The sequence below is a fragment of the Actinoplanes sp. NPDC024001 genome (genome assembly GCF_040638955.1).
Classification (GTDB): Bacteria; Actinomycetota; Actinomycetes; order Mycobacteriales; family Micromonosporaceae; genus Actinoplanes.
Genome location: NZ_JBEZZB010000007.1, coordinates 57,672 through 108,303, shown reverse-complemented (window position 1 = coordinate 108,303; position 50,632 = coordinate 57,672). Strand labels below are relative to the sequence as shown.

Sequence of the window (50,632 nt, the reverse complement as noted above, 5' to 3'; positions counted from 1 at the left end):
GCGCCACAACGCATCCGGGCAGTACTTCTCTACATCACCCACGCCCGTACAACGAATGATGTTGCGCTACAACAACCCCAAATGAGATGCCGTCTTAGGGCTGGTCAGGCGCGAGCCTTCAGCCGGCGTCGCGGTGGGCCGGGGGCGGGGTGTAGCCCAGGATGGTCGGGGTCTGGCACAGGTCCAGGAGTAGGTCAAGGGATGGCCCGGCCGTGGCGATCCGAATTTGGCAACGCGGTTGGCCGTTCGTCGGGCCGAGGGCGTGCAGGGCGCGCAGGCCGGTGAGGTCGCAGAATGCGAGAGCGGAGAGGTCCAGTTCCAGGCGTTGGTCGGGGCGGCCGTCGAGGATCTCGGACAGCCGGCGGTGAAATGCGACGGCGGTGCTGACGTCGAGTTCGCCGGTGACCGCGACGCAGACGACATCGGAGCGTGGCCCCACCACGGCAACGGTGAGACGCTGTTCGGCCTGGTCGAGGTCAGACTCGCTGTCGTGTCCTGCGCTCATCGTCGCGGCTCCACGGTGAACGGCGTCGTCATGGGTCCGCCGTGGTCGAAGTGGCGGGCGGTGGCCTGCTCCTGCGCGCTCATGTCGGAGGACGTTGGTCGAGCCGTTGACTCAGTAGCAGGCGGGTGCCACTGGAATCGGTGGTGATGTCCAGACTGGTGCAGGCTCGCCGGATCACCTGTAGTCCGGACCAGCCGGCTCGCGCCGGGTCGGGGACGTGGACGCTGGACGCCTCCGGCGTGGGCATGCCGGGGCCGTGGTCGCTGATCTCGCAGCGCAGGTGGCCGTCGCGGTTCCACAACAGCAGTTGACCGTGCCCGCCCCCGTGACGCACGACGTTGATCACTGCTTCGTGCACCGCCAGCACGAATCGGTGCGAGTGATCGTCACGCAACCCCTGGCCGGTGGCGAGGGCGCGGATCTGCTCGCGCACCGGGCCCAGCGTTGTCGGGCCGAACCAGCAGGCCAACAGCACGCTGCCCGGGACCTGCGGCACCGCGATAGATGCAACCGGACTGGTTACCGGGCCCAGGTCCTCCGATCGGCCGCCGCGCCAGCCATCGGTGAAGACGCGAGGTAGATTCAAGCCGTGGCGCTCCAGGGTGAGCAACTCCGCAGCCGCGGCGGTCAACGTCGTGGCCGCCAATTGATCGGCGCTGTTCAGCGGGCCGGGGGTGTGGCGGTACAGGTCGACGGCACCCTCGTGGCGTACCCCGCCGGCGTGCAGGGGCAGCGCGAACACCGCCCGCACCCCGGCGTCCAGAGCGGCCGGAGCGAACCGCGGCCACCGCTGCCGCCATGACCCGGCCGCCAGATCGGATACCAGCACCGGCTGGCGCGCCGCGCTCGCATCCCGGCACGGCCCCTCGTCGAGGGTGAGCTGCGCGGACTCCAGCCGTGAACTGGCCGTGTCGCTGCAGAACCGGACCTGGGGAACCGTCCCGGCGGGGCCGGCCGACAGACCCACACCGGCAACGCCCGGCATCAGCGCCGCGCTCGCTCGGCACAACCCTATGACTTCCGGCCCGTAGGCGCTGACCAGGTCCCACACTCGGTCGCGATGTCCGTTACCGCGTTCATCAATCTCGCCGTCTGCTGGCTTCCGGACGAAACCGTGTGCACCAGTCATGGTGCGACCTCGTGTCTGTCTCGTCACCGCCGTGACGAATTCAGACCCGGCACCACGAACACCGGCATCCCACCGTGACAGGGGGTCCTCCGCCTCCCGACGGATTCACGCCCACGCTACCGGGACGCACGAACCTGTAACCGGCTGCGAACGTGACAATCTGCCCGGGCCGGCCCGAACGAGCGACAAGTGCTGAGGGAACGCCACCCGACCGTACAGATGCAGCGGGGATGCGCTCGGGTCGGTCGACCCGGCGCAGACCAGCCGTCACACCTCCGCACGCCCCGTCCCGACACAGGGGTCGCCGAGGGCCGTCCAGGTGGGTCGGCCGGCTCGTTCGCGCCATGTTCGACGTACGGACCGCCTGCAGGCCGCGGTCGCGGGCGGCAGGCCGGTCCCGCGACCGCAGGGCACGCAAGGCGGCATCGAACCACAGCGACTTGGCCAACTCAGGGGCCACCACGGCCGCAACACACCCGCGAGCAGGTCCCCAGCCGGTCGTATCGCTCAGCCTCGGGCGCGGCCGACCCGCCGTTGGCCGCGAGCCGTGGAGAAATCCCGGGCGCGACCGGTCTTCCCGGTCACTTCGCGGTGACCAGGTTTCGGAAAAGTGCCTCCTTGCCTGTTCACTCACGATCTCTTACGGTTTCTCAGTAACCGAAAGAGACTGTAAGAGGAGTGCGACATGGCCATCACCCTGGTGAACCCGAGCGGGCTGCCGGAGATCCCGATCTACAAGCAGGTGTCGGTGGCGACCGGCTCGAGGCTGATCCATGTGGCCGGTCAGGTGGCCTGGGATGCCGACGGAAACAACGTTGCGGTGGGCGATCTCGCCGCCCAGATCGAGCAGTGCTATCTGAACGTCGCCGCGGCTCTGGCCGGCGTTGGCGCGAGCTTCGACGACGTGGTGAAACTGACCATGCACGTGGTCGACTGGCAGCCGGAGAAGATGCCCCAGGTGATCGACGGCATCGGCCGTGCGGCGGCGAAGTTGGGTGTCACCCTCGCCGCGCCCGCTTCTTTGTTCGGCATCGTGGCTCTTGACGTGCCGGAGCACCTGGTCGAGGTGGAGGTGACAGCCGTCCTCGACTAGCGGAAGCTCTTGCGGGAAGCCTCGATGTGACCCAGATACTGCTGGGTCCAGCCGCACATGCCGTCGACCACGGCGCGTAACGCCTGTCCCGCCTCGGTGAGGTTGTAGTCGACCCGGGGCGGGATGGTGGGATGCACGGTCCGCTCGACCAGGCCGTTGCGTTCCAGCATTCGCAGATTCTGGGTGAGCATCTTGTGGCTGATGCCGCCGACCGCGTCGCGCAGCTCGCTGAAGCGCATCGTCCGCTGACCCAGGAACTCGATGATCAGGAACGCCCACTTGTTGGCGATGTCGGAAAAGATCTCCCGGGCCAGGGAGTCCGCCCGGGCAAGGTCGGCTTCCGGCGGCAAGGCACTGATCTGCTGTCGAGATCCCACCGGCACACTCTCCATCAGTTCCTTGGTAACCGCAAGAGACAATACAGCTCACGTACTCCCCGACTCTTCGCGTGTCGGCCGTACGATCTTCCGAATCTCGTGCGCGCCTGGCCAACATAGCGTCGTCACGCTGGGTGGCTGACAGTCCGCGCCGTCGCCTACCTGGACTGACCGATGTGAGCTCGTTCGATCGTGCAGGAGCGTCTGCGTATTGCTGGTCACAGGACGATTGACCTGAAGCGTGGTTCACATTCGACGATCTTGTCATGGACGCAACCATTGACCGTCAGACCGAGATCGCAGCCATCGAACAAGTCGTCGCCACCGTCACTCATGCCCAGCGCAACGAACTGGTCGGTGAGTTCGTCGCCTTGTTCCGCGAGGACGCCATCTGGACCACCGGAGCCGGCAAGCTCCTCGTGGGCCGCGACGCCATCGCCGCCTTCACCCAGCAGGTGCTGCCCGGCGCGATGAAGGATCTCATTCCTTCCTACGAGGTAGTGCATGTTCTCTTCATCCGGCCCGACGTGGCCGCGGTCAAGGTCCGCCAACGGTACTTCTCGCCGGCTGGCGAGCAGGTGACCGAGTTGGGCGAGGGCACTCCGATGTACGTGATGTCCAAGGAAAACGGCCAGTGGCGACTGACCGCCAACCAAAACACGCCGATAGCGACCAGCGCATGAAATCGCCACGACAGCGCATTGGCTCGCGGGTAGAGAGTTTGTAGGTTTCGGCGCCGGTTGCCCTCGATTCCTACCTCACGCCGCCCAGCGCTGTCGCGTTGCTGAGAGCCGCTCGACCTGTTAAACAGGGCCGGTGAGTCGTCCACGCAGTGGATGACGACGTCGGCGAGCAGGACAGCAAGCGCTCGCTGGTGAAAAGGCATGGGCTTGAGACGGTGAGAGCGGGTCATGGGGCGTAATCGTTCTGCTGCTGCGATGAACAACGCCGGCCGGATCCCACCGGTCTATCAAGCGGTCATGGCGGCGGCGGGGCCGATCGTCCGCTGGTGGGGCCGTCTCGATGTGGTGGGCTTGGACAACCTCCCGTTGCACGGCGCGACGATCGTCCCGGCCAACCACGACAGCGCGTGGGACCCGGTGGTCATCGCGTTCGCCGCCCGCCGGCATCGGCAGATCCAGGCCCTCGCCAAAGCATCGCTCTGGAAGAATCCGCTGCTCCGACGGGTGCTCGACGGGATGGGTCAGATCCCCGTCCGGCGCGGCGAGGCCGATACGCGCGCGCTGGATGCCGCGGTGCAGTGCCTTTCCGCCGGCGGCTGCCTCGGGATCTTCCCTGAAGGCAGCCGCTCACAAGGCCAGCAGTTGCGTGCCCGCAGCGGTGTCGGACGTCTCGCTCAGGCCGTGCCGCAGGCCCGCATCGTCTGCGCGGCCGTTTCCGGGACCGTAGACATCGCCCGTTTCCCACGACGCCCCCGGCTGAAGGTGACGTTCTTCGAACCCACGCCGTCGTCGCCGTCGGAATCCGCCCTGGAGTTGGCCGCACGGCTGACCGCCGAACTCCGCGCCGTCGCGCCGGTCGCAGCGGCAAGATGACACCAGCTGTCGATGGATGCGAACTGCCGTTCCGCGGTAATGGCGCCCCCGTGGATCTCCGTTGGCGAAGCTGAGCGCGTTAGGTGGCGATGTCGAACTCGATGGCAACGTCAGCGGTTAAGCCGAGCCGCGGTAGTTGAAACGGAGTGTGGGTAGTGGGAACCGTGGCGAGGAGATGAACGGGCGGCGGCCACCACCGTCGCCGGCCCGACTGAAATTGACTCGCCGCGTCAGCGGGTTGTCGATGTAATTCCTCCATGCGTATCACCGCAGAAACCGTTGCCGACGGCATCCGCGAACAGCTCTTCGCTGTCGGCGACATCCCTGGAGTGCTCTGGACGCCCGCCGAAGGCTGCGGTCCCCGTCCACTGGTCTTGATTGGGCACGGCGGCGGCCAGCACAAGAAGGGATGGGAGGTCATGTCCCGAGCCTTCCCGTACGTCACCGCTTGCGGCTTTGCGGTCGCCGCGATCGACGCGCCAGGTACCGGTGACAGGCCAGAGCATCCAGAGATCCGGCGGCTCGTTGCGCTGATCGACGAACGAAAGGCTGCGGGCGAGCCCTTCGGACCCGCGCTGCCCGCCCTCTACGAAACCGTAGCGGCAGAACTCATCCCCGACTGGCAGACCACCCTGGACGCGTTGCAGAAACTGGACTCCGTTGGCGACAGCCAGCCCGTCGGGTACTACGGCCTGTCCGCTGCCGGGGAGTCGGGCATCCGCCTTGTCGCGGCCGAACCCCGGATCACTGCTGCGGTCCTCGGCCTCATGGCGTGCGACTGGCTTCTGGACACCGCAGCGCGGATCACGATCCCGGTCGAGTACCTGCTGCAGTGGGACGATGAAGGCAATCCGCGGGACTCAGTCATGAAGCTGTTCGACGCACTCGGCTCCGTCGAGAAGACCTTGCACGCCAACCCCGGTGGCCACTTCCAGATCCCGCCTTTCGAAATCGACAGCTCGATCCGATTCTTCGCTAGGCACCTGGGCAGCGCTGGCGTACCGAGCAGTTCCTGACACTGCTGGAGCCCGTGCTGCCGCGCGGTCAGCCGCTACGCAATGCCCCTGCCCACGCCCGCCGCTAGCCCGGTCACACCTACGGCGCAGCGGTTGGGGCGAGACGCTGCCCCGAAGTGAGCCAGGTTGGCGCCTACTCGTTGATCAACTCGTGCGGCCTACCACAGCATTCAACCGGATCCTTCGCCTTACCGGAGCGACAGTGCAGTCGGCGGCGTTCACGGACCAGGGACTCGTGATAGCGCTGCGTCGGCGCAGGCGACGTCTGGTGTGCCCGTGCGGAGCGTCGACGATGGCCCGCTATGGCTCCATCCGGCAGCTGACCCCCGGATCGGAATCGTCGCGCAGAGCGAACGCCGTACCGTGACCTCTGCCTTTCGGCCGGGTGTGCTCTGTCGCCAAGCGGATCCGTGCGAGGCCGGCCGCTCCTAGGCTGATCACTCATGACGATCAAGCGGCACGCGGCCGTGGTGGCCCCGGGGGCGGGCTTCCTGCTGGGGTTTCTGGACTACCTCTGGATCAAGTATCTGCCGTCCCCGGTGGGCGATCTGGGCAACTCCCTGGCTACGTGGGCGGTCGCCGCGTTCCTGCTGACGTACCTCCACCGCTGGCGCCTGCCTGCCGGGATCGCCTCGGCGATCGTCTGCCTGGTGGTGGCGGTGCCCAGCTACTACCTGGCCGCCGCGCTGATCCAGAACGACGACTGGAGCAATCTCTACAACACGACGGCGCTGATGTGGATGGGCTTCGGCGTGGTCGCCGGTGTGGTCTTCGGTGGCGGTGGTGTGCTGGCCCGCACGTCCGGGATGCTGCGGCTGCCTGCTCTGGCTCTTCCCGCGGCGATGCTGTTCGCCGAGGGTGTGGTCAATCTCCGCCGGATCAGCGACCCGAGTTACGGGGCCGGCGAGCAAGGGGCGTACGCCTCGCTGGTCTTTGTCCTGGGTTTGTTGATCACCATGCTGGTGGGCCGCACCTGGCGTGACCGTCTCCTGGCTCTGGCCTGGTCGGTCCCGCTGACGGCGGGCGGCTGGCTGCTGCTCACCTTCGCCTCGTTCCGCTGATCAACGTCGTGGCATCGCCCCTGACTGACGAGGTCAAGATGATCACGAGAGGGTGATCGCGCTCGTGGTCGCCTATCGCACACTCAGTTGATGCAACTGCGTGAGCGGTCGCTCACGTTCGCATCCGGATCCGCCGCTGGTCGCTTGCGTTCTGAGCGCGGCGGTCCGACGGTTCGCCGTCGGCGAGCATCTCAACCTCGAACTCGCCGAGCGGATCTACGCCGCCAGCGCCGACGGTTCGCAGCTATTGAGACCTCAACTCGCGGGCGTGCTCGTCGGCGGCGGTGAGGTTGCCGAGCCGGCGGTACGCCTCGGCTGCTTGGGTTCCACGAGGCCGGCCTGGACGTAGGAGCCTCGGCATCGCGCGGCAGGGCCGGTAGGTGGCTGGCGGTAGCCGTGGAACGCTGGTGGCTGATGACCACAGCCTGTCGTCCGGGAGTGCGGATCCGCATGGTTGCTCACCGCGGAACAACCACCGGATCGCCGCACGCCGGTGTCGGGCCGGGGCGGGTAGGCCCCGGCCCAGGAGGTCAGCCGACGGTGTACGCGCGGACGATGGTGACCTGTGCGTACGCGTTCTTGGTGGTGGTGATCCGGGTGCGGAGCGCGACCGCGCCGGAGGCCGGGTTTTTGATCGTTGCGAGCCACTTGGTGCCGCTCTTGCGGACCGTGAGCGAGCGCCAGGTCTTCCCGCCGTCGAACGACACCTGGGTGGTGACGATCTTCGCGGTGACCTTGCCGAGTTTCAGGTCGACTTCCTTGTGGCGGCGATCCGGCCGGATCTCCAGCACGGTGCTGGAGCCGGGCCTGGCCCGGTTGTTCAGGTCCAGCCCGGTGGGCACCATGCGGGGCAGGATGACGTCGGCGCTGCGCGGTTTCGCCTTCGGGTCCAGCTTCATCCGGAAGATCGCCTGGACGCGTGGTGACAGCATGTCGGCCGGGTGTTTGATGCCGGGGCGGTATCGCTGGGCGTCGACCTGCAGCGTGTACCAGCCCTTGGCCTTGATCTTGGCGTTGAAGTCGGAACCCCGGCCCTCCCAGTCGGTGCGCCATTGCGACTTGACCACCTTGCGGGCGCTGTCGTAGAGCGTGACCTTGGAGCGTTGACTGGCCTCGGAGTACAGATCGTAGGCCGGGTCGGTGAACATCCGGGAGGTGTCGAACCGGAGCCTTCCGGGGTTGGAGTAGATCCGGGGCAGGCTGCGGCCCGGTCCCCAGCCGGCGTTGAAGAAGGACCGGCTGTACGACCGGCCGGCGACCAGTGTCAGGTTGCGGTTGTCGAAGCCCATCATGGCCGGATTGCCGGTGCTCTCGGTGCCCCACCAGTTCGCCGACAGCTGCCACTTGCCCGGGCTGACGTGGAAGGTGGCGACCGCCGGGGTCTGGCCGGAGAATGCCGGGATGCCGTACCCGGCGTGGCACGAGGAGGTCTCCTCGAGGCGCAGGTCGGACTGGTCACTGCCGGCCGGTCCGCGCCTGGCCACTGCTTTGACGGTGGCCAGCGATGAGGTTCGCCAGGTGCGGGTCACGCCGGCCGGCACGGTCTTGGTTGCCGCCGAGACCAGCCACACGCTGTTCGTCGTGCTGTTCGACCAGGCGGAGTTGTAAGCGAACCGCAGGCTCTTCGACCCGTTCGGGATGACGAACAGTTTGCCGGGTGTGTTCCAGGTCCCGATCTCGGTGGACGAGGACGACGAGTTGGCGCAGATCTGCGCTCGCAGCTCCTGGTAGGGCTGGCCGGCGGGAGTCTTGTCCAGGGCGACCTTGATCGCCCGGCCGCGGCGCGCGTCGATCGTGGTGGTGGTCTTGCCGGACACCTTCAGCACTCGGGCACCGAGCGTGTCGGTGCCGTCCTTGGCTGAATAGATGTTGGTCAGCACCGCGTACTTGCCCTTCTTCAGCTTCTTCGCTGTGAGGCTCGTTGCGGTGTACGCGGCGCCACTGTCCAGGCTGATCAGGCGCAACGGCGCCTTGAGCTTCGCTCCGGTGCGGTCATATGTGGTGACGGTCAGGGTGGCGGTGGCCGCCGACGCTGATCCGGTGGTGCTGAGCAGGGTGACCGGCAGCAGCGTGATGAGGGCCGCCGCCAGCACGGGAAGTCTTCGCAAAACTGTCCCCGTCTCGGTGGATGGTGAGGCGGGATCTTAACAGCGATCAAGGCCGATGGCCGATGGCTCCCGGGGCAGATGATGAGTTGGCGAAGACGTTCCGGTTGGCCGGTCACCGTGTCCTCCCGGAACCCGCCGAGCCGCCGCAGCGACTCGGCGCGGTCAGCGGGTCAGGCGCCGATCATCACGGCCTCGGACTTGTGGAGTGCCTTGAGCGCGGCGATGTAGATCTCGGAGAACGTGGGGAACGGCTGGATGACATCGCGCAACACGTCAAGCGGTACCCGGGCCCGGATGGCCAGGGTCGCTTGTTGCAGCCATTCACCGGCCTCGGGGCCGAGGGCGTACGCGCCGGTGAGCACGTCGCCGTCGCTGAGCAGGGTGAGAAAGCCGTTCGACTCGGCGTACTCCCGGGTGTAGGTCGCGGTCTTGGCGACCTCCGCGATCGGCACCGTCGCGCTGAGCGGCGCCTCGGTGGCGCCGACCGCGGCCGCCTGCGGGTCGGTGAACACGACTCGGGGCACCGCTGTGTAGTCGGCTTCGCGGGGGCGGCCGAGAATGTTGTCCGCCACCACCCGAGCCTGATATTTGCCGACGTGGGTGAGCATCCACAGGCCGGTGGCGTCGCCGACCACCCAGAGGTTGTCCGCGGCGCGCAGCCGCCGGTCGACCGGGATGCCTTTGTCGCCGGCGGTCACGCCGACGGTGTCCAGGCCGATGTCGTGCATGCGTGGGCGCCGCCCGGTCGCAACCAGCAGCCGGTCGCCGTGCAGTTCGCTGCCGTCGTCGAGGGTGAGCACGTAGTCGTCGCCGTCGCGGCGGGCGGCGCTCGCCCGCCGGCCCAGAACCAGCTCGATGCCATCGCGGCGCAGGGCCTCGCCGAGCGCTTGACCCAGCGGCGCGGGTTCGCGCGGCAGGACGCGGTCACGGTGCGAGGTGAGCACCACCTCGCCGCCCAGGCGCCGGACCGCCTGGGCCATCTCGACGCCGACCGGGCCGGCGCCGAGCACGATGAGCCGGCGCGGGACCTGCCGCATGCCGGTCGCCTCGCGGTTGGTCCAGATGCCGTCCAGGTCCCGCAGGCCGGGAACGGGCGGGATGATCGGTGCGGCGCCGTTGGCGATGACGACGTGCTCCGCGGTGTAGCGCGTACCGGCCACCTCCACCGTGCCGGGGCCGGCGAGCCGGCCGGCACCGCGCAGCAGGTCGATGCCGTTGCCGGCCAGCCACTGCTGTTGGCCCGCGTCGGAGTAGCCCGACACCATGAAGTCGCGCCAGGCGAGGGCACGTTCGACGTCGATCTCGGCGGTGGCCTGCGCCTCCCGCGCCGCCTGCACCGCCTCACCGGGCCGCAACAGGGTCTTCGACGGGATACACGCGTAGTAGGAACACTCGCCGCCGACCAGCTCCCGTTCCACCACCGCGACCCGCAGGCCGCCCGCCGCCAGGGCTCCGGCGCAGTGCTCGCCGGGTGAGCCGCCACCGATGACGATCACGTCATAGTCGCTCATCACATCTACCTCTTTCGGGTTTCACCAGGCCTGCTCGGCGGTCCGCACGAGCATCTCGTTGACGGCCACCCGGGGATCGCGGGTGACGATGTAGGCGATCGCGTCCGCGGTGGCGTCGTCGAGATGGCTCACCGGTTCGGCGCCGGGTTGCACCACGCCGACGCGTACGCGTTCCTCGACCAGTTCCTGGCGCAGCGACTCGGTGAACCCGTTGAGGCCGAACCTGGTGAGGGTGTAGACGCTGCTGCCCGGGCGCGCCACCCGCCCGGCTGTCGAGCTGACGTTCACGATGTCGGCCACCTGCCGCGGCGAGGTCATCGCGGCATCGATCAGGTGTGGCACTGCGGCATGCGTGATGTGCAGCAACGCCGACACGTTGAGCGTGACCATCCGGTCCCACTGCTCGAGCGTGGTGTGCAGGGCGGTGCCGAGCAGCATGACGCCGGCGTTGTTGACCAGGATGTCGATGCGGCCGAACCGGTCGAGGGTGTCCTGCACCGCCCGTTCGGCGTGTTCCGGGTCGGTGATGTCGGCCTCCACCGCCACCGCGTGGCCGCCCACGGCCGCGACGGCGCCGACGACCCCGTCCAGGCGGTCACGCCGGCCGGCGACCGCCGCCACCGCGGCGCCCTCCTGGGTGAGCCGGCGGACGGCGGCGGCGCCGATGCCGCTGCCGGCGCCCGTGACGAGAGCGACGGCGCCGTTCAGTGGTGTGCCGGCCATGGCTGATCAGCCGTTCGGGTCGAGCACGACACGGAAGCGGGCCTCGCCGGAGATCATCCGCTGGTACGCCTCGGCCGCCTCGCTGAGCGGGAACACCTCGTTGTACGAGCGGACGCCGTGGCGCCGCGCGAACTCGAGGTTGTCCTCGTTCTCGATCGACGTGCCGGTCAGGCTGCCGCGGACCGTGTGGCCGCCGAAGATCAGGTCAGCGGGCCGGATCTGCAGCGGTTCCGGGTCCGCGCCGACGACAACCAGCTCACCGCGCCGGCCGAGCCCAGGCACCAGCGCCGACATCGCCGACCCCGCGGCCGAGGTGGCGACGATGACGGCCGCGCCGCCGAGCTTCTGCAGGGCCGCGCCGGGGTCGGTGACTGTGCTGTCGATGAACTCGTCGGCGCCCAGTTCGGTGGCCAAGGTGGCTTTCGCGGTGCCTCGGGCGATGGCGGCGACGCGATACCCGAGGGCCTTGGCGTACTGGATTCCCAGGTGGCCGAGGCCGCCGATGCCCTGCACCGCGACCAGCGAGCCCGGGCGGGCCCGGCCGGACAGCAGCGCGTTGTACACGGTCAGCCCGGCGCACAGCAGCGGCGCCTCATTCAGCGGGTCGGTGCCGTGCGGGATCCGTACCAGGCCGGTCGCCCGGGCGTAGGTGACCTCGGCGTAGCCGCCGTCGACACCGGTGCCGGTCAGTGGCTGATCGGTGCAGTTGACGAAGTCACCGCGGCGGCACGCCTGGCAGGTGTTGTCCTGCCCGCCGAGGAACCCGACGCCGACCCGATCGCCGGCCCGCCACGAGTCGTCGACGCCGGGGCCGACGGCGCTGATCACGCCGATGATCTCGTGGCCGGGCACGAGAGGCGTCTGTGGATCCGCCCGCAGGCCGTCGACGGCGAGTTCGTCGGTGCGGCAGACCCCGCAGGCCTCGACCTCGATGCGTACCTGGCCGGGTGCCGGCTCGCGCCGTTCCCGCTGCACCAGGTCGAACCGGCGGTGACCGGTGACGGTCATCGCCCGGTACGTGTCGTCGCTCATCGCGGCAGCTCGCTTCCGGCTTGTTCCCGCACGATGTAGTCGGCGTACCAGTCCGGCCAGTCCGGGTCCTCGGCGCCGATGCGCGCCTCGTGTTCGCCGTGCGCCGCGGCGGCGCGGCGCAGCGCGGCGGCCAGGTCGCTGGTGGAGGAGAAGGTTGTGGCGGCCGGGTCGACTCGGCCGGGCAGCCGGGTGGTCACCTCCTGCAGCAGCCAGCCGTTGCCGTCCGGGTCGCTGAACGACAAGAACGAGCCGTAGCTGTTGCGCTGCGGGTCCGCGCCCGGCACGCGGGCGTCGGTGCCGGCGTGGTGGAAGATGCCGCCGGCGTCGTGGAAGACCTCGCTGGGGTCGGCGCCGAGCCGTTTGAGTTCGTCGTGGGCGGCGTCGATGTCGCTGACGATCAGGTGTAGCCCCTGCGCCGACCCCGGGGCCTGGTCGGTGACCGAGATGCCGAAGATGACCGAGGCCGGGGATCCGGGCGGGGTCACCTGGACCACCCGGAAGGTGTCGCTGGTGGCGATGTCGGCGTCGAGGCGCCAGCCCAATGCGGTGTAGAAGTCCTTGGCCCGGCCGACGTCCGACACCGGGATCACGACGACTTCCAGCTTCATGTCCATGACTCGTGCCTCCTGCGCTCGTGTTGTTCCGCTTGCCTTCGAGCCTGTCGGTCCCGGGCCCCGGTGATACCCGTGAGACTCCCTGGCCCCTGGCCGCCAGGGACTGCCACGGGTGTGTACCGGCACCGCGCAGCTCGATGGTGGAGGCGGACAGGAGGGGGCTGACATGGAGTTTCTGGTGACCATGACGACCAAGGTGCCCACCGGCACCACACCGGCCGAGGTGGCCGACATGCGAGCCCGCGAGGCTCTGCACACCCGTGCCCTGGCCGGCACGGGACGGATCCTGCGGTTGTGGCGCCCGCCGCTGGCGCCGGGGGAGTGGCGCTCGATCGGCCTGTTCGCGGCGACCGGCGCGGAGGAGCTCGAAGCGACACTGATAGCGATGCCGCTGCGGGTCTGGCGCAGCGACGAGGTGACGCCGTTGGGCGCCTTCCCCAACGATCCCGGGCCCGGCCGGGTGCCGGTGTCCGCGGGGGCCCGCGACTTCCTCGTCCATTTCAAGATCAGAATTCCGCGGGGTACGAGCCAGGAGGACGCCGAGGAACGGTTCGCGCTGGAGGCACAGCGGGCTCGGGAGTTGGCGGCCGGCGGATGGCTGCTGCGGCTGTGGACGGTTCCGGGTGGGTCGCTGGGCCACTGGCGGGCGAGGAACGCGTACCACCTGCGCGGGCTGCTGAGCACGCTGCCACTGGCCGACTGGTTGACCACCGAGATCGTGCCGCTGACCCGGCACCCCAGTGACCCGGGAATCGAGGTGGCGACGGATGATCGCGCTGCGTAGCCGGGCCGGGTGGGCGCTGATCGCCGCCACGGTGCTCGCGTCGGCGGTCGGGTTCGTCGACGCCTACATGATCAATGTTGCGGTGCCGGCGATCGGCGCCGACCTGCGGGCGAGCGTGAGCGAGCTGCAGTGGGTGGTCACCGGCTATCTGGTCACGGTGGCCGCGCTGCTGTTGCTCGCCGGGGCGCTGGCCGACCACTTCGGCCGGCGGCGGGTGCTGGCCGCGGGGCTGCTGCTGATGCTGGCCGCCTCGCTCGCCTGTGCCGCCGCCCCGAACGTGGCTGCGCTGATCGCGGCCCGGCTGGTGCAGGGTGCGGGCGGCGCCCTGGTGGTGCCGAGCAGTCTCGCGCTGCTCAACGGGACGCTGCGCGGTCCGGACCGGGCGCGGGGTATCGGGATCTGGGCCGGCGTCTCCACGCTCGGCACGACGCTCGGCCCGTACGGCGCGGGCTGGTTGGTCGACCACGCGTCGTGGCGCTACGTGTTCCTGCTCAACGTGCCGCTGATCGTCGCGGCGCTGTGGCTGCTGCGTCAGGTGCCCGACACGGACCTGGAACGGCGGCCGCTGTCGGTGGACATTGTCGGCGCTCTGCTCGCCGTGGCCGGGCTCGGCGGCGTCATCTACGCGCTCACCGCGGGACCGGACATGGGGTGGGCGACCGCTCCGGTGCTGGCGTCGGCGGTGCTCGGGCTGGGATGCCTGGCCGCGCTGATCCCGGTCGAGCGGCGGCTGCGAGTGCCGATGCTGCGCCCGCAGCTGTTCCGGTCGCGGCCGTTCGTGGCGATCAACGCGGCGACTGTGCTGTTCTACGGAGCGCTCGCCGCCGCCAGCTACCTGATCGTCCTGCAGTGCCAGCTGCGGCTGGGCTACAGCGCCACCGAGGCGGGTGCGGCACTGATCCCGGAGTCGGTGGTCTTCCTGGTGGTCTCACCGCTGGCCGGCGGGCTGGTGGCCCGGGTCGGCACCCGCTGGCCGATGGCCACGGGCATCCTGCTCGTCGCGGCCGCGCTCGCCTGGCTGTCCTCGGTGCGGCCCGGAGACCCGTACGCCGAAGTGATCCTGCCGGGCGCCCTGCTGTGGGGCCTCGGGCTCGGACTGGCGGTCACGCCGCTGACCGCCGGGGTGCTCGCCGCCGTCGACGACAGCGACCTCGGCGAGGCGTCGGCGATCAACGACGCCGCGTCCCGGGTCGGCGGCGTGGTGCTGGTCGGCCTGGTGCCGGTGCTGCTCGGGGTGAGCGGCGCCCCGGACCTGGGCGGGCCGCTCGCCGCCAACTACCGCTTCGCGATGCTCGTGCTGGCCGCGCTCACCGCAGCGGCCGCCCTGCTCACCGCCCTCTTCGTGCCCAGCAACCGCCGCGGGCAGCCATTGGTTCCCAACCCCCGGGTGCACGCCTGCGCGGTATCGGAAGACCTCGTGACGGAAGGAGCAATGAGATGACCACCCTGTCCGGAAGCACCGTCGTCGTCCTCGGCGGATCCTCGGGCATCGGGCTGGCGACCGCCCGCCAGGCCCGAGCGGCCGGAGCGAAGGTCGTGGTCACCGGCCGCGACGAGGGCCGCCTGAAAGCGGTCCGCGACGAGCTCGGCGCCGCGACAGCGGCCCTCGACCTCGCGGACACCGGCGGGCTGAGCCGGTTCTTCGCCGGGCTGCCGGCGCCGGTCGACCACGTATTGCTCAGCGGCAGCGGCCCGGTCTACGCACCGATCCTCGAGATGGACTTCGAGGTGGCCCGCGGCTCGCTCGACGCGCATCTGCTCGGCGCCCTGCGGGTGGCCCGCGAGTGCGCCGGCCGCGTCCGACCGGGCGGGTCGCTCACCCTCATCTCCGGAACCGGTGCCCGCCGTCCCGGTCGTGGCTACATCCTCGCGGCCATCGGCACCGCCGGGCTGGCGGCGATCACCACGAACGCCGCCCTCGAACTCGCCCCGCTGCGGATCAACTCGGTCGCCGCCGGCTTCGTCGACACGCCGCTGTCGGCCCGGCTGCTCGGCGACCAGATCGAGCAGCGCCGCGAGCAGCTACGCACGACGCTGCCGATCGGACGGGTCGTCGGCCCGGCCGATGTGGCCGCCCTGATCCTGCACCTGATGGTCAACGACGCCCTGACCGGTGCCACCTACGACGTCGACGGCGGCCAGCAACTCACCTGACCGCCCGCCCACCACAGAAGGAGAACTGATCACCATGACCGATCGACGAGGTTTCCTCGGGATCGCCGCCGGGGCAGTGGCCGCCACCCAGCTCGGGGTGTCCCTGCCGGCGCAGGCGGCGACCGGCACCCCGGCCGGCGTCCGCCCGTTCCGCATCAAGGTTCCGCAGCGGCAGATCAACGATCTGCGGGAGCGGCTGCGGATGACCCGCTGGCCCGACCGGGAGACGGTCCGCGACCGTTCCCAGGGCGCCCAGCTGCACAAACTCCGGCCGCTGGTCGAGCACTGGGGCCGCGGCTACGACTGGCGCGACGCCGAGGCACGGCTCAACGCCCTGCCGCAGTTCATCACCGCGCTGGACGGGCTGGACATCCAGTTCGCGCACATCCGCTCGCCGCACCGCGACGCCCTGCCACTGCTGATGACGCACGGCTGGCCCGGCTCGATCGTCGAGCTGCTGAAGGTCATCGGCCCGCTGACCAACCCGACCGCACACGGCGGGCGTGCCGATGACGCGTTCCACCTGGTCCTGCCGACGCTGCCCGGTTACGGCTTCTCCGGCAACCCGGCCGCTCCGGGCTGGAACCCGCCCCGGGTGGCGAAGGCCTTCCACCAGCTCATGCTCCGCCTCGGCTACTCCCGGTACGTCTCACAGGGCGGCGACTGGGGCGCGATCATCTCCGAGGTGCTCGCGACGCAGAAACCCGCCGGACTCCTCGGCATCCACATCAACATGCCCGGCACCGTGCCGCCGGACATCCTGCGCCACCTGCGCAACTTCGACCCCGCACCAGCGACGCTGTCCGAGCGGGAGAAGATCGCCTACGACCGGCTGCTGCACTTCTACCGGGACGGTTTCGGCTACGCGGCGATGATGAACCAGAGCCCGCAGACGATCGGCTACGCCCTCGCCGACTCGCCCGTCGCGATGGCGGCCTACTACTACGACAAGATCGCCGAGTGGACCGACAGCGGCGGTGAGCCGGAGAAGGTCTTGACCTACGACGAGATACTCGACGCCATCTCGCTGTACTGGCTGACCAACACGGGCGCGTCGTCGTCGCGGCTCTACTGGGAGGGCTCGCAAGCCGGCGGCGGCCCGTTCAACGCCGTGCCGATTCCGGATCTGCCGGTCGCCGTGACCGTGTTCCCGGCCGAGATCTACCGCGCACCGCGCAGCTGGGGCGAGAAGACCTTCGGCAACATCATCCACTGGAACGAGGTCGACCGGGGCGGCCACTTCGCCGCCTGGGAACAGCCGAAGATCTTCACCCGGGAGATCCGCGCCGCCTTCCGGTCGCTGCGCTGAGCGCTGTCTGCCGGATAGCGGTCGCTGCGCTAACCGCTGTCCGGCAGGACGTCGCGCAGCTGGCGTCGCGAGTCGATGCCGAGCTTGCCGAAGACGCTGCGCAGGTGCCATTCGACGGTGCGGGGGCTGATGAACAGCCGGGCGCCGACCTCCGGATTGGACAGCCCGGCGCGCACCAGTAGGGCGATCTGGCGTTCCTGGGCGGTCAGCTCGTCACCGGCGCCGCTGCCGGCGGCCCGCTTGCGGACACTCTCACCGGTGGCCAGCAGCTCCCGGCGGGCACGCTCGGCGAACCCGTCCATGCCGATCGAGACGAACATGTCGTACGCGGTCCGCAGCTGCTCCCGGGCCTCGATCCGGCGCCGGAGGCGGCGCAGCCACTCCCCGTACAACAGGTGGGCCCGGGCCAGGTCGGGACGCATCCGGGTCCGGCCGAGGAGTTCGATCGCCTCCCGGTAGCGGGACTCGTCGCCGTGCACCAGAGCCTGGCTGCGCGCCTGCAGCCCGGCCGCGCAGTCGGTGCCGGACGGCTGGGTCGTCTCCACGAGCCGGTCGAGAGCCTCCCGGGCGATCCGCTCCTCACCGGTGCGGACGGCCGCCTCGACCAGCTCGGGCAGCAGATAGACCGAGTTCCACGGATCCCACCGCTGCTCGGCGTCGCGGGCGAACCGCAGCGCCTCCGGATAGCGCGCCAGACCGTTGTAGAGCACCGTGCCCGCCCAGCAGGCGCCGGTCAGTCCGGTGCCGAGGCCGGTCGCCTCGGCGTCGCGCAGCGTGTCGGTGATCAGCGCGACGGTCTCCGGCTCCCGGCCACGTAGGGCGAGCAGGCGCAACGTGGCGTACGGCGGGTACGCCTCCCGCCCGGTCGCCTCGTTGATCATCTCGATCTCCTCGACGGCCGCGGCCGCCTCGTCGAGGTCACCGGTCCAGATCAGGGCGTAGCCGAGGTTGACGAGGTGTTCCGGCAGGCTCTGCAGGGCGCCGGCCTCGCGTACCAGGGCCAGCTGCCGGGTGCTGACCCGCAACAGGCCGTCCAGGTCCCAGCGCCCGGCGAACGCGGCGGACGCGACCCGGCCCCACCGCATCACCTCCGCGACGGGCAGATCGACGATGGCGACCGAGGCCTGCCGCAGCGACTCCACCGCGGCGCTCCGTTCGCCCGCGGCGAGCCCGGCCACGCCGTCGATCAGCAGGCCCAGCGGATCGTCGCCGGGCGGCGGCAGGATCTCGCGTACGGCGTGCGACACCGCCACGATGGTGTTCCGGTCGCCGGTGCTGCTCGCGATGGCCCACGCGTGCAGGCTGGTCTCCCGGGCGAGCGCGGGACTGGCGGCCACGAACTGCCGGGCCGCCTCGAGCATCAGCGGGATCGCTGCGGAGCTGCGCCCGGAGGCGTACTCCATCTGGCCGCGCAGCGCGGCGACCCGGCCGTTCTGCAGGGCGTCGAGCGGCTGGGAGCCGAGCGCTTCGACCAGCCGGCGGGCGTCGTTGAACTCCCCGGCGCCCAGGCTGGCCTCGGCGGCGGCCAGCATCCGGTCGGTGCGGTGCGCCGGATCCGCGGTGAGCGCCACCGAGCGTTGCAGGAAGGCCGCGGCCGCGGCCAGCCCCCCGCGGGCCTGCGCGCGCCCGGCGGACCGTTGCAGCTCGGCGGCCACCGACTCGTCCGGTCCGGCCGCGGCCGCCGCGCGGTGCCAGGCCCGCTGCTCCGGTGCGTTCTTCGCATCGGTGACCTCGGCCAGGGCCAGGTGTACGGCCCGGCGGTCGATAGTCTCCGCGGCCCGGTAGGCCGCCGAGCGCACCAGCGGATGCCGGAAGGTGACCCGCTCGCCGAACGACAGGAACTCGTCGATGTCGCCGACGGCGAGGGACAACCCGAGCCGTGCTGCCGCGCCGCGGACCAGGTCCGGGTCGCCGACCGGTTCGGCGGACGCCAGCAGGAGCAGCAGCCGGGCCGGCGCCGGCAGTTCCCGGATCCGTTGCCGGAACGTCTCCTCGATCCGGTTGGGCAGCGCGTCGGCGTTGATCAGGCCGAGCCCGCCGGCCATCTGCGTGGTGGTCAGCCCTTGCGGCAGCTCGATCAGGGCGAGCGGGTTGCCGTGGGTCTCCGCGACGATCCGGTCGCGGATGTGCCGGTCGAGGCGGGCGGGTGAGATCGCGTCGAGCAGGGCGTAGGCGTCGGGGTCGCGCAGGGCGGTGACTTCCAGACCGGGCAGCCCGCGCAGCTCCGGCCCCGGCACACGGACGCCGAAGAGCAGACCGACCGACTCGGCGAGCAGCCGGCGCGCGACGAAGCCGAGAACCTGCGCCGAGGCCCGGTCCACCCAGTGCATGTCGTCGATCAGGCAGAGCAGCGGGCCGTCCTCGGACGCGTCGGACAGCAGGTCGAGCAGCGCCAGCCCGACCAGGAACTGATCGGGGGTGGCGCCGGCCCGCATCCGGAACACCGTCTCCAGCGCTTCGCGCCGGCCGGGCGCCAGGTTCGCCAGGTTCGCCAGCCGGTCGAGCAGCGGCAGGCACAGCTGATGCAGGGTGGCGAACGCGAGCTCCATCTCCGACTCGACGCCGGCAGCGCGCAGCACGCGCGTGCCGGTGGCGGCATCCCGGGCGTACGCGAGCAGCGCGGTCTTGCCGATACCGGCCCCGCCGTGCACGACGAGCACCCGGCTCTCGCCGCTGCGCACCGCGCTGATCATTTCGTCGAGGCGGGCGCGTTCGGCGTCGCGGCCGAGCAGCTCGGGACGTGACTGTCTCATCTCGTCACCTCCTCGGCGGGCGGCAGCACGTCACGCAACTGGCGGCGGGAACTGACGGCGAGCTTGGCGAAGATGCCGCGCAGGTGCCATTCGACGGTGCGCGGGCTGATGAACAGCCGGGCGGCGACCTCGGGGTTGGACAGACCGTCGCGCACCAGCAGCGCGATCTGGCGTTCCTGGGCGGTCAGCTCGTCGCCGGAGGTGGCCTCGGCGGTGCGTTTGCGGACGCTCTCCCCGGTGGCGACCAGCTCGCGGCGGGCCCGTTCGGCGAAGGCCTCCATGCCGATCGACACGAACATCTCGTACGCGGTACGCAGCTGCTCGCGTGCCTCGGCGCGTTGCCGGCGCCGGCGCAGCCATTCGCCGTACAGCAGGTGGGCCCGGGCCGTGTCGGGCCGCATCCGGGTCAGGCCGAGCCGCTCGATCGCCTCCCGGTAGAGGTCCTCGGCGGCGCTGTCCTCGGCCAGCAGGGCACGGCAGCGTGCTTCCAAGCCGGCCGGGAAGTCCGCTGGGAACGGGCGCGTGGTCGCGACCAGCCGCTCGAGCGCGTTGCGGGCGACCCGGTCGTCACCGGCACGGCTGGCCGCCTCGACCAGTTCGGGAAGGATCCAGGTGGAGCCGATCGGCTCCCACTTCTGCTCGGCGGCCCGGGCGGAGCGCATCGCCTCCGGATAGCGGGCCAGGCCGTTGCAGAGCAGCGCGCTCGCCCAGTGCGCGGTCGTCACCCCTGATCCGAAACCGGTGGCCGCGGCGGTTTCCAGGGTGGCCGTCACCAGCTCGGTGGTTTCCGCCTCGCGGCCGCGCAACGCCAGCAGGTGCAGGTTGATGTAGGGCGGGATCGGGTTTCCGGTTGCCTCCGCGACCAGCCTGCTCTCCGCGATGGCGGCGGCGGCCTGTTCGAACTCGCCGGCCCAGGTGAGGGCGTAACCGAGGCCGGTGAGGTTGTAGGGCAGCGCCTGCAGGGCGCCGGCCTCACGGACGAGCCGGACCTGCCGGACGCAGGCGGCGCGCAGGGCTTCGAAGTCCCAGATGCCGCCGTAAACGACGGTGGACTGCCATCCCCAGCGCACCACCTCGGAGACCGGCATGTCGCTGATGCGTTCCGCGGCCTCCCGCAGCGTGGTGGCCGAGGCGTCCCAACCCTCGGTGACCAGCAGCGCCATCCCGTCGAGGACCAGGTCCAGCGCACTGTGGGTCTCGTCGGCCGGCACGCTGCGGACCGCGCGGGCGACGGCCACGAACCCCTCCCGGTCGGCGTTGACGGTCGCCATGCCCCAGGCGTTCAGCAACGTCTCCCGAGCCAGTCGCGGGTGCGTGGGAGCGAGTCGGCTGGCCGCGTCCAGCAGCAGTGGAATCGCGGAGCCGCCGGCTCCGGAGGCGAACGCGATCTGGCCTTCCAGGACACCGGCACGGCCGCTCTGCGGTCCGTCGAGCGGCCGGGAATCCAGGGCCCGGAGCAGTCGGCGGACGTCGTCGAACTCGCCGGCGCGCAGGCTCGCCTCCGCAGCGGCCAGCATCCGTTCGGTGCGCCGCAGTGGGTCGCCGGTCAGCGCGACCGACCGTTGCAGGAACGCGGCGGCCGCGGCGAGACCACCCCGGGACTGCGCGCGGCCGGCGGACTGCTCGAGCTCGTCGGCGACCGACTCGTCGGGTCCGACGGCCGCGGCCGCGCGGTGCCAGGCGCGCCGTTCCGGTGCGGTGTGCGGATCGGTGACCTCGGCCAGTGCCAGGTGGGCGGCACGGCGGTCGGCGGGATCCGCCGCCCGGTAGACGGCCGAGCGCACGAGCGGATGCCGGAAGGTGACCCGTTCGTCGATGGTGAGCAGGTCGTCGACCGCTGTCGCGGCGGGCACACCGAGCTGCCGGGCCGCACTGCGGACCAGATCCGGATCGCCGACCGAGTCGGCGGCCGCGACCAGCAGCAGCGTGCGGGCCGATGCGGGAAGGTCGCGGATGCGGTTGAGAAAGCTCTCCTCGATCCGGCCGGGCAGGGTGTCCGCGTCGAGAAGGCCGAGGCCACCGGCCATCTGGGTCATGGTGAGTCCGCGGGGCAGCTCGATCAGAGCGAGCGGATTGCCGTGCGTCTCGGCCACGATCCGGTCGCTGATGCGCTGGTCGAGCCGGGTGCGGGTGGCCGAGCGGAGCAGCAGGTGCGCGTCGGCGTTGCTCAGCCCGGTGACTTCCAGCTCCGGCAGGCCTTTCCAGTCCGGTCCGATCGGTTGGCGAGTGCCGAGGATCAGGCCGATCGACTCGGCGAGCAACCGGCGGGCGACGAAGCCGAGCACCTGCGCCGAGGCCCGGTCCAGCCATTGGGTGTCGTCGACCAGGCAGAGCAGGGGCTGCTGCTCGGATGCGTCGGAGAGCAGGTTGAGCACGGCTAGGCCGACCAGGAACGGGTCGGGAGGAGTGCCGGCGCGCATCCGGAAGACCGTCTCGAGCGCTTCGCGCCGGGGCACGGGCAGGTGGTCCAGCCGGTCGAGCAGGGGCAGGCAGATCTGGTGCAGTGCGGCGAAAGCGAGTTCCATCTCGGACTCGACCCCGGCCGCGCGGAGCACCCGTAGATCGCCGGCGGCCCGCTCCGCGTAGTCGATCAGTGCGCTCTTGCCGACCCCGGGCGCGCCGTGCACCACCAGGACGCGGCTCTCGCCGTTTCGCAGAGCCTTGACCAGATCGTCGAATGCGGCTCGTTCGGTCTCTCGATCGACGAACAGCTGCTGGTGCACATGATCCCCCCGAATTTCAGTTGTTCACCGCTTCGCGTGGCAGCGTGTCACGAAGCTGCCTGCGCGAGCTGACCCCGAGCTTGGCGAATATCTTCCTCAAATGCCATTCGACCGTCCGGGGACTGAGAAACAGCCGCGCGCCGACTTCCGGATTTGACAGTCCGTCGCGTACGAGTACGGCGATCTGCTTCTCCTGCGGGGTGAGCTCGTCGACCGACGTGGCCTCGGTCCGCTGCTTGCGGACCGCCGTTCCGGCGTTGAGCAGGACACGACGGGTGCGCTCGGCGAATCCCTCCATGCCGATCGCCACGAACATCTCGTACGCCGTCTGCAGTTGATCGCGGCCTTCAGCGGTGCGCTGCGAGTGGCACAGCCATTCGCCGTACAGCAGGTGAGCGCGGGCGAACTCCGGGCGTAGCGGGGTGCGACCGAGTCGTTCGATCGCCTCCCGGTAGAGACGCTCCGCCGTGCTGCCCTCGGCGAGCAGGGCCCTGGTGCGGGCCAGGATGCCCTGCGCCCAGTCGGTGTCGCACGGCTGCGCCGCATCGGTCAGCCGGTCGAGGGCCTGCCGGGCGGCCTTCCGGTCCCCGGTGCGCACGGCGGCCTCGATGAGCTCCGGCAGCGCCCAGATCGCGACCCACAGCTCGGCGACCTCGGAGCTGGCCCGGGCCGCCGCGGCCGCCTCCGCGTACTGGCCGAGGCTGTTGTGCAGCACCGCGGCCGACCACTGCGCGACCGTGACGCCCATCAGCTGTCCGCTCGCGCTGAGCTCGGCGATCGTCGTCCGGACCAGCTCGGTGGCTTCCTCCCGCCGGCCGCGCAGCGCGGCCAGCCGCAGCCGTACGTGCGGCGCCATCGGGGCGCCGACGATCGCGGCCACGGTCTCGATCTCGGCGGCGATCGAGTCGGCGGCGGCGAAGTCGCCGGCCCACGAGGTCCAGATGCCGAGGGAGGTGAGGCAGAAGAGCAGTTCGTTGAGCGCGCCTGCGGCACGGACCATCGCCGCCGCCCGCCGGTAGCTCGCGTACACCGCCGGGAAGTCCCAGACTGCGGGGATCATGCCGTTGGCGACCCAGCCCCACTTGAGCATGTCGCGTGCGGGAAGTTCGAGCAGGCCGGGCAGGGCGCGCTGGAGCACCGGGACGGCTGCCGCGCGCCCGTCGGTGACCAGCAGGGCACCGCCCTCGAGCAGGAGATCGAGCACATCGGCGGGGCCGGGCCTGGGCGCCAGCGTCCTGATCGCCTGCGAGATCGCCAGCAGGCTGTCCGCGTCCGCGGCGACCAGCGCGGTGGTGCCCCACGCCATCAGGTAGGTCTCGCGGGCGAGCTGGACGTCGAACGGTTCCAGGCGCTGCGCGGCCGCCAGCAGTAACGGCGGCGCCTCGTGGTTCATCCCGGTGGTGAACGCGATCTCACTGCGCACGAGATGGGCCCGGACCCGGTGGAACTCGCTCTGCGCGTCGCGTTCGGCGATGCTGAGGTATCGGCGTGCGCCCTCCAGGTCGCCGGCGTGCAGGGTCGCGGCGGCGGCCGCGACGGCGCGCTCGGCGCGCCGGGAAGGGTCGGTGGTGAGGCTCACGGAGCGTTGCAGGAAGGCGGCGGTCGCGGCCAGGCCACCGCGCGCCTGCGCGCGCTCGGCGCATCGTTCCAGCTCGGCGGCGATCTCCTCGTCGGGGCCGCCGGCGGCGGCCGCCAGATGCCAGGCCCGGCGGTCCGGATCGGTCCCGGCATCGGTGCCTTCGGCCAGAGCCAGATGTACGGCGCGGCGCTCGTCCACCGGCGCCGCCTGGTAGACGGCCGACCGGACGAGCGGATGGCGGAACGTGACGCGCTCGGCGACCGTGAGCAGCCCGTCCGTGCCGCCGGCCAGCGCGCTCGCCACGGTCACACCGAGCCGTTCGGCGGCGCGCCACACCAGGACCGGGTCACCGAGGGGCTCGGCGGCGGCGATCAGCAGCAGCCGCCGGGTCTGCTCGGGCAGCCCGTCCACCCGGGTCAGGAAGCTTTCCTCGATCCGCCGGGGCAGCGCGTCGGCGGTCAGCAGGCCGAACCCGCCGGCCATCTGGGTTCGGCTCAACCCGCGGGGCAGTTCCAGCAGGGCGAGGGGGTTGCCGCGGGTCTCGGCCACGATCCGGTTGCGGATGTGCTGATCCAGCCCGGAGTGCGTGACGGAGTTCAGCAAGGCGTGCGCGTCGGCGTCGCGCAGACCGGTGACCTCGAGGTCCGGTAGGTCGAGCAACTCCCGGCTGCGCACCCGGGTGCTGAAAACCAGCGCGACCGACTCGGCCAGCAGCCGCCGTGCGACGAAACCGAGGACCCGCGCCGAAGCCTGGTCCATCCATTGCGCATCGTCGAGCAGGCACAGCAGCGGGCGGTGCTCGGAGGCGTCCGCCAGCAGGTTGAGGACGGCCAGGCCGACCAGGAACCGTTCCGGTGGCGGTGCGGAGCGCATCCCGAAGATGGTCTCCAGCGCCTCGCGTTGCAGGTCGGGCAGGTGTGGGACCCGGTCGAGCAGCGGCGCGCACAGCTGGTGAAGGGTGGCGTAGGCGAGTTCCATCTCGGACTCGACGCCGGCGGCCCGCAGCACCCGGGCGTTCGTTGCGGTGCGCTGTGCGTACTCCAGCAGCGCGGACTTGCCGACCCCGGCGACGCCGTGCAGCACCAGCACCCGGCTTTCGCCACTGCGCAATGCCTTGATCACCCGGTCCAGTGCGGCGCGCTCCGCCTGTCGTCCGATCAGCCGCCCGGCTGGCGCAGACCGCGTTTGACGCACGAGTTCCCCTCCGCCGTGCGACCGGGATGACGCTCCAGTCTCGGTCGCGGGACAGGGCGCCAGCTATGATCGCCGTCACAGCGGCGCCACTTCATGTGCGGCTTCGTTCGGTCGCGTTCGAGGCGGGCCGCGACAGGTGGGTCTGAAGGGCCGCGGCGATCTCGCCGGCGGCGGCCAGTTGCTCCGGGGTGAGCGCGTCGATGAACAGCTCGCGGATGGCCCGCAGGTGGGGAGCGGTGGCGGCGTGGAACGCGTCGGCGCCGGTGGGTTGCAGCACGACCTCGGCGCCGCGGCTGTCCGAGGCGCATTCCTCACGCCGGATCAGCCGGCGGCGCTCCATCCGGCCGAGGTGGTGCGACAGCCGGCTGCGTTCCCAGCCGATCAGGGAGGCCAGCTCGGAGGAGCGGACCCGGCTGCCGGGGGCTTCGCTCAGTGCGAGCAGGACCGCGTAGTCGCCGGGGGAGAGGCCGGTGTCGTGCTGCAGGCGCGCGGTGAGCATGTTGCGCAGCCTCTCGGTGGTCTCGATGAACTCGCGCCACGTGCTCAGTTCGTCGCGGGTGGGCAGCTTGCGCGCGCCGGCCATGGCGGGCCTCCTCTGGTTGACGTGTCAATAACATGGTGGCATAGTTGACGTGTCAATCACGACTCGCGATCGAAGTAGGAAAGAGTCACCGTGACCCGGATCGGCATCATCCTCGGAAGCACCCGCCCCAACCGCAACGGCGAGGCCGTCGCCCGCTGGGTGCACGACATCGCCGCGCAGCGTGGCGACGCGCAGTACGAACTGGTCGACCTGCGTGACTTCCCGCTGCCCCACCTCGACGAGGCGATCCCGCCGTCGCTGGGGCAGTACCAGAACGAGCACACCAAGAAGTGGGCTGACAAGATCGCGTCGTTCGACGGTTTCGTGATCGTCACCCCGGAGTACAACCACGGCACCTCGGGCGTGCTGAAGAACGCCATCGACTACCTGTTCGCCGAGTGGAACAACAAGGCGGTCGGGTTCGTCTCCTACGGTTCGGTCGGCGGCGCCCGTGCGGTGGAGCACCTGCGTCTGGTCGCCGGTGAGCTGCAGATGGCCGACGTGCGTCAGCAGGTCACCCTGGCGCTGGCGACCGAGTTCGAGAACTACAGCGTCTTCAAGCCCGGCGACTACCAGATCCCGCAGCTCAACACCCTGCTCGACCAGGTCGTTGCCTGGAGCACCGCGCTCGCGCCACTACGCGTCGCCGCCTGACGCCGCTCATCAGGAGGCGTCGACCACCTACACGTCGGCGGCGGCGGAACCGCCGCCGACGCGCGTGGGCCCGTCCCATCGAATGAAAATTCTTCTTAGCTTGCATTCGTTGACATCGTAAAAGTTTTTGCCTTCTCATTGACGGAAGTCGACGGCGTGGCGGTGCGTGATCGCTGCGGCGCCCGTACGGCTCAGCTCATCCCCCGTCAAGGAGCTATCTCGTGACCAGATCCCCCCTCCGCCGCATCCTGGTGACAGCCGCGGCTGTCACCGTGACCGCAGCCCTGACAGCCGTCGGGTTCACCACCGCCCACCCGGCGAGCGCCGCGGTGGCCTGCGGCGTCGTCTTCGACGACTTCAACTACGCCTCCAGCTCCGACCCGGCGCTCGGCCAGCGCGGCTGGCACGTGCGTACCAATCAGGGTGGTCCTGGTGTGCCGGGAGCGAGCTGGTCCGCGGCCAACGTCTCGTTCCCCACCGTGGACGGTCAGAAGGTGGCCCGTCTGCAGGCCTCCACCAACGGCACCGCGGGCGGCACCAGCCACGCCGAGTTCTCGCTGTCCGAGCGGCGGTTCTTCGAGGGCACCTACCTGGCCCGGATCAAGTTCTCCGACACTCCCGCCGCAGGCCCCGACGGCGACATCGTGAACCAGACCTTCTACACGATCAGCCCGCTGCGGTACGCGTTCGACCCGATCTACAGCGAGCTCGACTTCTCCGAGTACCTGCCCAACGGCGGGTGGGGCGAGAGCGGCCCGACGAACTTCCAGACCACCTGGTACACCTACCAGGCCGACCCGTGGGTGCAGGACCGCCAGTACAGCAAGCAGAACGCCAGCATCGCCGGGTGGCGCGACGTCATGGCCACGGTGGCGAACGGCGAGATCAAGTACTACATCGACGGCCGGCTCGTCGGCACACACGGCGGCAAGTACTACCCCCGGCAGAACATGTCGATCGACTTCAACCAGTGGTTCATCGACCTGACCGGCCACTCCGGCGGCACCAGTGTCTGGCACGAGCACATCGACTACGTGTTCCACGCCAAGAAGCAGGTGCTCACGCCGGCTCAGGCGACCGCTCAGGCGAACGCTTTCCGGGCGAGTGGCACCACGCACACCGACAACGTCACCGGTGACAACAACTGCACGCCCGGCTCGACGGGCAACCCGCAGCCCACCGGCTCCCGGATCGCCAGCAACTGGAACAACAAGTGCATCGACGTGTCCAACGGCAACTTCAACCCGGGCCAGCGCCTGCAGGTCTGGGACTGCGCCGACACGGTCAACCAGAGGTTCGAGTTCACCGGTGGCACGCTGCGCTCGCAGAACAACACCTGCATGGATGTCGCCGGGGCCGCCACCGCCGACGGCACACCCATCCAACTGGCCACCTGCAACGGCCACGCGGCTCAGCAGTTCGTCCTCAACGCGGCCGGCGACCTGGTGAACCCGATGTCCAGCAAGTGCGTGGACATCGCGGCCTGGAACCCGAACAACGGCGCACCCCTGCACCTGTGGACCTGCGTGGGTGGCGCCAACCAGAAGTGGCGCCGCATCTGACGCGTCCGTGCTGATCAGCCCGGCCCCGCAGCCGGGGCCGGGCTGATCCCGGTCGCTCATCGCAGAGAGCCGCCGTTGACCAGGTAGTGCAGGTCGCACAGAAGCTCCGAGACGATCACTGGATCCAGGTCCGCGAAGCTCGCCGCCCCGGTGAGCCGCGCGTCGCGGAAGGTCTGCGTGGGCTGGTCGTAGACGTCGTTGATCGAGATCCCCGGGTCGAGCGGGAAGTCCAGCCCTCCAGGACCCGGCAGGTGGCACTCCATGGTGGTCTGAATCCCGGCGTCCATCGGCGCGCTGCGCCTCCACCACCCGCGGCGTTCCAGCTTCAGTAACCGGTCGACCGGGACGTCGACGTCGACGAACTCGGGCAACCTGCGCTGCGCGGCCTGTTCGGCGGTCAGCCGCCACACCGGCCGATGCAGCTGCGGGAACGGCTGAAGAATCTCATAGTCGGTGAGCAGCGCCGTCCACGCGGACAGATCGGCCTGCAGATCCACCGGATGGGCGACACCGACTACGTCGTCGTCGGCCACGGCGAACGTCTTGTCGTCGACATCGGCCATGCTGCCGTCCTCGGCGACCCGGAACGCCGTGCCCACCGCCTCGCCCGTGGTGTAGGCCACCCACACCAGACGCCGTGCCAGATGCCCCATCAACGGATGCCCGACCAGCAGTCGCCGGAACTCGGCACCGGTCCACCGCCGCCGGATCACCATCGCCTCCTCCAACCGGTGGATCTGATCCGCCGCCACGGAACGCAGGTCCTTCTTCAAGGCGGAGAATCTCTTGTACGCGGCCGTCGCGAGCGCCTCGTCGTCGTTGGCACCCGGTCGGGGCAGCGCCTTACGCGCCGTGCCGTCCTCATCCATCACGAACGGCTTGAGCTGCTCGTCGAAACTGATCACGAAACGACGCGGACCGTAGTCCAGGGTGAGAGTGTTGCGATCGTCCATCCCGAAGTCGGGGACGAGCCGATCGGCCAGCTGGTCGGCGGTCAATCCCAGCTCCGCGGCGACCGCGCGGACGCGGCTGTCCGCGCCGTACTTCAGCGCTTCGAACTTCACCTTCCGCGAGATGGCGTGAAGGTGGATGAGCGCCGTCTCGGAGCCGATCGCGTAGAGCACGTCGAGCCCGGTCATGGCACGCGCGTGACCGCCCGCACCCGGCCACGCACGGACGACCGGGCTGAGCCGGCGCACGGTGTCGTCGTCGCCGATCACCGCCAACGCCTCCAGCACCCAACTCTGCTTCGGCGGGAACCCGGCCGACTCCCAGGCCTTGAACAGCGACCAGCCGAACTCCGCCAACGCCACCGGGTCCAGCGTCTCCCGCACCGCGGCCAGACCCGGGTACGGCAGACCCAGGCGCGACAACGCCAGCATCGTGCACAGATGCCGCACCGCCCCGGACGGCAACGCACGACGGCGATCGCGCAACAGCACCGGCGTCAGCGAACCGGCGTCCTCGATCCAGTCAGGCAGGTCGGGTAGCCGGGCCGGCACCGCCTCCGCCGGATCCACCGACAACAACAGCTCCACCGCGGACGCCGCGGCAGCGCCGTAATCGGCGGCGGCCGCCCGCACCGAGCCGGTGTGACCGGCCGCTACCAGCACCCGCAGGGCCTGCTCCGCCGCGCGGCGCTCCGCGGCGACCGGACCGAGCGCCGCCGGGATGAGATCACGCGCGGCCGCCTCCGGGTGCCGCCGGAGCCAGCTCACCGCGATCCACCGCACCGACTTCAACCGGTCCAGCCAATCGGCCATCAGGGCGCCGACCCCGGCCCCCTCGGCGGGCAGCAACAGCGGGCCGTAGACGTCCAGCGAACCGCGCTGACGGTTGCGCTGGACCACGACCGGCAACGCGTCCACACCGAACCGGGCGAGCAGGCGGGGCAGCGTCCATCCCGGCGACCAGAAGCTGGTCGGACGCCAGTCGGGCAACAGTTCCAGCGCCAGCGACCGGGGTGCTTCGACGAAGAACTTCTCCTCGTCGGCGGGGCGGCTCATCCGGCCCTCACGCAGCTTCGCCGCCGCCTGCTCCCAGCGCTCGAGGCCGGCGGCGTCCTCGGGCCCGGGCTCCTCGAACTCCGGCACCAGCGCTTCGCGTTCCCCGGGCGCCCAGGACAACCGCGGCACGTCCGGCGCGGTCAGCCCGTTCACCACCACCGGCTCGGCCACCGTGCGCGCGCGCGTCCACGGCGGCGTCACCAACAATGGGTGCAACAACCCCGCCGGCGCCTGCGGCACCGTCGACAACGACGCGAGGATCGGCTCCACCTGCTGTCGGGCCACCTCCGGCAACGCCGGCAACGCCGTATCCGCTACCTCCGGGTTCACCGTCGTGTGCCGGCGCAACAACGCGGCCGCCGGTCCCCGGTTCCCGGCCGGGTCGCCGGCCGCCAACCCCAGCAGGCGCAGCGCCCGCACCGGGAATCGCTGCATGGCCTCGCTGAGCCCGGCCTCCACCAGTTTGTCGTCCGCCTGCTGCAACAACGCGCCGAACGCCTCGTCGGTCGGGATCAACGCCAGACCACTGATCACCGCCCGCCGGCTGGCGGTGTAGTCGTTCGGTTTGTTCAGCAACTCGATCAGGCGCGGCGTCACCGCCGCCCCGACCCCATCGAGGAGCGTGGCCAGCAGGCCGCCCCGCAGGCTCAGATCGAACGACTCGATCCTTCTGGCCAGCTGATCCCACTGTTCAGGGGTCGAGACCGCGAACCCGACCAACGCGATGCGACGCAGATCGGCACCGCAGTCCTCGTCGACCCACTGCGACTCGGTGGGCATCAGGTATGTGGTGATCGTGCGCTGCACCGCCGAGCGATACTCGCCGAGCACCTGCCGGGCCTGCTCGTACTCGTCGTCGTCGGCGACGGCGAGCCGGGCCCGCACCCGCTCCGCCAGCGGTAGCCACGGATCGTAACTCCAGCGGCCACCCCGGTCCGCCGGCGTCACACGGCGCAGGTTCTCCTGCTCGTCGGGGAAGCCGTAGCCCTTGCGCCGGACGTCCAGACCGGCGGCCTCCGCGACGGCCCGTGTCGCGAACGTCAACCCGTGGGCCGCGATCCACCCGTCGGCGAGTGCCGCCAACTGCCCGAATTCCCGATGCTCACACGCATGCGTCGACGCCACCACCGCGGCCGCCGCGCCCAGCGGCGTCACCCGGCTGCCGTCCAGGAAGTCCTGAGCCGCGGCCACCAGCTCACGAACGCTCCTCGGCGCCGCCAGCACCTCGGCCCGCTCCGTGCTCTTGGCGTGCATGACCGCCTCAGCCTTCGCCACCGCACCCGCAAGCCGCGGTAACGAACCACCCAGGCGACCACTCCGCCGCCGCTGAACCTTGCGCATCCACTCGGCGGGCAGCACCAGCGCATCCTCGTCCCGCAACACGACCGGCCCCTCCGCCGCGTTGCCGTCCGGCACAGCCGGGCGGGACACAGCCGCACCCGCGGGTGGCGCCTCGGCGGCCACCTCCACATACCCCTTCTTCAACTTCTCGGAGACCAACCCCTCCACGTACGCGACCGCCGCCGCCTCGTCGGCCAACTCCTTCACCCGCGTCTGTCCCGCGGCACCGACACGTCCGAACCGAACGGTCACCACGGCGCCGTCCCGCGACACCCACCAGAACTTCGCCGACCCCGCACCCCGGTGCTCGAAACAGCGCATCCCGAACGACTCCTCGATTGTGATCAATTGGCAGCGGGCGACACGCTAGCCACGGGGTACGACAAAGAACAGGCGGATCGCCGTTCTTCCGTTCGGCCTGACCGAACTTGAGGCCGCGTAGCCGATGAGGGAGTGCGGTGCCCGGCTACCAGCTCGGCGCGATCCAGGCGGGCCGGGACGCACCGCCGGCCGTGCGGTAATGACCGAGAGTCAGGTCGAACGAATCAGATCGGGATCGGAGCGGCTCGGCGGCGCATCCCTGAACGCCTATGCCGGACGGCTTTCACACGGTGGCGAGCACGAAGGACAGCACGAATCCGGCGGTGGTGCTGATCGCCACCAGCGGGCCGCCTTTCTCGTACGCCTCGGGCATCAGTGTGTCGGCCAGGGAGGCGAGGACGGCGCCGGCGGCGAAGGCCAGCGGCAGGGAGATCGTTTCGGGTGAGGTGTTCGCGAGCGGGCCGGCGCCCACGATGACGGCAAAGGTGAGCAGGGTCGCGCAGGCGAGCCAGGTGCCGAAGATGAAGCGCTGGGAGCGGCCCTGTGCGCGCATGGACGCGCTGCCGACCAGTGCCTCGGGGAAGTTCGATACGAAGATCGCCGCAAGCAGGGCGAGGCCGCCGGTGTCGCCGCCGAGCGACACTCCGAGCGCCACGTTCTCCGGGACGCCGTCGAGGGTGACGGCGCCGAGCAGGGCCAGCCCGGCGGCGCCGGACGTTGACGCGGCCGATGGCCGCTTCTGTTCAGCGGCTGCGTCGACGTCGAGCTTCTCGCTGCCGTGCTGCTGTTCGGGGCCGACCTGGGCGACACGGTCCAGCCAGGCGCTGAGCGCGGTGAACACACACGCACCGATGATCAGGCCGAGGGCGGCACGCCAGATGCCGCCGTGCTCGTAGGCGTCTTCGAAAAGCTCGAACGACAGGGCGGTGATCAGCGCGCCGGCGGCGAACGCGAGCATCGCCGCGAGCACTGTCTTCGGTAGCTGGATTCGGGCGCCGACCAACGCCCCGAGGACCAGGGCGCTGGAGGCGATGACTCCGAAGATGAGAGCATCCACGGTCGTGTATTACCCGATATCGGGGAAGGTATCGACCGCGCCACGGTTGCTCGCCCGACTCGACTCTCCCATGATCGGCCGTCGCCATTCGGTCAGCTTGGGGCGCGTCGGCGGCCCACGCCGGCATTCGCATCGGGGAGCCGGAGGACAGACGGCAGCGGTCGCGGCCGCGACCGTTTTGCCGCGATCCGGGCGCCGCGTGGTGTCCGACGCCGGCGCTGGTGAACGGTCGGACACTCGCGCGACGGCTGCGGCTAGGCCGGCTCGTAGGCCACGACCTGATGGGTCTCGACCCGGTCGGGGCCGGTCAGCAGCGCGGGATCGTCGCCCTCCGCCAGTGGCACGGACATGACGGTAGCGGTGACCTGCTGCAGTCCGGCGGGTGACGTGGCGAGATGGACGACGGTGTACTTGCTGGCGCTGCCGTGCCAGAGCACCAGGGTTCGCGTCAGGCCGGGCACCTGTGCGAGCGCCGGCTTGATCCGTTCCTGCCCGCGGCGGCGGGCCAGCTCGGCGCGGGCCGGGCTGAGCGGTCCGTCGAAGAAGCCGGTGAGGGCGACCGCGGGTGGCTCGGCGGCGGCCCGGCCCGGTATGTCCTCGACGACCTCGTAGACATCGTCCACGAGCAGCTCCATCATGCGCGGCCCGGTCGCGGCACGGGAACGCTCGGAGGCCAGTTCGGCGTCCTCGCGGGTGTGCCAGAGGGTCAGCAGGGCGCCGGCCTGATCCTCGCCTTCCAGCAGGACGAGTCCGGCGTACCCGGGATGCGCGGAGACGACCTCGATCAGCCGGCGGATGTGCTTGTCCGGGTTGTCGGTCTGGGGACGGGTGGCGGTGGTCTGCAGTCGGGCGTACATGATCTTCTCCCTTTCGGTTGTCGTACCACCGATGCTCGGCCTCGCCGTGTGATGGCACCTCAGTGCTGGTACGCAGAACCGCCCCCGATCTCCATAGTTTTGGTGGAGGGTGTCCCCTTTCGGGGGAGTGAGGCGCCGTGGCGCGGGCGCCGGGTGGATCGAAAGTTGGAGATGACCCGTTGACCTGAGGTCAGCGCCGATAGTAATTTTCACCGACAACGGAAATAGATGAAAAGGATGACCGCATGGGTGACAGCGGCGGGCTGCTCGGCAAGCTCCGGATCGAAGGCCCCGGCATGCCGGAGGCTCTGGCGAAGATCGCAGCCACGATCCTGGACGATCCGGAGACCGCGGCCCACGCGAGCATCGTGGACCTGGCCGATCGATCGGGGACCTCGACGGCGACCGTGACCCGGTTCAGCCGTACGCTCGGGTTCCGGGGTTATGCCAACCTGCGCGTCGCCATCGCGACCGAGACCGGGCGGGCCGCGCAGGCCCGCTGGGACACCGACATCAGCAGCGACATCGCCCCGGACGACCCCCTGGCGCACGTGCTCAGCGTGGTCACGGCCGCCGACACGCGGGCCATCCAGGACACCGCCGCCGGCCTCGACCCCGCCGCCGTCGAACGGGTCGCGGCCGCCATCGCGGGAGCCAACCGGGTCGAGATCTTCGGCCTGGGCAGCAGCGGCACCTCGGCCCGCGAGATGGCGTTCCGCCTCGAGCGCATCCGGGTGCCGGTCTGGCACCGCACCGACTCGCACACCGCCCTCACCAACGCCGCCCTGCTGCTGCCCGGGGACGTCGCGATCGGCCTGTCGCACTCCGGACGGACCCGGGAGGTCATCGAGACCCTCGCCGAGGCGGCCGACCACGGTGCGCTGACCGTGGCCGTCACCAGTCACAGCCGCTCCCCGCTGGCGGAGGTGGCCGACGTCGTGTTCACCACCGCGGTGCAGGAGACGACGTTCCGGCTGGCCGCGCTGGCGGCCCTGCACTCGCAACTGCTCGTCCTCGACCTGATCTACGTCGCGGTGGCACAGCAGACCTACGAGCGTACGGCGGAGGCGCTCGAACTCACCGTGCGCGCCGTCGACGCCCACCGGCTGCCCGAGAAGATCCCGACCCGCAAGCGCGGACGCAAGTAGAGCACCCGCTAACTGAATAGCCCTCGACTGCCGGGCATGGCGCCCGGTGGGGCGCTGCCGTGCGCCCGCACAACCCGATTTTTAGCACTTTTTCGCTTCTTTTGGGGAGTTCATATGCGCAACCATCGTCTTACCGCGGCACTCGCCGTGGGCGTCGCCGCGATCCTCACTGTCGGCGCCTGCGGCAGTTCCGGTTCCTCCACCTCCGGTGACAGCGCCCCGGCCGGCGTCCCGGCCGTCAAGGGCGACGGCAAGACCCTCACCGTCTGGGTCATGGACGGCGACTACACCGAAGCCACCATGAAGGCGATCAACGACCAGTTCACCCAGGCCACCGGCGCCACGGTGGACGTGCAGATCCAGCAGTGGGAGGGCATCACCACCAAGGTCAGCACGGCGCTGTCCACCTCGAGCACCCCGGACGTGCTGGACCTGGGCAACACCCAGGTTCCCGCCTTCGCCGCCAACGGCGCGCTGCTGGACCTGACCTCGTACAAGGCTGACCTGCAACAGGGCCGCACGTGGCTGGCCGGCCTGGAGGAGCCCGCCACCGTGGACGGCAAGCTCTACGCCGTGCCCGGCTTCGCCGGCGCCCGCGCGGTCATCTACAACAAGAAGACCTGGGCGGCCGCCGGGGTCACCGCGGCCCCGAAGACGTACGAGGAGCTCACCGCCGCCCTCGACAAGGTCAAGGCGAAGAACCCGGCGCCCGACTTCTCCGCCTACTACCTGCCCGGGCAGTACTGGTTCGTGGGCTTCCAGTTCATGTGGGACGCCGGCGGCGACATCGCCAAGAACGAGGGCGGCACCTGGAAGGGAACCTTCTCCTCGCCGGAGAGCCAGAAGGGCCTCAACGACTTCAAGACCTTCCAGAACACGTACTCCAGCAAGGCGTCGCAGACGATCGACACCATCAACCCGGACCAGACCCAGCTGTTCGCCCAGGGCAAGACCTCGGCGATCATGGCGACCGGCGGCGCGATCGGCCTGATCAAGAAGGCCAACCCGAAGATCACCGACGCTGATCTGGGCACCTTCCCGTTCCCCGGCCTGTCCGGCAAGAACCAGCCGGTGATGCTCGGCGGCTCGGACTGGGGCATCGCCGCCAAGAGCGACGCCCACGACCTGGCCCTGCAATGGGTCAAGATCGCGGCCAGCCCGACCGTGCAGGACAAGAACGTCTTCGGCGTCGACGGCTGGATCCCCAACAGCACCCAGGGCATCGAGGCCGCGCAGGCCAGCCTCGACGAGCAGAAGAAGGCCTTCTTCACCGCCGCGCTGGTCTCCAAGGCGACCCCCGCCGCGGCGCAGTGGTCGGCCATCGAGGGTGACAAGAGCATCAACCAGGTCTTCGCCGACGTCGCCTCCGGCGCCAAGTCGCCGGCTGACGCCGCCAAGGGCTTCGACGAGCACCTCAACACCACCCTCAACGGCGGCCGGTGACCCCTCGTGCGAACCAGCACAGTGCTCGGCGGTGCGCTCGACGCACCGCCGGGCCCTCCTCCCGCTCCCGCGCACAGGTCCCGCCGCCGCCGGCGGGACCGGACTCCACTGGTGCTGCTCAGCCCCGCCTGCCTGGTGCTCGCCGTCGTGACGCTGGCACCGATCGGGTTCCTCGTCGCCACCTCGTTCACCGACTACAACCAGCGCACGCTGTTCACCGGCGAATACGCCAACGTCGGCCTGCAGCAGTACACCGAACTGCTCGCCGACAACGCCTTCTGGGTCTCGCTGCTGCGTACCGTGATCTTCACGGCGGCCATGGTGGCCGGCAGCGTGCTGATCGGCATGGGCGTCTCCCACCTGCTCACCCGCCTCGGGCGGGGGTGGCGCTACACCGTCACGGTGGTGCTGATCGTCGCCTGGGCCATGCCGAACGTCGCCTCGTCGCTGGTGTGGAACTGGCTCTTCCAGCCCGGGTACGGCATCGCCAACTGGGCCCTCGCCCGGCTGGGTGTCTTCGGTGACACCACCAGCCTGAACTGGGCGCAGGATCCCACGCTCGCCTACCTCGCGATCTGGCTGCTCATCGTGTGGCAGGCCGTCCCGTTCATCGCGCTGACCCTGAACGCCGCCGAGACCCAGGTGCCGACCGAATACCTGGAAGCGGCCCGCCTCGACGGGGCGAGCGAGTACGCGATCTACCGCATCGTCACGCTCAACCACCTCCGGCCGACCCTGCTGCTGGTCACGATCCTGTCGGTGATCTGGGACTACAACGTCTTCAACCAGATCTGGCTGATCTCCCGCGGCGGGCCCGGCGACGCCACCTCCACACTCGGCGTCTTCACCTACAAGACCGCCTTCGTCGGGTTCCACATCGGCCACGGTGCGGCGGTCTCGGTCGTCACCACGCTGATCCTGCTCGGCCTGACCGCGGTCTACATCCGCAACCTGCTCAAGTCGGGAGAAGACCTGTGACGCGCGGCGGCTGGAAAGCGAAAACGCTGGCGGCGGCGTTCTGCCTGGTCTGGGCCTTCCCGGTCTACTGGATGGTGAACACCGCGTTCAAACCCCGCTCGGAGATCTTCACCAGTACGCCGCTGTTCTGGCCGCGGCACCCCACCCTGGGCAACTTCACCACGGCGCTGTCACAGAAGCAGTTCCTCACCAACCTGGGCAATAGCGTCATCGTGGTCGCCGCGACCGTCATCATCTCGATCGTGCTCGGCATCTTCGCCGCCGCCGCACTGTTCCGGTTCCGGTTCCGCGGCCGCCGGGTGCTCATGGTGGTGATCCTGGCGGTGCAGATGCTGCCCGCCACGGCGCTGTTGATCCCGATGTTCGTGATGTTCAACAGCCTGGACATGCTGGGCACCTTCGCGGCGCTGGTGCTCGCCTACGTGGCGACCGTGCTGCCGTTCTCGATCTGGGTGATGCGCGGTTTCTTCCTCATGATCCCGGCCGAGATCGAGGAGGCCGCGCACATCGACGGCGCGAGCAGCTGGCGGACCCTGATCAGCGTCCTGTTCCCGCTGGTCGCGCCGGGTGTCATCGCCACCGGCATCTTCTCGTTCATCGCCGCCTGGAACGACTACCTGATCGCCTACACGTTCATGCAGGACGAGAGCCGCTACACGCTGCCGGTGTGGCTGGCCTCGTTCACCAACCCGCACACCGGCACCGATTACGGCAGCCAGATGGCCGCCTCGGTCATCTTCGCCATCCCAGTGATCATTTTCTTCCTCGCCATCCAGCGCAACCTGGTCGCCGGCATGTCCGCCGGCGCCGTGAAGGGCTAAATGTTCATGATTCCGCGCCCGCTCACCTGGACCCCCGGCACCGGCGAACTGGTCCTGGACTCCGGTACCACGCTGGCGGCCCCGGACGAGCTGAGCGACGTCCTCGCCTGGCTCCAGGGGGCGTTGCGTCCCGCGACCGGCCTGCCGTTGCGGCAGGCCGGGCACGGCACCGTCAGCCTGCAGCTCGCCGACGAACTCGGTGCCGAGGCCTTCGAACTCGACGTGCGCGCCGAGAGCGCCACCGTCCGGGGCGGTGATCCGGCCGGCGTCTTCTACGGCTGCCAGGCGCTGGTGCAGCTGCTGCCGCCGCAGGTGTACCGCCGAGCTCCGGTGCCCGGCGTGCGGTGGGCGCTGCCGGCGGTCCGCGTCTACGACGCGCCGCGCTTCGGCTGGCGCGGCGTGATGCTCGACGTCGCCCGCCACTTCATGCCCAAGCACGACGTGCTGCGCTTCCTCGACCTGATGGCGATGCACCGGCTCAACACGCTGCACTGGCACCTGACCGACGATCAAGGCTGGCGGCTGGAGGTGCTGCGCTATCCCCGGCTGACCGAGGTCGGCGCCTGGCGGCACGAGAGCCAGGTCGGCGCGGTGCAGGACGCCCCCTCCGACGGGCGCCCGCACGGCGGTTTCTACACCCAGGACGACGTACGCGAGATCGTCGCGTACGCCGCCCAGCGCTTCATCACGGTCGTGCCCGAGATCGAGTCACCCGGCCACGTGCAGGCCGCCCTGGCCGCCTACCCGCAGCTCGGGGTGACGGGTCGGCAGCTGGAGGTCTTCACCCGCTGGGGCATCAACCCGAACGTGCTCAACGTCGAGGAGTCCACGGTCGACTTCTTCACCGGTGTGCTGGACGAGGTGATGCAGCTGTTCCCGTCGCGCTGGATCGGCGTCGGCGGCGACGAGTGCCCCAAGGACCAGTGGCGCGCCGACCCGCGTACCCAGCAGCGGATGGCCGAGCTCGGCATCAGCGACGAAGCCGGGCTGCAGGCCTGGTTCCTGCGCCGCCTCGACGACCACCTGACCGCCGCCGGGCGCCGGCTGTTCGGCTGGGACGAGATCCTCGAAGGGGACCTGGCGCCGGGCGCGACGATCGCCTCCTGGCGGGGCATGACCGGCGCGATCGCCGCCGCCCGGCGCGGTCACGACGTGGTGGCCTGCCCGGACGACCAGGTCTACCTGGACTACCGCCAGTCGGAGTCGCCGGACGAGCCGATCCCGGTCGCGATCCCGCTCAGCGTCGAGGACGTCTACGCCTTCGACCCGGTACCGCCACAGCTCACCCCCGGCGAGGCACGCCACATCCTGGGCGGCCAGGCCAACATCTGGACCGAGCACGCCGACTCGCCCCGCACGGTCGACTACCTGGCCTTCCCCCGGCTGTGCGCGCTCGCCGAGGCGCTGTGGAGCCCGGCCGAACGCGACTTCGGCGACTTCGCACGCCGGCTCCCGGCACACCTGCGGCGCCTGGACGCGCTGGGGGTGGAGTACCGGCACGCCGACGGGCCCCGGCCGTGGCAGCGGCGCCCCGGCGTACCCGGGCGGCCCGCCACCCGCGAGCAGCGCGCCGAGCACATCGCGCGGCTGGTCGCGAACATCCGCTCCTCCTGACTTTCGGAAGGGATCACCCATGCCGGAACCATCCCTCGACCTCGGCCGCCGGAGCCTGCTCACCGCCCTGCTCACCGGTGCCTTCGTGTCCGCTCCCGCCGCGGCCACGGCCGCCCCGGGCTGGACGGCGGGCGCCGGCCGCGAGGCGATCCGCAAGGCCTACACGTTCCTCGACACCAAGTTCGACGAGTACGGCTCCGGCAGCGCACTGCGCGTTCCGCGCAGCTACACCGGCGGGTTCTTCGAGACGCCGACCTGGACGTTCATCTCCTCTTTCGCGTACGACGACGCACTCGTCATCCTGGCCTGGCTGGCCCGCGGCACCCGGGGCGACGTGCGGCGCGCCACCGTCCTGGGCGACACCCTGCTCTACGCCCAGCAGCACGACCCGATCGGCGACGGGCGCACCCGGGCCTCCTACCAGCCGGACTCGTTCACGGTCCTCAACGGCACCCTCGACATCGGCTCGCCGGCGGCGTACACCGGCAACCAGGCCTGGGTGGGCATGGCCTTCGCGCACCTGTTCGCCCGGACCCGGCAGCGCCGCTTCCTCGACGGGGCCCAGCGTGCCGCCGAGTGGATCCAGGACAAGACGTGGGACGGCGTCCGCGCACCGCACGGCTACACCGGCGGGCGCAACGCCCAGGACGAGCCGAACACCTTCAAAGCGACCGAGCACAACATCGACGTCGGCGCCTTCTTCACGATGCTCGCCCAGCTGACCGGGCGGCAGGTCTGGCGGTCCCGCGCGCAGGCGGCGTACGCGTTCGTCGCAGCCATGCGGGACCGCGCCTGCGGTCACGTGTGGACCGGCACCGATCCGGACGGGGTGACGACCAACCGCTACCCGATCCCGGAGGACGTGCAGACCTGGGCATATCTGGCCACCCTGGACCGCCGCTACGAGCCGGCCGTGACCTGGGTCGTCGACAACCTCGCGGCCTACGACGCCGGCGTGGCCGGCGTCAGCTACAGCAATACCGACACGAGCAAGGTGTGGCTGGAGGGCAACGCGCACACGGCGCTCGCGCTCGCCGCCCGCGACAGCAAGGGCGATCAGCTGCTCGGCAGGAAGCTGCTCTGGAACATCGCGCGGGCCCAGGCCACCACCGCGAACGGCGACGGCCGGGGAATCCCGGCGGCCTCCAGCGACGGCCTGGACACCGGCTTCGGCGATCTCTACTACGCCAGCCTGCACACCGGCGCCACAGCGTGGTTCCTGCTGGCAGCCCTGGGCAGCAACCCGTTCCGGTTGGGGCACTCGACCCAGGCACGGGCCCGAACTGACATCCCGCCGGGGACCTGAGGCAAGGAGGCGGCCCGCCTCAGAAGGGCAGGTCCGGTGAAGCGGATCTGAAGCCGGCGGTTGACACGATGCCCGTGATCTGGAGCCAAGAGAGCACGGGAGGAACGTCGATGATGAAGATCTTATGGAGCAGACCGCGCGTCGCGGTGGTGACGGCGGCGCTCGTGCTGTTCTCGCCGGTGGTGCTCGCGCCCGGTGCGGTGCGTGCCGGGCCGGCGGCCGCGGTGAACGCGGTGGTCGCGTGGAACTCGCATGCCCAGACGGCCATCTATGAGGTCGCGCGGCAGTCGCCGACCACGACGGCGCGCAGCTTCGCGATGGTGCAGGGCGCCGTGTATGACGCGGTGAACGCGGTCGCCGGCGCGCCGTACCGGCCGTATCTGGTGGCGCCGCCCACCCGGCCCGGTGACTCGGCGCCCGCTGCCGTCGCCGCGGCCGCTCACGGCGTACTCCTGTCGCTCTTCCCGGCCCAGGCCGGCGCCCTGCGTGCGCAGTACGACGAGGCGCTTGCCGCGATTCCCGACGGCCGCTCCAAGAGCGGCGGCATCGCCGTCGGCGCGGCCGCGGCGGCGGCCATGATCGCCTCCCGGGTGAACGACGGCGCGTTCTCCGACGCGACGTGGCGGGTGGGCACCGAGCCGGGTCAGTGGCGGCCGACGCCACCCGGATTCCTGCAGGTCGGAGCCTGGTTCGCCACCCTCAAACCGTTCGTCGTGCCGGACCCCGGCCGGTTCCGCACGCCGGGCCCGCCGGCGCTGACCGGCGCCGTCTGGGCGCGGGACCTCAACGAGGTGAAGGCCGTCGGATCAGCCACCAGCACGGTACGCACGCCGGACCAGACCGAGGCGGCGATCTGGTGGGACGACCCGCGGCTGGTGGAGTGGGCGATCCTGCGCGACGTCGCCACCACCCAGCGGCTCGACATGCTGCAGGCCGCCAGGATGTTCGCGATGGCCGAACTGGCCGCTGTCGACGCGCTGATCGCCTGCTACCGGGAGAAGAAGCACTGGAGCTTCTGGCGCCCGGTGACCGCGATCCCGCTGGCCGGCACGGACGGCAACCCGGCCACCAAGGCCGAGCCCGGCTGGACGCCGCTGCGGGTCACGGCACCATCCACCGAGTACCCGTCGGGGCATGCCTGCTTCACGTCGTCGACGATGACCGCGCTGCGGACGTTCTTCGGCCGTGACGACGTCGCGTTCAGCGCCTACAGCGCAGACTCCGGCACCGTGCGGCACTACCGCAGCCTTGCCGCCGCGACGGCCGAGCTGAATCTGGCCAGGATCTGGGCCGGGGTGCATTACCGCACCGCCGTCGACCACGGCGACCGGCTCGGCACGAGGGTCGCCCGCGAGGTCCTGGCCCGCCAGTTCGGGCGCCCTTGACCGGCCGCGGTCGTCCTGCCGGACCTCAGCTTCACGCAAACTCGCCGGGGGATCGGTAGCCGGGGGCTCTGTGGACACGCTGCCCAGGTTTCCGGACATCCCGCCGTAACCGCCTCGACGCGGGCGGAGCCGGGCCGCCAGCATCACTCAACGTGGACATGTTCGCGGAGGAGGTGGCCACCGAGGGCTCCGGCTCCCGGCTGATCGTCGGGGTCCTCGGTCCGCTGGTGGTCTCGCTCGACGGGCACGCCGTGCCGGTCCGGTCACCGAGGCTCCGCACCTTCCTGGCGGTGCTGGCCCTCTCGGCCGGTGGACCGGTGCTGTACGACCGGCTGGCGACCGTCGTGTGGGGCGACGACCAGCCGAAAGACGCCCGCCGCGCGCTCCAGCTCTACGTGACCCGGTTACGGCAGCTGCTCAAGGCGGAACTGATCCGGACGGTACCCGGCGGATACGTTCTCGCGACGCGACCGGAACTGGTCGACGCCGTCCGGTTCGGCCGGCTGCTCGACGCCGCGGCACGTGCCGCGGACACGAAGGTCGAGCGGATGACGCTCGTGGAGGCGCTCGCCCTGTGGCGGGGCGAGCCGTTCGACGGTGTGCGGTCCGCGTGGCTCGAAAGTGTGGAGGCGCCACATCTGTCGGCGCTGCGGCTGGCCGCGCTGGAACGGCGGATCGAACTCGACCTGACCGCACGGCGGACCGGCGGCCTGATAGCCGAGATCGAGGACCTGACTGCCCGCTACCCGCTCCGGGAGCAGTACTGGGGCTATCTGATGACCGCGCTGGCGTACGCGGGCCGGCGTGCCGACGCGCTGGGAACCTATCAGCGGTTGTACCGCCTGCTCGCCGAGGAGCTGGGCATCGAGCCCGGCCGGCCCCTGCGCGAGCTGCATCGCCGGATCCTCGACGGTGAGGCGGCCTCCGACGCGCCGGCTGAGATTCAGGTGCCGGGCCCGCCGGCGCCGCGGCAGCTGCCGGCCACCGTCAACCACTTCGTCGGCCGCGGCGGCGCTCTGGCCCGCCTGGACGCGTGCCTGCCCACTGCAGGGGACGCGGCGCCGGTCGCCGTGACCATCACCGGTGCGGCCGGCACCGGTAAGACGGCCCTGGCCGTGCACTGGGCTCATCGGGTGACCGGCCGCTTCCCGGACGGGCAGCTGTATGTGAACCTGCGGGGCTCCGCCGCGGCGGGTCCGCCGCTGCTCCCCGCCGACGCGATCCGGCACTGTCTGAACCCGCTCGGGATCGCGCCGCACCACCTTCCCGCGGACCTCGACGCGCGAGCCGGGCTCTACCGGACGCTGGTGGCGGGCAAGCGGATCCTCCTGGTCCTCGACGACGCCCGCGACTCGCATCAGATCCGCCCGCTGCTGCCCGGCGCCGGCGGCTGCATGGTCGTCGTCACCAGTCGCGACGAGCTCGCCGGACTGGTCGCGTACGACGGGGCGCAGCCGCTCGAGCTCGACGTCCTCACCGCGCAGGAGGCGGTGTGGCTGCTGACGGTGCGGCTCGGCCCGGAGCGGGTCGCCGCCGAGCCCGAGGCGGTGCGGGAGATCGTGGAGCATTGCGGGCGGCGGCCTCCGGCGCTGAACGCCGTAGCGGCCCGGGCAGTGCGGCACCCGGCTCTGCCGCTGGCGGCGCTCGCCGGCCAGGTCTGATCGTCCGGGTACGCCGGGCCGGCTCAGGTCAGCCTGTCGGAACGGCCGGCTTCGATGCGGGACCACTGGGCGATGGGGCGTCCGTTCGTACGCCAGACCTCGGGGTTGCGGGCGTTGCCCCAGGTCTGGGGCCAGCCGTCGGGGGAGTCCTCCCATTCCTCCTGGCGTCCGTAGAGGGTCATGTCCAGCAGCCCGTGGGTGGGAGCCATGATCTCGACGCCGCGACCGCCGGTGTAGTACGTCTCGAACACCCGTTCGCCGTCCTGGACGTAGCAGACGAGGTGGTGGCGCTGCCAGTCACGACCCTCCAGCAGGCGCGCCGCCGTCTTCTCGGCGGAGTACCACGGCATGTCCAGACCCAGGAAGTCCCGGTAACGGACGCTCTCCTCGTACGGGCCCTTGCAGAGCACGGCGTACGTGACGTCGCGGGAGTGGAGGTAGGACAGCTCGCGGACCTGGCTGTTGAAGAACGTGCAGCCCTCGCACTGCTCCGCGGCGGGCCGGCCGGGCCACCAGGCGTGGAAGTACGCCACGAGCTGCCTGCGGCCTTCGAAGACGTCGAGGATCGTGACCGGCCCGTTCGGGCCGATGAGCTCGATGGTCGCGTCGACCTCCACCATCGGCAGCCGCCGCCGCGCCGCCGCGATCGCGTCCCCTTCGCGGGTGTGCGCCTTCTCCCGTGCGAACAGTGCTTCCCGTGCCTGCTGCCAGGTCTTCCGGTCCACCACAGCAGGGAGGGCCGGTCGGGGTGTTCGGTCGCTCATGATCGCCTCCAGGCATTGTCGCGGGTCTGCCGCCGGCGCGCCCCGCACCGGCTTCGATTCCATCAGTACGGAACTTCGGATCGGCTTCACCGTGCGCCGCGGCGACTACGTCGGCTGACGTAGGGAAAAAGCCGCTTGTGTGCCGATTCGAGGACGCGCGTCCTCCGGGATCGTGGCTACCACCGCGACAGTAGCCGCGCTGCGGGCCGAGGCAGGGATCGGCCGAGCGCCGGGAGGGGACCGCCGGTGAAGCCGATCCGAAGCCGCCCCCTGATCGCATGGGAGTGCGCACCAGCTCTCGGAGTCGAAGGACATGCATGATGAACCCTGATCACGATGCTATGACCAACGGTTTGACGGCGACGGGGAAGCAGAGGGCTGCACCGGATCGCAAGCCGCGTGCCCTGGACCGCCGGGTTCCCCTGACCGACATGCCGGTCTGGCTGATGCTCGTGCTGGTCGGCCTCGGCCTGCCCCGGACCGTCCTGGCGGACCTGGACATCGTGGCCCCGGAGAGCTCGTTGCTCTACTACGTCCTCGCGCTGACGCCCTTCGCGGTCTGGGTTCTGGTGGCGATCGTTCGCAGGAGCCGCCGGCCGTTCGCGGACTTCTTGGTCGTCGGTGTCCTGTACGGGCTCTCGCTCGTGGTGGTCCACCAGGTGCTGTGGGGTGTGGGGCCCTCCCTCGGGCACCAGCCACCCGAGAGCGCCGTCGACTTCGCCAACCAGTTCAGCCCGGCATGGCGCGGGCTCGCTCTGCGCGGCTTCACCAGTGGGATCGCCGTGGTGATCGGCGTCGGCGCAGGCCTCGCCGCTGCGGTGATCGCGGCAGCGGCGCACGGCGGGCGCGCCAGCCGTGCCCGCCGGGCCGCCTCGTAGCCGTGCGCCGGCGACCTGCGCCCATGGCCACGGGCGAGTCAGTATCGGGGGCAGTGCGTGCCCACCGGCCGCGACTGAGCCGCTTCTGGCGCCGGACCACGCTGGTGTTGCACCTCGCCGCGGCGGGCGCCTGGATCGGCATCGACGTGATCGTGGCCGTCCTGGTGGTCACCGGATGGTTCAGCGACGACGTCGCGGTGCGCAGCCTCGCCTACCGGGCGCTGGCGACCTTCGTGGTGTGGCCGATGCTCACCGCCGGGCTGTTGTGTTTGGCCACCGGGCTGGTGCTCGGGCTCGGCTCTGTCTGGGGCCTGGTTCGTTACTGGTGGGTCGCGGTCAAGCTCGTCCTCAACCTGCTGCTGTGCGCGCTGATCGTGCTCGCCCTGCAGCCCGGGATGGAGGACGTGGCCGGTTACGGCACGGATCTGCTCACCGCAAGTCCGGACGCCGGGCGCGTGTCCAGACTGTTCTTCCCGCCCGCAGTGTCGTTGTCGGTGTTGGTCCTCGCCACCACGCTCGGTGTCTTCAAGCCGTGGGGCCGCATCGGTGGCGGGCGCCCGAGAGGGCCGGATGTGCGTGCCAAGGCTGGGGCTGTACCGGAATCGTGAGGTTGTCGTCGCAGGCAGCCGAGCAGAAGGTGCTCGAAAGCTGGCTGCGCGGCCTGTACGTGCTGTCGGCCAAGCTTGGAGAGGTTCTCGGGTTCTCGCTCGACGCCCCGCCGGCAGGCGTCGGCCGTCAGCGTCCGTTGAGGGGCGGTGGATCGGCGGACCGGCGCAGGTAGAGAACGGCGGTGTCGTCGTTGTGGCGGCCCACGTCGGCGTGCTGAATGTTGGCCAGCAGCGCGTCGACGTACTCATCCGGGTCCGTGATGGTGGCCAGGCGGCTGGCGAGTTCGACGAAGCGTTCTTCGCCGAGGCGGGTGCCGTCGTCGCAGAAGCTGTCGATGACGCCGTCGGTGTACAGCAGCAGTCCCGCACCGGCGGGCACGGTGATGCGCGATTCGCGCCAGCGTGCTCGTCCAGGCGCCATCCCCAACCCCGGGCCGTACGCGGTCGGGGCCGGATGGGCGCCGTCACCGGTGATGATCAACGGTGCGGGATGGCCGGCGCTGAGCACGATCACCTCGGCCTGGCCGGCGGTGATGCCGACGGTGCAGACGGTGGCGAACATGCCGTCGTGCGGCCGCTCGGCGACCAGGACCTGTTCGAGCAGCCGCATCCGGTCGGCCTTGCGCAGTCCGGCCAGAGTCAGGGTGCGCCAGCCGAACCGTAGACCGACTCCCAGTGCGGCTTCGTCGGGTCCGTTACCGCAGACGTCGCCGATGAGGGCGTGCACTATCCCGTCCGCGGTTTGCACGACGTCGTAGAAGTCGCCGCCGAGCAGCGAGCGTTGCTGGCCGGGCAGGTATCGGCTGACCACGCTCACCGTCGTGTCGCTCAGCAACGGTCGGGGAAGCAGGCCGCGCTGCAGGCGAGTGTTCTCCTCCGCCTGCAGTTGACCGTCGCGCAGCCGGCGTTCGGCAACTTGGACGCGTCTGCGCTGCACCGCGTAGCGGATGGTGCGGGCCAGCACCGCGGCGTCGACCTGATCCTTGACGAGGTAGTCCTGGGCGCCGGCCGCGACCGCTGCCGAGCCGGTCGCGGCGTCGTTGAGGCCGGTCAGCACCAGCACGGCAGCGTGCGGCCACCGCCGCAGCACTTGGCGCAGCGCCGGTAGTCCTTGACCGTCCGGCAGGTGCAGGTCCAGCAGGACGCAATCCGGGTCGTAGTTGCTGTTCTTGGCCTGCTTGAGGGTGCTGACGTGGTGCAGGCGGGCGTCGAGGTCGCTGTCGGCGAGATACTCCTGGACCAGGACGGCGTCGCCGAGGTCGTCCTCGATCAGCAGGATGACGATGCCGGCGACCGATGCGTCAGCCTCGGACGTGCCGTGAGACACGCCGGTGTTGCCCGGCAGCGACGTGACGGCACTGCGTCCGTCAACGGTCACTGTGTTTACCTCTTCTTCGCCGTCTGCCGATCGGTGTACGCCGTTGACCAGGAACCGGTCGACGTCAGTATGCCCGACCGGCGGCGCATGCGGGATAGCCGCTGCCGAGGGGTGCCATTGGCTCACCCGTCGGCGGAGATCATGCAAGCCAGAAATCAGCGTGTACGCCTTGTGAAGGCGGCGACGCCGGCCGAGAAGCCGCTGCGACGAGTTCCTGAGTGCGGGGCGACAGCGTGGGTATGACTGTGTTCGAGGCGCGCGCTTGCGCGACCATGAGCGGAAGGAGACCCGCGTGGCTACGGGAGAAACCGGCTTCGACGACGTGACCTTCGATCTCATCTCGGTGCAGTACCACTCGCTCAAAGCCGGACATGACTACGGGCAGTACGTCCGCGACGCCAAGAACGCCGGCCAGGACGAGATCGCGTCCTTCTTCGAGCAGGTGATGGCAGAGGACTCGGAGCGGGCCCGCAAATGCCACGAGTTCCTGGTCCGCCTCGGAGGTACGGACAACACCAGCCCTCGAAACGGCTGACCGTCGGCGTGTTCGCAGGCCCTGGCAGCGCCGGGCCTGCGAGCACCCGCGTGTTGCCGAGCGCTATGCCGGACGGCGGTGCATGACCGCATGCGGGAAGTGCAGCCGGACCGAGGTGCGGCCGGGCACGGAGTCCACGTGCACGATGTCGGCGAGTTGGCGGGCGAGCCAGAGTCCGCGGCCGCCGGGCAGGGTATCGGTGATCTGGGGCCGGTGATATCCGGCGGTGGGTGGCACCGGTTTGCCGGCGGCGTCGTCGCATTGGACGGTGAGGGTGCCGGCGTGGTGCCAGGCTCGGATGCGGACCGGGGTGCCGGCGTGGCGCAGTCCGTTGCTGGCCACTTCGACCGTGGCGACCACGAGGTCGTCGGTGGGTTCCTCGGCGAAGCCGTGTCCGGCGGCCCAGGCGGTCAGCGCCTGCCGCAGGTCGCGCAGTTCGGTGACCTCGGCCAGGGCGCGGTCGTGGTCGACCCGAGCGGGCGGCGGTGTCAGCGGCTGCTGCCGTGCGGCGAGGTAGGTTTCGGGCGTCACGTAGGCCGGGCTGGGGTGCCGCCCGGCGGCGGTCAGCAGATGTGAGTGGGTGGCGCGGACACCGTCGATGACGCTGGCCGGGTGGTGGCGGCTGTCCCAGAGGCAGGTGACGGCGGATCCGTACGGTGCGTAGGCGTCGTTGCAGACGGCCTCGTACGCCAAGTAGGCCGACACCCGGTCGAGCTCGGTGTCCGCCGGATCGGCCAGTTGCGGTTCGGCGATCACCTGGACTTGTCGTCCGGCGTCTGCCTGTTCGGCCAGATAGCGGCGGAAGCCCTCGTAGGCGAACCCGAGGCGCTGGTAGAACCCTGCCGGGTCTGCCCAGCGCAGCCATCCGTTCAGGCCACTCCACCGGTCGGCGATCAGCGAGCGGGTGTGTTCGCCCACCACCAGCAGCGCTTCGTCGTAGGCGGTGGCCGCATGCCGCAGCAGCCGCGCCAGGGCGGTGAGCATCTCGTCATCGGTCCCGGCGATCAACGCGCTGTGCACGAAACCGCCTGCCCGCTGGTGATCGAGGCGCTCGGCAGTCATCGCGTGACCATTGCAGGTGGACGGGTCTCTACGCTAGTTGTCATGATCAGCAAATCGGATGAGTACTGGTAGCCGGACAGACACCGGGATACCCGCGCTGAATCAGGTCATGCCAGTTCGGGCGGTCCGGCCCTCGTGCCTGCTTCTCGCGATCGTGGGACATGTGGGGTAAGAGCGGTGCTCATCGGCCACTGTCGACGCCTCGGGGAAGGCGGATGGTGAAGCTGGTGGCGGCCGCGTCGGGTGCGCTCAGGGTCAGGGTGCCTTGGTGTTGCTCGATGATCGCTCGGGCGAGGGTGAGGCCGAGCCCTGATCCGGGTACGCCGCCGTGGCGCAGCGTGTCACTGCGGTAGAACAGGTCGAAGACGCGGGCGTGCTGGTCGGCGGGGATACCCGGTCCGGTGTTGGACACCGTGACGGCGGCGACGCGGCGGTCACCTCCGACAGCGATGGTGATGGTGCTGTCGTCCGGCGCCCAGGTGCCGGCATTGCGCAGCAGTTCGTCGACGGCGTCGCGGATCCGGTCGGGGTCGGCGTAGACGATGACCGGAGTGGGAGCGTCAACGGTGATGCCGGCGGCCGTGGCGCCGCGGGCGGCGCGGGCGGCGGCGCCGATCACCTCGGTCAAGTCGATGCGCTGGATCTGCAGGCGCACGTGCCCGGCTCTGGTGCCCGCGACGTCGAGCAGGCGGGCGACAAGTTGTTGCAGGTCCCCGACGCGGCGGTGGATGACTTCGAGCATCTGCTGTCGTTCGTCGGACGGCATGTCGGGTTCGTCGCGCAGGATCTCAGCGTTGGCCTGGATACCTGTCAGCGGGGTGCGTAATTCGTGGCCGACAAGGGTGATGTACTCGTCGCGGCTGTGCTCCAGAGCGGTGGTGGACAGGTCGGCGCGGCGGCGTTCGAGGAACTGGCCGAGGTGGGCGGCGATGCTGGTCAGGATGGCCGCGCGCATGTCGTCGCCGTCGGCGCCGGGATCGACGTCGTGCGCGGCCACGGACGTCTGGACGGCGAGCGGGCCGTGGTCGTGGTCGACCCGCAGGGCCGCGAGCGGCGCATCACCGCGCGGCACGCCGTCGTCCTGGACACCGGGAGCACGGCTTTCGTCCCTGATGTACCGGGCCTGCGCGAAGCGCGGCCGTGGGTGTCCCGCGACGTCACGAACCTGCACGACGTGCCCGCCCGGGTCGTGGTGCTCGGCGGCGGCGTGGTGGCGTGCGAGGCAGCGACGTGGCTGAACGGGCTGGGAGCGCAGACCACCGTCGTGCACCGCGGCGACCGGCTGCTGGAGAAGAACGAGCCCTTCACCGGCGAGCTCGTCGCCGACCGCTTCCGCGAAGCGGGGGTCGGGGTACGTCTCGCGACGTCGATGACCTCGGTACGGCGGGCGGACGTCAACCGGGCCGGGGTGGGTCACGTGCACGGGGGAGAGGTGACGGTGACCCTGTC

General features: G+C 70.4%; 42 protein-coding genes (1 of these 42 running past the window's edge). 23 read left to right on the top strand and 19 right to left on the bottom strand.

The genetic code is table 11. From position 1 onward, the window contains the following. Positions 1-118: 118 nt before the first annotated feature. Complete coding sequence (locus AB0F81_RS05085; RefSeq protein ID WP_360191142.1) at positions 119-505, bottom strand: STAS domain-containing protein; 387 nt, start codon at positions 503-505, stop codon at positions 119-121. Between the two features lie 79 nt (positions 506-584). Beyond that, the gene (locus AB0F81_RS05080; RefSeq protein ID WP_360191139.1) at positions 585-1,490 is read right to left on the bottom strand and encodes an ATP-binding protein; all 906 of its coding nucleotides are present in this window, start codon (positions 1,488-1,490) and stop codon (positions 585-587) included. Positions 1,491-2,319: 829 nt separating this feature from the next. On the opposite strand from AB0F81_RS05080, the gene AB0F81_RS05075 reads away from it, so the two are divergent. Further along, positions 2,320-2,727, top strand: coding sequence for a RidA family protein (locus tag AB0F81_RS05075; RefSeq protein ID WP_360191136.1), 408 nt, complete (start codon positions 2,320-2,322; stop codon positions 2,725-2,727). On the opposite strand, the gene AB0F81_RS05070 is transcribed toward AB0F81_RS05075, so the two are convergent. After that, positions 2,724-3,104 carry a helix-turn-helix domain-containing protein gene (locus AB0F81_RS05070; protein WP_360191133.1) on the bottom strand — a complete coding sequence of 127 codons (381 nt, stop codon included), beginning with the start codon at positions 3,102-3,104 and terminating at the stop codon, positions 2,724-2,726. The genes AB0F81_RS05075 and AB0F81_RS05070 overlap by 4 nt on opposite strands. Positions 3,105-3,370: 266 nt before the next feature. Here AB0F81_RS05070 and AB0F81_RS05065 point away from each other — a divergent pair, with 266 nt between their 5' ends. The 4 genes from AB0F81_RS05065 (at position 3,371) to AB0F81_RS05050 (ending at position 6,737) form a co-directional block, all read left to right on the top strand. Further along, positions 3,371-3,787, top strand: coding sequence for an SgcJ/EcaC family oxidoreductase (locus AB0F81_RS05065; protein ID WP_360191130.1), 417 nt, complete (start codon positions 3,371-3,373; stop codon positions 3,785-3,787). A 255-nt stretch (positions 3,788-4,042) separates the two neighbouring features. Next, complete coding sequence (locus AB0F81_RS05060; protein WP_360191128.1) at positions 4,043-4,660, top strand: lysophospholipid acyltransferase family protein; 618 nt, start codon at positions 4,043-4,045, stop codon at positions 4,658-4,660. 257 nt (positions 4,661-4,917) lie between these two features. Then, positions 4,918-5,676, top strand: coding sequence for an alpha/beta hydrolase (locus tag AB0F81_RS05055; RefSeq protein ID WP_360191125.1), 759 nt, complete (start codon positions 4,918-4,920; stop codon positions 5,674-5,676). 443 nt (positions 5,677-6,119) lie between these two features. After that, positions 6,120-6,737 carry a DUF6518 family protein gene (locus AB0F81_RS05050; RefSeq protein WP_360191122.1) on the top strand — a complete coding sequence of 206 codons (618 nt, stop codon included), beginning with the start codon at positions 6,120-6,122 and terminating at the stop codon, positions 6,735-6,737. Between the two features lie 530 nt (positions 6,738-7,267). Here the strand turns inward: AB0F81_RS05050 and AB0F81_RS05045 are convergent. The 5 genes from AB0F81_RS05045 to AB0F81_RS05025 form a co-directional block, all read right to left on the bottom strand. Beyond that, a complete protein-coding gene (locus AB0F81_RS05045) occupies positions 7,268-8,845 on the bottom strand; it encodes a hypothetical protein (protein ID WP_360191119.1) in 1,578 nt (525 codons plus the stop codon). A gap of 170 nt (positions 8,846-9,015) precedes the next feature. Then, positions 9,016-10,356 (bottom strand): NAD(P)/FAD-dependent oxidoreductase, encoded by a 1,341-nt coding sequence (locus tag AB0F81_RS05040; protein WP_360191116.1) that lies wholly within the window; start codon positions 10,354-10,356, stop codon positions 9,016-9,018. Positions 10,357-10,377: 21 nt separating this feature from the next. After that, on the bottom strand, positions 10,378-11,079 hold the full coding sequence (locus AB0F81_RS05035; protein WP_360191113.1) for an SDR family NAD(P)-dependent oxidoreductase: 702 nt from the start codon (positions 11,077-11,079) through the stop codon (positions 10,378-10,380). Positions 11,080-11,085: 6 nt separating this feature from the next. Next, positions 11,086-12,111 (bottom strand): alcohol dehydrogenase catalytic domain-containing protein, encoded by a 1,026-nt coding sequence (locus AB0F81_RS05030; RefSeq protein ID WP_360191110.1) that lies wholly within the window; start codon positions 12,109-12,111, stop codon positions 11,086-11,088. Continuing rightward, entirely contained in the window at positions 12,108-12,725 is a 618-nt protein-coding gene (locus AB0F81_RS05025) for a VOC family protein (protein ID WP_360191107.1), read from the bottom strand. The genes AB0F81_RS05030 and AB0F81_RS05025 overlap by 4 nt, the downstream gene beginning before the upstream one ends. 166 nt (positions 12,726-12,891) lie before the next feature. On the opposite strand from AB0F81_RS05025, the gene AB0F81_RS05020 reads away from it, so the two are divergent. The 4 genes from AB0F81_RS05020 to AB0F81_RS05005 are packed head-to-tail and all read left to right on the top strand — an operon-like array spanning position 12,892 to position 16,972. Continuing rightward, positions 12,892-13,509, top strand: a complete 618-nt coding sequence (locus AB0F81_RS05020) for a muconolactone Delta-isomerase family protein (RefSeq protein WP_360191104.1) — start codon at positions 12,892-12,894, stop codon at positions 13,507-13,509. Beyond that, positions 13,493-14,950, top strand: a complete 1,458-nt coding sequence (locus tag AB0F81_RS05015) for an MFS transporter (protein ID WP_360191101.1) — start codon at positions 13,493-13,495, stop codon at positions 14,948-14,950. Before AB0F81_RS05020 ends, AB0F81_RS05015 begins: the two co-directional genes overlap by 17 nt. Beyond that, positions 14,947-15,663, top strand: a complete 717-nt coding sequence (locus AB0F81_RS05010; protein WP_360191098.1) for an SDR family oxidoreductase — start codon at positions 14,947-14,949, stop codon at positions 15,661-15,663. Before AB0F81_RS05015 ends, AB0F81_RS05010 begins: the two co-directional genes overlap by 4 nt. A gap of 34 nt (positions 15,664-15,697) precedes the next feature. Then, entirely contained in the window at positions 15,698-16,972 is a 1,275-nt protein-coding gene (locus AB0F81_RS05005; protein ID WP_360191095.1) for an epoxide hydrolase, read from the top strand. A 29-nt stretch (positions 16,973-17,001) separates the two neighbouring features. Here AB0F81_RS05005 and AB0F81_RS05000 read toward each other — a convergent pair whose 3' ends face one another. The 4 genes from AB0F81_RS05000 to AB0F81_RS04985 all read right to left on the bottom strand — a co-directional run bounded on the left by AB0F81_RS05000 (position 17,002) and on the right by AB0F81_RS04985 (position 25,804). Then, the gene (locus AB0F81_RS05000) at positions 17,002-19,725 is read right to left on the bottom strand and encodes an AAA family ATPase (RefSeq protein WP_360191092.1); all 2,724 of its coding nucleotides are present in this window, start codon (positions 19,723-19,725) and stop codon (positions 17,002-17,004) included. After that, positions 19,722-22,448, bottom strand: coding sequence for an AAA family ATPase (locus AB0F81_RS04995; RefSeq protein WP_360191089.1), 2,727 nt, complete (start codon positions 22,446-22,448; stop codon positions 19,722-19,724). Before AB0F81_RS04995 ends, AB0F81_RS05000 begins: the two co-directional genes overlap by 4 nt. 16 nt (positions 22,449-22,464) lie before the next feature. Beyond that, a complete protein-coding gene (locus AB0F81_RS04990) occupies positions 22,465-25,221 on the bottom strand; it encodes an AAA family ATPase (RefSeq protein WP_360191086.1) in 2,757 nt (918 codons plus the stop codon). Between the two features lie 91 nt (positions 25,222-25,312). Continuing rightward, entirely contained in the window at positions 25,313-25,804 is a 492-nt protein-coding gene (locus AB0F81_RS04985) for a MarR family winged helix-turn-helix transcriptional regulator (protein ID WP_360191083.1), read from the bottom strand. Between the two features lie 90 nt (positions 25,805-25,894). On the opposite strand from AB0F81_RS04985, the gene AB0F81_RS04980 reads away from it, so the two are divergent. Next, entirely contained in the window at positions 25,895-26,458 is a 564-nt protein-coding gene (locus AB0F81_RS04980) for an NAD(P)H-dependent oxidoreductase (protein WP_360191080.1), read from the top strand. A 221-nt stretch (positions 26,459-26,679) separates the two neighbouring features. Beyond that, positions 26,680-28,020, top strand: a complete 1,341-nt coding sequence (locus tag AB0F81_RS04975; RefSeq protein ID WP_360191078.1) for an RICIN domain-containing protein — start codon at positions 26,680-26,682, stop codon at positions 28,018-28,020. A gap of 56 nt (positions 28,021-28,076) precedes the next feature. Here the strand turns inward: AB0F81_RS04975 and AB0F81_RS04970 are convergent, their stop codons facing one another. The 3 genes from AB0F81_RS04970 to AB0F81_RS04960 all read right to left on the bottom strand — a co-directional run bounded on the left by AB0F81_RS04970 (position 28,077) and on the right by AB0F81_RS04960 (position 33,602). Then, a complete protein-coding gene (locus AB0F81_RS04970; protein WP_360191075.1) occupies positions 28,077-31,688 on the bottom strand; it encodes a DUF4132 domain-containing protein in 3,612 nt (1,203 codons plus the stop codon). Between the two features lie 283 nt (positions 31,689-31,971). Continuing rightward, entirely contained in the window at positions 31,972-32,745 is a 774-nt protein-coding gene (locus AB0F81_RS04965; RefSeq protein ID WP_360191072.1) for a hypothetical protein, read from the bottom strand. Positions 32,746-32,999: 254 nt separating this feature from the next. Further along, positions 33,000-33,602 (bottom strand): hypothetical protein, encoded by a 603-nt coding sequence (locus AB0F81_RS04960; protein ID WP_360191069.1) that lies wholly within the window; start codon positions 33,600-33,602, stop codon positions 33,000-33,002. A gap of 245 nt (positions 33,603-33,847) precedes the next feature. Between AB0F81_RS04960 and AB0F81_RS04955 the strand changes: the two genes are divergently transcribed. The 8 genes from AB0F81_RS04955 (at position 33,848) to AB0F81_RS04920 (ending at position 43,958) form a co-directional block, all read left to right on the top strand. Continuing rightward, positions 33,848-34,750: a MurR/RpiR family transcriptional regulator gene (locus tag AB0F81_RS04955; protein WP_360191066.1), complete on the top strand. Its 903-nt coding sequence runs from the start codon at positions 33,848-33,850 to the stop codon at positions 34,748-34,750. Positions 34,751-34,864: 114 nt separating this feature from the next. After that, a complete protein-coding gene (locus AB0F81_RS04950) occupies positions 34,865-36,193 on the top strand; it encodes an extracellular solute-binding protein (protein WP_360191063.1) in 1,329 nt (442 codons plus the stop codon). Positions 36,194-36,304: 111 nt separating this feature from the next. Next, positions 36,305-37,171: a sugar ABC transporter permease gene (locus AB0F81_RS04945; RefSeq protein ID WP_360191060.1), complete on the top strand. Its 867-nt coding sequence runs from the start codon at positions 36,305-36,307 to the stop codon at positions 37,169-37,171. After that, on the top strand, positions 37,168-37,992 hold the full coding sequence (locus tag AB0F81_RS04940; RefSeq protein WP_360191058.1) for a carbohydrate ABC transporter permease: 825 nt from the start codon (positions 37,168-37,170) through the stop codon (positions 37,990-37,992). The genes AB0F81_RS04945 and AB0F81_RS04940 overlap by 4 nt, the downstream gene beginning before the upstream one ends. Beyond that, positions 37,993-39,606 carry a beta-N-acetylhexosaminidase gene (locus AB0F81_RS04935; RefSeq protein ID WP_360191055.1) on the top strand — a complete coding sequence of 538 codons (1,614 nt, stop codon included), beginning with the start codon at positions 37,993-37,995 and terminating at the stop codon, positions 39,604-39,606. It begins immediately after the preceding gene. A 19-nt stretch (positions 39,607-39,625) separates the two neighbouring features. After that, on the top strand, positions 39,626-40,912 hold the full coding sequence (locus AB0F81_RS04930; protein WP_360191052.1) for a hypothetical protein: 1,287 nt from the start codon (positions 39,626-39,628) through the stop codon (positions 40,910-40,912). A 110-nt stretch (positions 40,913-41,022) separates the two neighbouring features. Then, entirely contained in the window at positions 41,023-42,297 is a 1,275-nt protein-coding gene (locus AB0F81_RS04925) for a vanadium-dependent haloperoxidase (protein WP_360191050.1), read from the top strand. A 158-nt stretch (positions 42,298-42,455) separates the two neighbouring features. After that, on the top strand, positions 42,456-43,958 hold the full coding sequence (locus AB0F81_RS04920) for a BTAD domain-containing putative transcriptional regulator (protein ID WP_360191147.1): 1,503 nt from the start codon (positions 42,456-42,458) through the stop codon (positions 43,956-43,958). Positions 43,959-43,981: 23 nt separating this feature from the next. Here the strand turns inward: AB0F81_RS04920 and AB0F81_RS04915 are convergent, their stop codons facing one another. Next, entirely contained in the window at positions 43,982-44,722 is a 741-nt protein-coding gene (locus AB0F81_RS04915) for a DUF899 family protein (RefSeq protein ID WP_360191047.1), read from the bottom strand. A 431-nt stretch (positions 44,723-45,153) separates the two neighbouring features. On the opposite strand from AB0F81_RS04915, the gene AB0F81_RS04910 reads away from it, so the two are divergent. After that, complete coding sequence (locus AB0F81_RS04910; protein ID WP_360191044.1) at positions 45,154-45,600, top strand: hypothetical protein; 447 nt, start codon at positions 45,154-45,156, stop codon at positions 45,598-45,600. Between the two features lie 53 nt (positions 45,601-45,653). Continuing rightward, positions 45,654-46,208 (top strand): hypothetical protein, encoded by a 555-nt coding sequence (locus AB0F81_RS04905; protein ID WP_360191041.1) that lies wholly within the window; start codon positions 45,654-45,656, stop codon positions 46,206-46,208. A 127-nt stretch (positions 46,209-46,335) separates the two neighbouring features. On the opposite strand, the gene AB0F81_RS04900 is transcribed toward AB0F81_RS04905, so the two are convergent. Continuing rightward, a complete protein-coding gene (locus AB0F81_RS04900; RefSeq protein ID WP_360191038.1) occupies positions 46,336-47,586 on the bottom strand; it encodes a SpoIIE family protein phosphatase in 1,251 nt (416 codons plus the stop codon). A 292-nt stretch (positions 47,587-47,878) separates the two neighbouring features. On the opposite strand from AB0F81_RS04900, the gene AB0F81_RS04895 reads away from it, so the two are divergent. After that, on the top strand, positions 47,879-48,121 hold the full coding sequence (locus AB0F81_RS04895; RefSeq protein WP_360191035.1) for a hypothetical protein: 243 nt from the start codon (positions 47,879-47,881) through the stop codon (positions 48,119-48,121). A gap of 63 nt (positions 48,122-48,184) precedes the next feature. Here the strand turns inward: AB0F81_RS04895 and AB0F81_RS04890 are convergent, their stop codons facing one another. Both AB0F81_RS04890 and AB0F81_RS04885 read right to left on the bottom strand, forming a co-directional pair. Then, the gene (locus AB0F81_RS04890) at positions 48,185-49,183 is read right to left on the bottom strand and encodes an ATP-binding protein (RefSeq protein WP_360191032.1); all 999 of its coding nucleotides are present in this window, start codon (positions 49,181-49,183) and stop codon (positions 48,185-48,187) included. Positions 49,184-49,364: 181 nt separating this feature from the next. Further along, positions 49,365-50,255, bottom strand: a complete 891-nt coding sequence (locus AB0F81_RS04885; protein ID WP_360191029.1) for a HAMP domain-containing sensor histidine kinase — start codon at positions 50,253-50,255, stop codon at positions 49,365-49,367. On the opposite strand from AB0F81_RS04885, the gene AB0F81_RS04880 reads away from it, so the two are divergent. Then, on the top strand, positions 50,169-50,632 hold the 5' portion of the coding sequence (locus tag AB0F81_RS04880) for an FAD-dependent oxidoreductase (RefSeq protein ID WP_360191026.1). 679 nt of this gene lie beyond the right edge of the window; the window shows 464 of its 1,143 coding nt (coding positions 1-464); its start codon is at positions 50,169-50,171; its stop codon lies off the right edge, out of view. The two genes, AB0F81_RS04885 and AB0F81_RS04880, sit on opposite strands and share 87 nt — an antisense overlap.

Bases quoted from the DNA above. Each gene is read 5' to 3' on its own strand.
- AB0F81_RS05085 (WP_360191142.1), bottom strand. From the start codon at position 505: ATGAGCGCAGGACACGACAGCGAGTCTGACCTCGACCAGGCCGAACAG.
- AB0F81_RS05080 (WP_360191139.1), bottom strand. From the start codon at position 1,490: ATGCCGGGCGTTGCCGGTGTGGGTCTGTCGGCCGGCCCCGCCGGGACG.
- AB0F81_RS05075 (WP_360191136.1), top strand. From the start codon at position 2,320: ATGGCCATCACCCTGGTGAACCCGAGCGGGCTGCCGGAGATCCCGATC.
- AB0F81_RS05065 (WP_360191130.1), top strand. From the start codon at position 3,371: ATGGACGCAACCATTGACCGTCAGACCGAGATCGCAGCCATCGAACAA.
- AB0F81_RS05060 (WP_360191128.1), top strand. From the start codon at position 4,043: ATGAACAACGCCGGCCGGATCCCACCGGTCTATCAAGCGGTCATGGCG.
- AB0F81_RS05055 (WP_360191125.1), top strand. From the start codon at position 4,918: ATGCGTATCACCGCAGAAACCGTTGCCGACGGCATCCGCGAACAGCTC.
- AB0F81_RS05050 (WP_360191122.1), top strand. From the start codon at position 6,120: ATGACGATCAAGCGGCACGCGGCCGTGGTGGCCCCGGGGGCGGGCTTC.
- AB0F81_RS05040 (WP_360191116.1), bottom strand. From the start codon at position 10,356: ATGAGCGACTATGACGTGATCGTCATCGGTGGCGGCTCACCCGGCGAG.
- AB0F81_RS05035 (WP_360191113.1), bottom strand. From the start codon at position 11,079: ATGGCCGGCACACCACTGAACGGCGCCGTCGCTCTCGTCACGGGCGCC.
- AB0F81_RS05030 (WP_360191110.1), bottom strand. From the start codon at position 12,111: ATGAGCGACGACACGTACCGGGCGATGACCGTCACCGGTCACCGCCGG.
- AB0F81_RS05025 (WP_360191107.1), bottom strand. From the start codon at position 12,725: ATGGACATGAAGCTGGAAGTCGTCGTGATCCCGGTGTCGGACGTCGGC.
- AB0F81_RS05020 (WP_360191104.1), top strand. From the start codon at position 12,892: ATGGAGTTTCTGGTGACCATGACGACCAAGGTGCCCACCGGCACCACA.
- AB0F81_RS05015 (WP_360191101.1), top strand. From the start codon at position 13,493: ATGATCGCGCTGCGTAGCCGGGCCGGGTGGGCGCTGATCGCCGCCACG.
- AB0F81_RS05010 (WP_360191098.1), top strand. From the start codon at position 14,947: ATGACCACCCTGTCCGGAAGCACCGTCGTCGTCCTCGGCGGATCCTCG.
- AB0F81_RS05005 (WP_360191095.1), top strand. From the start codon at position 15,698: ATGACCGATCGACGAGGTTTCCTCGGGATCGCCGCCGGGGCAGTGGCC.
- AB0F81_RS05000 (WP_360191092.1), bottom strand. From the start codon at position 19,725: ATGAGACAGTCACGTCCCGAGCTGCTCGGCCGCGACGCCGAACGCGCC.
- AB0F81_RS04985 (WP_360191083.1), bottom strand. From the start codon at position 25,804: ATGGCCGGCGCGCGCAAGCTGCCCACCCGCGACGAACTGAGCACGTGG.
- AB0F81_RS04970 (WP_360191075.1), bottom strand. From the start codon at position 31,688: ATGCGCTGTTTCGAGCACCGGGGTGCGGGGTCGGCGAAGTTCTGGTGG.
- AB0F81_RS04960 (WP_360191069.1), bottom strand. From the start codon at position 33,602: ATGTACGCCCGACTGCAGACCACCGCCACCCGTCCCCAGACCGACAAC.
- AB0F81_RS04955 (WP_360191066.1), top strand. From the start codon at position 33,848: ATGGGTGACAGCGGCGGGCTGCTCGGCAAGCTCCGGATCGAAGGCCCC.
- AB0F81_RS04950 (WP_360191063.1), top strand. From the start codon at position 34,865: ATGCGCAACCATCGTCTTACCGCGGCACTCGCCGTGGGCGTCGCCGCG.
- AB0F81_RS04935 (WP_360191055.1), top strand. From the start codon at position 37,993: ATGTTCATGATTCCGCGCCCGCTCACCTGGACCCCCGGCACCGGCGAA.
- AB0F81_RS04930 (WP_360191052.1), top strand. From the start codon at position 39,626: ATGCCGGAACCATCCCTCGACCTCGGCCGCCGGAGCCTGCTCACCGCC.
- AB0F81_RS04925 (WP_360191050.1), top strand. From the start codon at position 41,023: ATGATGAAGATCTTATGGAGCAGACCGCGCGTCGCGGTGGTGACGGCG.
- AB0F81_RS04920 (WP_360191147.1), top strand. From the start codon at position 42,456: ATGTTCGCGGAGGAGGTGGCCACCGAGGGCTCCGGCTCCCGGCTGATC.
- AB0F81_RS04915 (WP_360191047.1), bottom strand. From the start codon at position 44,722: ATGAGCGACCGAACACCCCGACCGGCCCTCCCTGCTGTGGTGGACCGG.
- AB0F81_RS04910 (WP_360191044.1), top strand. From the start codon at position 45,154: ATGCCGGTCTGGCTGATGCTCGTGCTGGTCGGCCTCGGCCTGCCCCGG.
- AB0F81_RS04890 (WP_360191032.1), bottom strand. From the start codon at position 49,183: ATGACTGCCGAGCGCCTCGATCACCAGCGGGCAGGCGGTTTCGTGCAC.